41 protein-coding genes (1 of these 41 running past the window's edge) are annotated in these 57,671 nt (G+C 62.8%); 13 read left to right on the top strand and 28 right to left on the bottom strand.

Annotated features, from left to right (window positions below; all coding sequences use genetic code 11):
• Nucleotides 1-68 carry the 5' portion of a leucyl aminopeptidase gene (locus tag MOV80_RS15440; RefSeq protein ID WP_019104312.1) on the bottom strand. Its footprint begins 1,498 nt before the window's first position, so the window shows 68 of its 1,566 coding nt (coding positions 1-68); it begins with the start codon at nucleotides 66-68; the stop codon falls past the left edge of the window.
• A 201-nt stretch (nucleotides 69-269) separates the two neighbouring features.
• On the opposite strand from MOV80_RS15440, the gene lptF reads away from it, so the two are divergent.
• From lptF to MOV80_RS15415, 5 genes are all read left to right on the top strand, one after another.
• A complete protein-coding gene (gene lptF / locus MOV80_RS15435) occupies nucleotides 270-1,370 on the top strand; it encodes an LPS export ABC transporter permease LptF (RefSeq protein WP_043592120.1) in 1,101 nt (366 codons plus the stop codon).
• 7 nt (nucleotides 1,371-1,377) lie between these two features.
• The gene (lptG, locus tag MOV80_RS15430) at nucleotides 1,378-2,454 is read left to right on the top strand and encodes an LPS export ABC transporter permease LptG (RefSeq protein ID WP_043592119.1); all 1,077 of its coding nucleotides are present in this window, start codon (nucleotides 1,378-1,380) and stop codon (nucleotides 2,452-2,454) included.
• Nucleotide 2,455: 1 nt separating this feature from the next.
• Nucleotides 2,456-5,029: a [protein-PII] uridylyltransferase gene (locus MOV80_RS15425; protein ID WP_019104315.1), complete on the top strand. Its 2,574-nt coding sequence runs from the start codon at nucleotides 2,456-2,458 to the stop codon at nucleotides 5,027-5,029.
• 290 nt (nucleotides 5,030-5,319) lie between these two features.
• Entirely contained in the window at nucleotides 5,320-6,948 is a 1,629-nt protein-coding gene (locus MOV80_RS15420) for a S53 family peptidase (RefSeq protein ID WP_249605285.1), read from the top strand.
• A 100-nt stretch (nucleotides 6,949-7,048) separates the two neighbouring features.
• Nucleotides 7,049-7,693 carry a pyridoxamine 5'-phosphate oxidase family protein gene (locus tag MOV80_RS15415; RefSeq protein ID WP_019104317.1) on the top strand — a complete coding sequence of 215 codons (645 nt, stop codon included), beginning with the start codon at nucleotides 7,049-7,051 and terminating at the stop codon, nucleotides 7,691-7,693.
• Between the two features lie 62 nt (nucleotides 7,694-7,755).
• On the opposite strand, the gene ribA is transcribed toward MOV80_RS15415, so the two are convergent.
• Entirely contained in the window at nucleotides 7,756-8,337 is a 582-nt protein-coding gene (gene ribA / locus MOV80_RS15410; protein ID WP_019104318.1) for a GTP cyclohydrolase II, read from the bottom strand.
• A gap of 96 nt (nucleotides 8,338-8,433) precedes the next feature.
• Nucleotides 8,434-9,159, bottom strand: coding sequence for a GAF domain-containing protein (locus MOV80_RS15405; protein WP_043641525.1), 726 nt, complete (start codon nucleotides 9,157-9,159; stop codon nucleotides 8,434-8,436).
• 110 nt (nucleotides 9,160-9,269) lie between these two features.
• Here MOV80_RS15405 and MOV80_RS15400 point away from each other — a divergent pair, with 110 nt between their 5' ends.
• Nucleotides 9,270-10,346: a hypothetical protein gene (locus MOV80_RS15400; protein WP_043592109.1), complete on the top strand. Its 1,077-nt coding sequence runs from the start codon at nucleotides 9,270-9,272 to the stop codon at nucleotides 10,344-10,346.
• A gap of 196 nt (nucleotides 10,347-10,542) precedes the next feature.
• Here MOV80_RS15400 and MOV80_RS15395 read toward each other — a convergent pair whose 3' ends face one another.
• From MOV80_RS15395 to MOV80_RS15385, 3 genes are all read right to left on the bottom strand, one after another.
• Nucleotides 10,543-13,209: a collagenase gene (locus MOV80_RS15395; RefSeq protein WP_052052087.1), complete on the bottom strand. Its 2,667-nt coding sequence runs from the start codon at nucleotides 13,207-13,209 to the stop codon at nucleotides 10,543-10,545.
• A 224-nt stretch (nucleotides 13,210-13,433) separates the two neighbouring features.
• Nucleotides 13,434-14,315 carry an Hsp33 family molecular chaperone HslO gene (hslO, locus tag MOV80_RS15390; protein WP_249605284.1) on the bottom strand — a complete coding sequence of 294 codons (882 nt, stop codon included), beginning with the start codon at nucleotides 14,313-14,315 and terminating at the stop codon, nucleotides 13,434-13,436.
• Nucleotides 14,312-14,908 (bottom strand): MFS transporter, encoded by a 597-nt coding sequence (locus MOV80_RS15385; RefSeq protein ID WP_019102624.1) that lies wholly within the window; start codon nucleotides 14,906-14,908, stop codon nucleotides 14,312-14,314. The genes hslO and MOV80_RS15385 overlap by 4 nt, the downstream gene beginning before the upstream one ends.
• Nucleotides 14,909-15,130: 222 nt before the next feature.
• On the opposite strand from MOV80_RS15385, the gene MOV80_RS15380 reads away from it, so the two are divergent.
• On the top strand, nucleotides 15,131-15,568 hold the full coding sequence (locus MOV80_RS15380; protein WP_249605283.1) for a hypothetical protein: 438 nt from the start codon (nucleotides 15,131-15,133) through the stop codon (nucleotides 15,566-15,568).
• Here the strand turns inward: MOV80_RS15380 and MOV80_RS15375 are convergent.
• Nucleotides 15,537-15,953 (bottom strand): OsmC family protein, encoded by a 417-nt coding sequence (locus MOV80_RS15375; RefSeq protein WP_114154831.1) that lies wholly within the window; start codon nucleotides 15,951-15,953, stop codon nucleotides 15,537-15,539. The two genes, MOV80_RS15380 and MOV80_RS15375, sit on opposite strands and share 32 nt — an antisense overlap.
• A 121-nt stretch (nucleotides 15,954-16,074) precedes the next feature.
• Here MOV80_RS15375 and tsaD point away from each other — a divergent pair, with 121 nt between their 5' ends.
• From tsaD to MOV80_RS15360, 3 genes are all read left to right on the top strand, one after another.
• Nucleotides 16,075-17,100 carry a tRNA (adenosine(37)-N6)-threonylcarbamoyltransferase complex transferase subunit TsaD gene (gene tsaD / locus MOV80_RS15370; protein ID WP_043592106.1) on the top strand — a complete coding sequence of 342 codons (1,026 nt, stop codon included), beginning with the start codon at nucleotides 16,075-16,077 and terminating at the stop codon, nucleotides 17,098-17,100.
• Between the two features lie 52 nt (nucleotides 17,101-17,152).
• On the top strand, nucleotides 17,153-19,057 hold the full coding sequence (locus MOV80_RS15365) for an ATP-binding cassette domain-containing protein (RefSeq protein ID WP_249605282.1): 1,905 nt from the start codon (nucleotides 17,153-17,155) through the stop codon (nucleotides 19,055-19,057).
• A gap of 208 nt (nucleotides 19,058-19,265) precedes the next feature.
• Nucleotides 19,266-20,024, top strand: a complete 759-nt coding sequence (locus MOV80_RS15360; protein ID WP_118267126.1) for a transporter substrate-binding domain-containing protein — start codon at nucleotides 19,266-19,268, stop codon at nucleotides 20,022-20,024.
• Between the two features lie 46 nt (nucleotides 20,025-20,070).
• Here MOV80_RS15360 and accD read toward each other — a convergent pair whose 3' ends face one another.
• The 15 genes from accD to leuC all read right to left on the bottom strand — a co-directional run bounded on the left by accD (nucleotide 20,071) and on the right by leuC (nucleotide 36,832).
• Nucleotides 20,071-20,940 carry an acetyl-CoA carboxylase, carboxyltransferase subunit beta gene (accD, locus tag MOV80_RS15355; protein ID WP_019102618.1) on the bottom strand — a complete coding sequence of 290 codons (870 nt, stop codon included), beginning with the start codon at nucleotides 20,938-20,940 and terminating at the stop codon, nucleotides 20,071-20,073.
• 74 nt (nucleotides 20,941-21,014) lie between these two features.
• Complete coding sequence (gene trpA / locus MOV80_RS15350; protein WP_249605281.1) at nucleotides 21,015-21,803, bottom strand: tryptophan synthase subunit alpha; 789 nt, start codon at nucleotides 21,801-21,803, stop codon at nucleotides 21,015-21,017.
• Between the two features lie 9 nt (nucleotides 21,804-21,812).
• On the bottom strand, nucleotides 21,813-23,015 hold the full coding sequence (gene trpB, locus MOV80_RS15345; RefSeq protein WP_019102616.1) for a tryptophan synthase subunit beta: 1,203 nt from the start codon (nucleotides 23,013-23,015) through the stop codon (nucleotides 21,813-21,815).
• Nucleotides 23,002-23,631, bottom strand: a complete 630-nt coding sequence (locus tag MOV80_RS15340; protein ID WP_019102615.1) for a phosphoribosylanthranilate isomerase — start codon at nucleotides 23,629-23,631, stop codon at nucleotides 23,002-23,004. Before MOV80_RS15340 ends, trpB begins: the two co-directional genes overlap by 14 nt.
• 2 nt (nucleotides 23,632-23,633) lie before the next feature.
• The gene (gene truA / locus MOV80_RS15335; protein ID WP_249605280.1) at nucleotides 23,634-24,425 is read right to left on the bottom strand and encodes a tRNA pseudouridine(38-40) synthase TruA; all 792 of its coding nucleotides are present in this window, start codon (nucleotides 24,423-24,425) and stop codon (nucleotides 23,634-23,636) included.
• 228 nt (nucleotides 24,426-24,653) lie between these two features.
• A complete protein-coding gene (locus MOV80_RS15330) occupies nucleotides 24,654-27,113 on the bottom strand; it encodes a hypothetical protein (RefSeq protein ID WP_249605279.1) in 2,460 nt (819 codons plus the stop codon).
• 265 nt (nucleotides 27,114-27,378) lie between these two features.
• On the bottom strand, nucleotides 27,379-29,679 hold the full coding sequence (locus tag MOV80_RS15325; RefSeq protein WP_240333864.1) for a FimV/HubP family polar landmark protein: 2,301 nt from the start codon (nucleotides 29,677-29,679) through the stop codon (nucleotides 27,379-27,381).
• Between the two features lie 219 nt (nucleotides 29,680-29,898).
• On the bottom strand, nucleotides 29,899-30,909 hold the full coding sequence (locus MOV80_RS15320; protein WP_019102611.1) for an aspartate-semialdehyde dehydrogenase: 1,011 nt from the start codon (nucleotides 30,907-30,909) through the stop codon (nucleotides 29,899-29,901).
• Between the two features lie 153 nt (nucleotides 30,910-31,062).
• On the bottom strand, nucleotides 31,063-32,175 hold the full coding sequence (gene asd / locus MOV80_RS15315) for an aspartate-semialdehyde dehydrogenase (RefSeq protein ID WP_039755586.1): 1,113 nt from the start codon (nucleotides 32,173-32,175) through the stop codon (nucleotides 31,063-31,065).
• A gap of 181 nt (nucleotides 32,176-32,356) precedes the next feature.
• Nucleotides 32,357-33,421, bottom strand: coding sequence for a 3-isopropylmalate dehydrogenase (gene leuB / locus MOV80_RS15310; protein WP_043592101.1), 1,065 nt, complete (start codon nucleotides 33,419-33,421; stop codon nucleotides 32,357-32,359).
• A 13-nt stretch (nucleotides 33,422-33,434) separates the two neighbouring features.
• Nucleotides 33,435-33,746: a hypothetical protein gene (locus tag MOV80_RS15305; protein ID WP_043592100.1), complete on the bottom strand. Its 312-nt coding sequence runs from the start codon at nucleotides 33,744-33,746 to the stop codon at nucleotides 33,435-33,437.
• The gene (locus MOV80_RS15300; RefSeq protein WP_043592099.1) at nucleotides 33,743-34,522 is read right to left on the bottom strand and encodes a class I SAM-dependent methyltransferase; all 780 of its coding nucleotides are present in this window, start codon (nucleotides 34,520-34,522) and stop codon (nucleotides 33,743-33,745) included. Before MOV80_RS15300 ends, MOV80_RS15305 begins: the two co-directional genes overlap by 4 nt.
• 14 nt (nucleotides 34,523-34,536) lie before the next feature.
• Nucleotides 34,537-35,175 carry a 3-isopropylmalate dehydratase small subunit gene (gene leuD, locus MOV80_RS15295; RefSeq protein ID WP_161523546.1) on the bottom strand — a complete coding sequence of 213 codons (639 nt, stop codon included), beginning with the start codon at nucleotides 35,173-35,175 and terminating at the stop codon, nucleotides 34,537-34,539.
• Between the two features lie 93 nt (nucleotides 35,176-35,268).
• Nucleotides 35,269-35,406, bottom strand: a complete 138-nt coding sequence (locus MOV80_RS15290) for an entericidin A/B family lipoprotein (RefSeq protein ID WP_081544472.1) — start codon at nucleotides 35,404-35,406, stop codon at nucleotides 35,269-35,271.
• A 19-nt stretch (nucleotides 35,407-35,425) separates the two neighbouring features.
• Nucleotides 35,426-36,832 carry a 3-isopropylmalate dehydratase large subunit gene (leuC, locus tag MOV80_RS15285; protein WP_249605278.1) on the bottom strand — a complete coding sequence of 469 codons (1,407 nt, stop codon included), beginning with the start codon at nucleotides 36,830-36,832 and terminating at the stop codon, nucleotides 35,426-35,428.
• A gap of 170 nt (nucleotides 36,833-37,002) precedes the next feature.
• Between leuC and MOV80_RS15280 the strand changes: the two genes are divergently transcribed.
• Both MOV80_RS15280 and MOV80_RS15275 read left to right on the top strand, forming a co-directional pair.
• On the top strand, nucleotides 37,003-37,782 hold the full coding sequence (locus MOV80_RS15280; RefSeq protein WP_107732390.1) for a helix-turn-helix transcriptional regulator: 780 nt from the start codon (nucleotides 37,003-37,005) through the stop codon (nucleotides 37,780-37,782).
• Between the two features lie 203 nt (nucleotides 37,783-37,985).
• Nucleotides 37,986-38,804, top strand: coding sequence for a hypothetical protein (locus MOV80_RS15275; protein WP_107732391.1), 819 nt, complete (start codon nucleotides 37,986-37,988; stop codon nucleotides 38,802-38,804).
• A gap of 19 nt (nucleotides 38,805-38,823) precedes the next feature.
• On the opposite strand, the gene MOV80_RS15270 is transcribed toward MOV80_RS15275, so the two are convergent.
• Nucleotides 38,824-39,372, bottom strand: a complete 549-nt coding sequence (locus MOV80_RS15270) for an ankyrin repeat domain-containing protein (RefSeq protein WP_083860691.1) — start codon at nucleotides 39,370-39,372, stop codon at nucleotides 38,824-38,826.
• 351 nt (nucleotides 39,373-39,723) lie between these two features.
• Here MOV80_RS15270 and MOV80_RS15265 point away from each other — a divergent pair, with 351 nt between their 5' ends.
• The gene (locus MOV80_RS15265) at nucleotides 39,724-40,158 is read left to right on the top strand and encodes a hypothetical protein (protein ID WP_107732392.1); all 435 of its coding nucleotides are present in this window, start codon (nucleotides 39,724-39,726) and stop codon (nucleotides 40,156-40,158) included.
• A gap of 70 nt (nucleotides 40,159-40,228) precedes the next feature.
• On the opposite strand, the gene MOV80_RS15260 is transcribed toward MOV80_RS15265, so the two are convergent.
• The 5 genes from MOV80_RS15260 to MOV80_RS15240 form a co-directional block, all read right to left on the bottom strand.
• Nucleotides 40,229-40,708 carry a hypothetical protein gene (locus MOV80_RS15260; protein WP_162897030.1) on the bottom strand — a complete coding sequence of 160 codons (480 nt, stop codon included), beginning with the start codon at nucleotides 40,706-40,708 and terminating at the stop codon, nucleotides 40,229-40,231.
• Between the two features lie 9 nt (nucleotides 40,709-40,717).
• Nucleotides 40,718-52,021 carry a hemagglutinin repeat-containing protein gene (locus MOV80_RS15255; protein WP_249605277.1) on the bottom strand — a complete coding sequence of 3,768 codons (11,304 nt, stop codon included), beginning with the start codon at nucleotides 52,019-52,021 and terminating at the stop codon, nucleotides 40,718-40,720.
• A 73-nt stretch (nucleotides 52,022-52,094) separates the two neighbouring features.
• Nucleotides 52,095-53,774 (bottom strand): ShlB/FhaC/HecB family hemolysin secretion/activation protein, encoded by a 1,680-nt coding sequence (locus tag MOV80_RS15250; protein ID WP_162897029.1) that lies wholly within the window; start codon nucleotides 53,772-53,774, stop codon nucleotides 52,095-52,097.
• Nucleotides 53,775-53,928: 154 nt separating this feature from the next.
• Nucleotides 53,929-55,194 (bottom strand): nitronate monooxygenase, encoded by a 1,266-nt coding sequence (locus tag MOV80_RS15245; protein WP_019101832.1) that lies wholly within the window; start codon nucleotides 55,192-55,194, stop codon nucleotides 53,929-53,931.
• Between the two features lie 256 nt (nucleotides 55,195-55,450).
• On the bottom strand, nucleotides 55,451-57,460 hold the full coding sequence (locus MOV80_RS15240; protein WP_118267110.1) for a M13 family metallopeptidase: 2,010 nt from the start codon (nucleotides 57,458-57,460) through the stop codon (nucleotides 55,451-55,453).
• Nucleotides 57,461-57,671 lie beyond the last annotated feature (211 nt).

Raw genomic sequence — 57,671 nt, 5'->3', positions numbered from 1 at the left:
TATACGCCGACGATAACGCAAGCTACCCGTTGCTTTTCCGGACTGCCGCTTTTTATGTTAAATTCCATTGAGAACTCCCGTGTAGAGCGAGTGTCTGTAGCTCCACCTCTTAACCGGCCGTCGATGCGCAGGTAGAATCCTGACGGCCCGGCCTTCCGGTGAAGACGGATTTTGTTGTTGATTCCGAAATCGTCCGTTTTTGACGTTTCTGGATGGTCCCCGGAATTATCACAATGCTTTTCATGAAAAGTCAAAAAGGCACTGAATAAATGGTTTTTCAAAAAAGCCTGACTCGCGAGCTGACTTTGAGCGCATTAGGCGTTTTCATCGTGCTCCTGGCGATTATCGTTTCCACTCAGGCAGTCAATCTACTGGGCCGCGCAGCCGAAGGGCAAATGGCCAACGAGGCCGTTGCCGCGGTGCTCGGCTTCACCACGCTGGGCTTTTTCCCGGTATTGATGATTTTGACGGTTTTCGCCACCATTTTGGTGGTATTGACCCGTATTTGGCGCGATCACGAGATGGTGGTCTGGCTCAGCTCCGGCCTGTCTTTGAGCAATTGGGTGTGGCCTGTGATGCGCTTCACCCTGCCGCTGGCGATGCTGATCGCCGGCGTCACCCTGTTCATCGGGCCGTGGGCGGACCAACGCAGCCAAGATTATGCCGAACAGATCAAACGCCGCGAGGAGGTTTCCGCAATCTCCCCCGGCGTGTTCAAAGAATCCGCCTCGTCCAACAAGGTATATTTTATTGAGAACTACTCTGGCGAGCACGGCGCGGCCACTAATATTTTCATGCAGGAAATCACCGACGGCAAAGTAGCCACCATTTTCGCCAAATCCGGTTTTATTACCACCAAGCCGGACGGGGAGCGCGTGGTGGTGCTGGAACATGGGCAGCGCTACGTAGGCGAGCCGGGCAGCGCCAATTACGAGGTGGCGGAATTTCAGCGCTACACCGCCGGCATCGGCGAAAGCCAGCAGATGCCGGGCCCCTCCGGCAACCGCCAGGCCATTCCCACCGCCCAATTGCTGAGCCAGGACTCCGCCGACTACCGCGCCGAACTGGCCTGGCGGCTGTCGATGCCGATCAGCTGCGTGATTCTGGCGCTGCTGGCGATTCCGATGTCCTATTTCAACCCGCGCAGCGGCCAGACCTACAATCTACTGCTGTCCTTGCTGGTTTTCTTCGTTTATCAGAACGGACTGACCGTGGCCCGCAACTGGGTGGCCCAGGGCAAAGCCGGCGTCTGGCTGGTGCTGTTGGTGCACCTGGCCATGCTGGCGTTGGCGCTTGCGCTGTTGAGCTACCGCAACCGGCCGGCTCGTCCCATCGGCCAGGCCTTGTCCTTGTTGTTCCGGAAATCCTGATCCCGTCATGAAACTGATTCATCGCTACATCGTCGCCACCCTAAGCCAGGCGACCTTGTTCACCCTGCTGGCCCTGCTGGGCCTGTATGGCTTCTTCGACCTGCTGGCCGAAGTGCCCAACCTGGGCAAGGGCAGCTACACCCTGGGCAAGATGCTGGGCTATGTCGCGCTGCTGATGCCCGGCCACGCTTATGAGTTGATGCCGCTGGCGGTCTTGATCGGCGGCATGGTGGCGATGACCCAGCTGGCCACCAGCAGCGAATACACAGTGATACGCACCAGCGGGGTGACGCTGCCGCAAATCGCCGCCACGCTGCTGAAGTTCGGCCTCGGCTTCGCCCTGCTCACCGTGCTGCTGGGCGAGGTGCTGGCGCCGCGCACGGGCCAGCAAGCGCAAAGTCTGAAGCTGTCCGCCACCCACTCGATGGTGGCGCAGGAATTCCGCTCCGGCATTTGGGTCAAGGACAATCAGAACTTCATCAATGTTCATGAGATGCTGCCGGACACCTCGCTGCTGGGCGTGCGCATCTACACCTACGACAACGATTTCCGCCTGGTGCGCACCCGTTACGCCGAACGCGGCTCCTTCTCCAAGGATGAGCAGCAATGGCGCCTGATCAATGTACGCGAAACCACGCTGGGCGCGGATCAGTCGGTCAGCCGCCATTATCCGGAGCTGTCTTGGAAATCCATCGTCGAGCCGGAAATCCTGTCGGTGCTGCTGGTCGTGCCGGAACAGATGTCGGCCAGCGCGCTGCTAACCTATCTGGAGCACTTGCGCAGCAACAAGCAACAGACCCAACGCTATGAGATCGCGCTGTGGAGCAAGCTCTTCTATCCGCTGGCCTGTATCTCGATGGCCCTGGTGGCGCTGGCCTTCACCCCGCAGCAACGCCGCCACGGTCAACTGGGCATCCGTCTGTTCGGCGGCATCTGCCTGGGCATCGCCTTTCACTTCGTGAACCGCCTGTTCGGCCATCTGGGCCTGCTGTACGACTGGAACCCCATCTTGTCCGCCACGCTGCCCACCTTGCTGTTCCTGGTGGCCGGCGTCGCCATTATCGCCAGACAGGAAAGACGCTGACATGAACTCGCCGGCCGCGGACTCCCTCGCACACATGCGCCAGGAACTGGCCGGCAAACGTCAGGCTTTGACCGAGCAATACCATCAGCAGCGCAATCCTCAGGAATATCTGAAGCGGCACAGCCAGACGGTGGACGCTGCCTTGCAGGCGCTGTGGGCGCAATCCGGTCTGGACGGCGCCGCCAGCCTTATCGCCGTGGGCGGTTACGGCCGCGGCCAGCTTTTCCCCCACTCCGACATCGACCTGCTGGTGCTGCTGGACCAGCCGCCGTCGCCGGAGCTGGGCGAACGCATCGGCGCCTTCATCAGCCAGCTGTGGGACGTGGGCCTGGAGATAGGCCACAGCGTGCGCACTGTCGAGGAATGCCTGTCCGAGGCGCGCGGCGACATCACCATTGAAACCAATCTGCTGGAAAACCGGCTCATCGCCGGCGACGCCGCGCCCTGGCGGCGCATGAGCGCGCTACTGGACCGCCAGCGCGACCCGCTAGCCTTTTTCGAAGGCAAGACCCAGGAACAGCAGCAGCGCCACACTCGCCACTTCGGCGTCGGCAACAATCTAGAACCCAATATCAAGGAAAGCCCGGGCGGCCTGCGCGACCTGCACACCATTCTGTGGATCAGCAAAGCCATCGGCCTGGGCGACAATTGGGACGCGCTAGTGCGCCGCGGCATCCTGACCTTGGCCGAGGCACGGCTGATCAAACACAGCGAACGCCAGTTGCTGGGTCTGCGCATCGAGCTGCACCTGCTGGCGCGCCGGCGCGAAGACCGGCTGATATTCGATTTGCAACAGCAACTGGGCCGAGCCCTGGGCCTGCAGGACACCCCGGCCAAGCGCGCCAGCGAACAAGCGATGCAGCTGTATTACCGCGCCGCCAAGACCGTTAACCAGCTCAACGGCATCCTGCTGCCCAATCTGCGCGGCAGGATCTACTCCCAAGTGCCGCGCGTCACTCAGAACCTTAACGAGCGCTTCTACACGGTCAACGGCATGCTGGGCATCCGTCAGCCGGATGTGTTCGAGAAATACCCGTCCGCCATCCTGGAAGCCTTTCTGATGCTGCAGCGCAACCCGGAACTGAGCGGTTTCGCCCCGCGCATGCTGCGCGCGCTGTGGCACGCACGCAGCCACATCAACGAACGCTTTCGCAACAACCCGCGCAACCGCGAATTGTTCCTGCAGTTGTTCCGGGAGCCCAACGGACTGACGCGCTGCCTGCGGCGGATGAATCTATACGGAGTGCTGGGCCGCTACCTGCCCAATTTCGGCCATATTGTCGGCCAGATGCAGCACGACCTGTTCCACGTCTACACCGTGGACGAGCACATCCTGATGGTGGTGCGCAATCTGCGCCGCTTCGCCAGCAGCGCCTTTACCCACGAATATCCGCTGATGTCCCGGCTGATAAACGACTTCGAGCGGCCGGAAACGCTGTACCTGGCCGGCCTGTTCCACGACATCGCCAAGGGCCGCGGCGGCGATCACTCGACGCTGGGCATGGCGGACGCGGCGGACTTTTGCCGCCAGCACGGCTTGCCGGCCGAGGATGGCGAACTAGTGGTCTGGCTGGTGGGTCAGCACCTGACCATGTCCAGCGTGGCGCAGAAACAGGACATCTACGACCCGGAAACCGTGCGCCGCTTCGCCGAACTGGTCGGCACGCCGCGCCGGCTGACCGCGCTCTACCTGCTGACCGTGGCCGATATCCGAGGCACCAGCCCCAAAGTCTGGAACGCCTGGAAAGCCAAGCTGCTGGAAGACCTTTACCATGCGGCGATGCGCCAGCTGGTGCGCGGCGGCCAGCTAGACGTCGCCTCTGAGCTTGAGGAGCGCAAACACCAGGCCCAGGCGCTGTTGCGCTTGCACGCGGTGCCAAGCGGCGTGGAGGCCGCGCTGTGGCAGGAACTGGACACTGTCTACTTCCTGCGCCACGAAGCCAAGGAGATCGCCTGGCACGCGCGGCTGCTCAACCGCTTCGTCCATGCCGACGGGCCGCTGGTGCGCGCCCGGCTGTCCGACGACCACGAAGGCATCCAGGTGCTGATCTACACCCGGGACCGCCCGGAACTGTTCGCCCGCGCCTGCGCTTTTTTCGGCCGCACCCACTACAGCATTGCCGACGCCAAGGTTTACACCACCCGCCACGGCTACGCGCTGGACACTTTCCACGTCTTCGTGCCCGAGCATCATGACGGCGATTATCGCGACATGATCAATTTCATCGAGTTCGAACTGGCCGAGTGCCTGCGCCAGGAGGGCGAATTGAGCCTGCCCGCCTCCGGTCGCATCAGCCGCCACCTCAAACACTTCCCAATCACGCCGCAGATCTTGATTCGCCCGGATGACAAAGCCAGCTTCTACGTGCTGTCCATCGTCGCCGGGGACCGCCCCGGCCTGCTGGCGCGCATCGCCAAAGTGCTGTCCGACTACCGGATGAATGTGCAATCCGCCAAGATCATGACTCTGGGCAGCCGCGCCGAAGACTCCTTCCTGATCTCCGGCCCCGGCCTCAACGACGATAAGACGGTGCTGGCGCTGGAGAACGCGCTGATGGCCGCGCTAAGGCTCTGAGCAGCTCAAGCCAAGCCCATTCATTCACTCCACTCATTGCTGACACCAGCAAACAGCATTGCTAACGTCATAAATTTGCGTTTTCCCTACAGTTTTTCCCACTTGCGAAAATTTATTTGTCATTAACAGACATCAAGGATTACACATTCAGCGTTCCCCATCGGGAGCAGCCCTTCCGCACCAAGGGCAACCAACCTGGACCAAAGGCGCGCCATCGAGCAACTACAAGCCTGGTCCAAGGGCCATGCCAAACAGCAGGCCCGCGCGGTACTTCTTCAGAGGAGAAGTGAATGTTTGCCAAGCAATACACTGCCGCACTGGTGTCCGCCGCCTTCTTCAGCATCGCGGCGCAAGCAGCAACCCTCAACTGGCAATCCACCAACACCCTGGCCCATCCGGTCCAATCGCTGATCCCGCAAGCACAGGACAGCGGCGAAGTCGCCGCCGGCCAGAGCGTACACATCGCGGTGGCCTTGAAAGTGCGCAACAAAGCGCAACTGGACACGCTCACACAGAGCATCCTGCAAGGCGGCAGCAAGCACTACTTAAGCAAGACCGAGTTCCTGGACCGTTTCTCGCCCACAGAGGCGCAGGCACAGACCGTGGTCAAACATTTGCAGGCCAACGGCTTCCGCAACATCAAAGTGGCGCCCAACCGCCTGCTGATCACCGCAGACGGCAGCGCCGCCACCGTCAAGGCCGGCTTCCAGACCTCGCTGCACCGCTACAACATCAACGGTCGCCAAGCCTTCGCCAATGTCGCCAACGCTCAGGTGCCCAGCCAGCTGGCCGACATCGTGCTGGCCGTGCACGGCCTGCAAAATGTTCACCAGTTCCACACCGCGCTGCGCCACCCCACGCCGCAGGCCTTCAAGACCGCCAGCGTCAGCGGCCACTCCCCCTCCGACTTCCCGTCCATCTACAACGCGAACAGCTTGCCCCCGGCCAGCAACACCACCGTCGGCATCATCGCCGAGGGCGACCTGACCCAGACGCTGAGCGATCTGCAGGACTTCGCCGGCAGCGCCGGCTACGGCACGGTGGCCACCTCGGTGATCAATAGCGGCACGCCCAGCAGCGACACCTCCGGCACCGAGGAATGGAACCTGGACAGCCAGGACATCCTCGCCGCCGCCGGCGGCGCGGTTCAACAGATGAACTTCTACGTTGCGCCGTCGATGACCAATGCCGACATCACCGCCGCCTTCAACTCCGCGGTCAGCGACGGCACGGCCAAGGTGATCAACGTGTCGCTGGGAGAATGCGAAACCAGCGCCCAAAGCGACGGCATGACCGCCAGCGCCGACCAGATCTTCCAGGCGGCGGTAGCCCAGGGCCAGACCTTCTCGGTATCCACAGGCGACTCCGGCTCCTACGAGTGCGGCGGCCGCACCGCGCGCCAGAGCTACCCGGCGGTGTCGCCCTACGTGATCGCGGTGGGAGGCACTACCTTGTCCACCAGCGGCAAAACCGGCTATCTGTCTGAGAGCACCTGGAACGGCGGCGGCGGCGGCCCCAGCTATACCGAGAGCGCCCCTGCCTGGCAGACCAGCGCCGGCGTGCTGACCATTTCCAAAACCAAGCGCGGCGTGCCCGACGTCTCCTTCGACGCCGACCCCAACAGCGGCGCGCTGGTGCTGGTCAACGGCAGCACCTCGCAGATCGGCGGCACCAGCTTGGCGGCTCCGCTGTTCACCGGCTTCTGGGCGCGGATCGAATCGGCCAACGGCAACAACATCCACTCGCCGGCGCCGTCGATTTACAAATACTTCAAGGCCAACCCCTCGCTGTACCACGACGTCACCAGCGGCAGCAACGGCGCCTACAGCGCCGCCAAGGGCTGGGATTACACCACCGGCTGGGGCAGCTTGAACATCGCCAACCTGAACGCCTTCATCGCCAGGACCCCTGGGTTTTAAGCGCAACACTCTCTCGCCTTGAGCCCCGGTCCGCCGGGGCTTTTTTGCGCCTAGCCCCATCGCCGGCTAAGATGAGCCCACTTCGCGTCGGAAACCAAACATGAAAATCCCGCCCTCAGCCGCCATCCATCTACTTCACCGTTGCGCCCAAGCCAGCTTGGCCACTCACAGCACTCAACTGGATGGCTACCCCTACGCCACGCCGATACCCTGCGTGCCCGACGCCCACCACCGGCCCACGCTCTGTCTCAGCGCGCTGGCCGAACACTGCAAAAACCTGCGGGCCGACCCGCGCTGCAGCATCGCGCTGCTGGACCCGGCGGCGGAGTCCAGCCAGAGCGGCGCGCGCCTGACACTGCTGGGCGATATGGAGCCCTTCCAGCCCACCCCGCTGGAGCTGGTCCGCCACCTGCGCTACCAGCCGGAGATCGAAAACTGGCTACAACTGGATTTCACCTTCTACCGGCTGGAGCCGCGACGGTTGCGCTATATCGAAGGCTTCGGCCGCATGGGCTGGCTGGAGGCCGAGCAGTGGCTTGACGGCCCGGCGCTGGAGCCGGAGCAAGAAGCGGAGTTGCTGGAACAAAATACCGAGCTTCCCGCCGACGTCCGACTGCTGGGCGCCGATTGCCACGGCATTGACTATGAGATCGCCGCCGCGCGCCGACGCCTGGCCTTCCCCGCCGCGCTGGAGGCGGACGAGCTGGCCGCCCGCTGGCCGGAATGGATCGCGGCGCTGGCATGAAAAACGGGAGCCCTCGGCTCCCGTTCGTTCACATCCTGTTTGCGCCGCTGAGACGCGGCCGTTCACTTGAACAACATATGACCCAGCTTGCTGGCCTTGGTGTCCAGATAGCGGTCGTTGTGCGGATTGCGCCCCACCTCCAGCGGCACCCGCTCCACCACATCGATGCCGGCAGTGCGCAGGGTTTCGATCTTGCGCGGATTATTGGTCATCACCCGCACCCGCGACACGCCCAACTGCTCCAGCATGTGCCGGGCAATGCGGAAATCGCGCATGTCGGCGGGGAAGCCCAGCCGCTCGTTGGCTTCCACGGTATCGGCGCCGCCGTCCTGTAGCTGGTAGGCGCGGATCTTGTTGATCAGGCCGATGCCGCGGCCTTCCTGACGCAGATACAGCAGCGCGCCGCGGCCTTCGGCGGCGATGGCGGACAAGGCCGCCTCCAGTTGGAAACCGCAATCGCAGCGCAGCGAAAACAAGGCGTCGCCGGTCAGGCATTCCGAATGCAAGCGCGACAACACCGGCTCGCCGTCGTCTATCGTGCCCAGAGTCAGCGCAACGTGCTCGCGGCCGCCCACTTCCTCAAAACCATGCATGGTGAACTCGCCCCAAGGGGTGGGCAGCTTGCAACTGGCGACATATTCCATTCTCGGCTCATCCGCGCTGAGCTCGACAGCAGGCAATGACATTATTTCTCCGCTAAACCTGATAAGCACGCCTGAATCCGCGCGCAATAATCTTTATTAACTGTGGTCGGCTTCCGGATTTTCAAGCGCTAAAGGCAAGGCGGCGAAAGGCTCGGCCAACACGATGGCGAGCGCTGCCAGCCACACCAGCCGCTCCGGCGTGAAGAAGCCGGCGCTGGACGCCTCGGCATCCAGAATGCCCAGCACATTATCGTCCGGCCCCAGCACCGGCAGGCACACCTCGCTCATCACCTTGGGATCGCACTCGTAATAGCCGCCGCCCTCGGCGCGCCAGGCTTTGACGTCTTCGATCAACACCGCCCAGCCGGTCAGCCCCACCCGGCTGTTGTTGCTGTACTCGGCGAAGGCCTCGGTCAAAGGAAACTCGGCGCGGCTGGGCACGCCCTGGTAGGCCAGCTTGACCAGCTTGGCCTGCTGGCCTTTGCCGATCTTCCGATATACGCCCAGCCAGTCCGCGCCCACCTTATGGTTTACCGACTCCACCAGCGCGTGCAGATTGCGCAAGGCCGCCGTGGCTTCCGGACTTTCGCCGCCGAACAGCGGCGCCAGATCATAAGGCTCGTCGGCCAGTTCTTCGAACAAAGAACAACTGCCATCCTCGCTCAGTTTGGGCACCTGGTAACGATACAGATCCTGCCGCGCCGCCGGCTTGTCCGCGTTCAACACCGCGGACAGGGTCAACACCGCGATCTGCAGCTCGGTGCGATCCAGTTCCAGGCTCTGCTCGCGCAGATAGTCGGCCAGTTGGCTTACGGGTATCATGACAGTGCTCCTGAAGGCGGCCGCGCCGCCCGATGCGAATGAATATCGAAACCGAGTAGGATACCAAAAACCGCCCCGCGCTGGCCAACCCCAGTCCAGAATACAAGCCCATGCCCGCCATCCATATTCCCTACTCGCCCCTCGTGATCAAGGCCGGCGCGCACGCCCGCAAGCTGCTGGCGCGCCAAGGATTGCCCGCCGCCAGCGTGGCCACCCTGCCCGGCGCCGCCGGCGGGCCCAAGGCGATAGGCATCACCGGCCTGGATCAGGCGGTGTTCGAATGGCTGAACCGCAACCCGCGGCGGCGCGAACTGGTCGGCGCCTCCATCGGCGGCTGGCGATTCGCCTGCGCGATGCAAGCCGAACCGAGCCAGGCGCTGGCGCGCCTGGCCGCGCGTTATACCGAAGAAAGCTACACGGCAGACTCCAGCGTGACCGACATCACCCGCCAGACCCGCCTGATGCTGGATGAGATACTGCCGCCGGCGGCGCGCAGCGCGCTGATAGACCACCCGCACTATCAGCTTAGCCTGTTGCTGGTGCGTTCCCACGGTCTGCTCGCCAGCGAAGCGCGCGCCGCGCTGCTGGGCGGCCTAGCGCTGAGCGCCGCGCTCAACACCGTGTCGCGCGGCCTGCTGCGCCACGCTTTCAGCCGAGTGATCTGCCATGACCCCCGCAGCGCCTTGCGCTTCAAGCCCGAGGACGGCATTCCCACGCTGTGCCAGCCCTTGGGGGCGGACAATCTGGACGCCGCGCTGATGGGCACCATCGCCATTCCCGGCGTGCTCAGCGGCGTGCAGCTGCCGGGCGCCCCGGCGGCCACTTATCGAGACGGCGGCCTGACCGACTACCACCTGGACTTCCCCTTTGCCCAGGGCGACGACATCGTGCTGTACCCTCACTTCACCGAGCGCATCGTGCCCGGCTGGTTCGACAAATTCCTGCCCTGGCGCCGGCCCAACCCGACCCACCACGCCAACACCGTGCTGATCTCGCCGTCGCGCGATTACCTGGCGCGGCTGCCCGGCGGCAAGTTGCCGGACCGCAACGACTTCCACCGCTACCTGGGCCGGGACGAGCAACGCCAGCGTTTCTGGCGCCAAGCCACCGCCGAGAGCCAACGCTTAGGGGATGCCTTCATGGCGTGGTTGGAGCGGCCGGACCTGGGCCAGGTTCAAACACTCTAAAACAAAAAGAGCCGGGAATCTCCCGGCTCTTTTCATTCACAGCTCAGAACCCTTCCAATGTCTTGCGAGCAAAGGCGAGACAAGGCGAAAACAGCTGAAGAAGCGGAATGGTCATACAGTACATGAGCATTCTGAAGATGTTTTCAACGCGCCTGTCTAACTTGCCCGCCGAAGCGCAGCAGACATTGAGCACGCCTCAACCGGCGCGAGCCCAGCACTCCTCGTCCGACATATTCACCGGCGTCGCCAGCAACTGCACTACCACGTCCCGCGTTTGCGCGCCCTTGCGCACGCGCACGGTGATCTGGTCGGCCACGCCCGGCTGGTCCTGATCGCGCCGGTAGTTGAACGCGCCGTGGTCGGCCATGATGGCGCGGCCTAACTTGGGACCGCTCACCAGACTATAGCCGTCCGGCTCGCCCACGCCTTGCAACTGGCCGCGCAAACAACGCACAGGGCTGGAATAGCTGAGTTTGGCCAGGCCCAGCTGAGCGTCGCCGCCGCCGGGTTGCGACGGCTGCGACGCGGCCGGCCCCAGCGGACCTTCGCAACGCAGCGCGGCGCGCTTGGCTTTGAAGTCGTAGTCGGTAGCCGCGCAGTTAAGCGCCATCATATTGTTGACGCCGCTGCCGCGCAGCAGGTTCTGCAAGGCGGAGTCCAAGGTTTTGTCCAACTCCTGACGCGCCAGCGTGGCGGTGCCGGAACGAAGCGGCAGCACGCCGTCGCATTCGAAGCGACGCAGAGCGCTGCGCTCGCCGTCGGCCCACACTCGGCACGCCACCGGCAGATAGCGGCGCATCGCGCCTTCTATCACAGCAACGTCGCCGGCCTGCCATTGCGCCTGCTTCAGCCAGTCCACACCCAGCTCGGTTGAGGTGTTGCCCAACTGGCCGGCGCGCTGCGCCTCCACCTGACGGCCCACATAGTCTTGGAAGCCCTGTGCCAGGCTGGCGTCGCGGCCCATTTCCGCCACCAAGGCGTCGAAGCGCTTGACGTCGTCGGCGCGCAGCGTAGCCAGGATCTCGGCGATGCGGCCCGGCTGTTGCTGGTTCAGATAGTAGAACCACAAGGCGGAATGACTGTAGAAGTCCCAACCGTCGCTATAGCTGGAACGCATGATGCGGGATGGCTCCAGATAGCTTTGCGGCCAACCATTGGCCACTACGTCCACCACGTGGCCGCGCACCTTGATGCCGTCGCGCGATGTGCTCCAGGCCATGAATTCGGCGAAGCCCTCGTCGTACCAAGCCATGCGGCGGTCGTCGCGGTAGAACTCGGAGCTGCCCCACATCCCTGGCTGGATGAAGCGGCCGGACAGATAGTGCACGTACTCGTGGCGCACCAGTTCTTCCAGGCTCAGATAACTCTCGCGCGGCACTTCGCGCTGGAAGGTGTAGAAGGTGCCGTCTTTTTCGATGTAAATGCCGCCGTTGTCGGTGGACAATTCATTGAGCAGGCCTTGGAAGCGCTGGTAGGCGGTCTTGCTGCCGTAAATCACCATGCGCAGCTTGGCGTTGGTGTCGCCGCTCACTGGCTGGCTGATGCCGCTGACCCGGCCCAGTTGCGCCTGCACCTGCTTCATCGCGTAGTACAGCGGCTCCACTTCGGCCAGCGCCAGCGGGGTTTCGAACACCAGATTGCCGTTGTCGAAACTCCAGCTATGCGGGAACAAATGGGTTTTCAGTTCCTGCTCCGCCTGGCAAATACCGTAGCGCTCGCAAGGCACCTTGCCCAGTTTCTTCAGCGCGTACACCGCTTCCGCCCACGAGGCGCCGAACTTCTCGCCGCCCAGCAGGCCGGCCACCGCGTCCTCCGCCAGTTTGGCGGTACGCGGGTATTGCATGAAGCGGCCGGTCTCGCGCACGGTGTTCAGATACATCTGTTCATCGGCGAAGGCCGACTGACCGGCGCGGGTCAGCCCTGCCAGGCTGGTCGCCAGCGCATCCAGTTGCCCGGCGCCCGCCTTGGCGGCGAAGCCATCGGTGTAATGCATATTGAACAGCGTGGTCTGCATCGGATGCAGCGCGATGCGCGCCCAGTTGTTCTTAACCGCGGCGTTGTAGCGGCCGAAGAAGCGCTGCAACAAAGGCAAAGCGTATTCCGGCTTGCGCACCGAATCCGCCAGGATCATGGTTTCCGCCACGGACTGACGTAGATCGGTCGCCAGATACCAGGCGTCGCGATCGCCGCTGCCGTCGCGCACTGGCTCGCTCCACAGCGCCGGGTTTTCCGCCAGCGCGCTCACGACCTGCATCACCGGCTCGTCCACCGGACGACCGTAATCTCCCACTTCCCCAGCGTGGCTGTACTGGGTGAAATAGCCGGCTTTCAGGAACACCGCCAGCGGCCACAGGCCGTTGGCGCTCTTGCCGTCCCAGCTTTGCGCGCGGGCGCGGGCCTCGGCCGCCACTTCGCGCATATTCGCCGGCGACACCACCCGGTAGCTGAAGGCGTCCGCCTGGAACAGGCGGTTCATGCAAGTACCCTCTACGCTGGCGACATAACGCGCCAAAGCAGCGCCGGACAATAGTCCCAGCTTGGCTTCGTCGCACTCGGCATACCGCGGCACGGCCGCGGCCTCCTTGGCGCGACGCGCGCCGGTCTGCTGCATCGGCCCTTGCGGCTTGGCGCCGGGACCGGCGCCGTCGGCCGGCGCGCCGGGCGGCAAGCCGTGCGGATAGGATGGTTTCTCCGACAAAGCCGGAGAATGCGAAGAGTGGCCGGCCTGCGGCAGATTGGCCTGCGGCGCCGGCTGGCTGACTGCCGTTTTTTCGGAATCGCTGACGCAACCGGCCAATAAGGCGGCGGCCATCACGGAAAGACTCAGTGCGCGCACGCTGCTGAGCGAAGCTGTTTTTATCATGACGCTATCCAAGACATTGATAATGTCGCATCAATAATGAAATGCGAAAGTCAAATCATATCGAATAGCAAACGTCATGAAAATTTAGTTTAAAATAAAATCTCCAATTTAAACCATAATTACAACATTGGTATTTTTACCCTGTTTTTAGTCGAAAAAAGGGCGTAAAAAAAGCCGCATATGCGGCTTAAAATAAAGTTTGTTGCCAAACTAACGGTAATGCGTCAGTGCCTGGCCTCGCGCGCGGCAGCGACCACATCGTAGTCGAACAACCTGTTGGCATCGTCTTCGTCGTAAACGTAATGCTGATTGCAATAATCACAGACGATTTCCACGCTGCCTTGCTCCAGCAGCACCTCGCCCACTTCCTGGCCGCCCAGCATCTTCAACATGTCGCCGACGCGCTCCCGGCTGCAATTACAGGCGAAACTCACCGTTTCCTGATCGAAAACCCGCACCGTTTCCTCATGGAACAGACGATGCAGGACATCCTCGGCCGGCAAGCTCAGTAACTCGTCCGCCCTCAAAGTGGCGCCCAGCATCTGAATGCGCTCCCAGCCTTCCGGATCTCCATGACCTTCCGGCAGCTTCTGCAACAGCATGCCGGCCGCGGTTTCGTCGCTGGAGGCCAGGATCAGCCGGGTTTCCAGCTGCTCGGAGCGAAGCATGTAGTTCTCCAGCATTTCGCCTATGCTGTCACCCTCCAGCGCCACGATGCCCTGCCAGGTTTGCGCCTTGTCCACGCGCGGCTCCAAGGTCACCACGAAGCGTCCGTGAGCTCCCAGCAAAGACTGGATGGACGCGCCGTCGGAAATGCCTTCGTCCCACTTTGCGGTGGCGCGGATAGTGCGGTCGTTGTTGCACTCCACCACCGCCAGTTTCAGGGCGCCGGCGCCGTGAAGCTGTAGAATGAGCGCCCCGTCGAACTTGAGGTTGGCGGCCATCAGTTCGGCCGCCGCCATCATTTCGCCGACAATCTTCTTCAAGGCAGGAGGGTAGCTGCGGCGAGCCAGCACCTGCTGCCAGGCGCCGTCCAACCTCACCAGCGCGCCGCGCACCGGCGCGCCGTCAAACAAAAATCGTTGCAATCTGTCTTGTGTGCTCATGCTATGTCTTTCTTTTCCTTGTCCGCCGCCAGTTCTACGGTATAGACCGTCATTGGCATTGAAGAACTGACGTCGAATTCGCAACCTGCGCGCACGCCGATTTCGGCGATTTCGCGCGCGCTGAGCGCTTGGTCATACACCGCGTACATCGCGCCCATCGCGAACTTGCGGCCGGAGCCTATCGCCCAGATGCGCGAGAACTCGTAAATCTCGCGCATCGGATACACCCCGAAAATCCCATGACGGTTGGCGATCACCACCATCATCTGACTGGATTCGTACGGATCTTCCTCGTCCTCTTCGGGACGCAGGTAGAAACCGTCCTTCAGCTTGGGATGCAATTTGCGGAAGGTCTCGAAAATGCCCTGGCGGCTGCTCAGGTCTTTTTTCTTCAACTCTTTCAGCGCGCCTTGCAACACCAGATCGTGGGCGGCCGAGCCGGAGATGGCCAAATAGCTGTCCCCATGCTGGAAAATCTTGTTGTGGAAACAGTCATAGCCCGCCAACAGCTTCTGGTCGTCGCCAAAAGTGGTCTGGCTGTCGGCGGCGATCGCGATCTGATCGCCCTTTCTTACCGCCACGATGGTAGTCATCCCTGCGCCTTTTTCGTCGATGGCGGCCCCGGAGCGGCAGCCGCGCAAAACCGCCTATTGTATCGGCTTACGCCCGGCAACCCAAGCGTTGCTCCCGTGGCGGGACTCGGGAGAGATGGGGGCCGCCGGCGCGAATCTCAAGACCGCGCCGCAACCGCCACCTAGATGACAAGTCAGGTGGCTGACGATATAATGATATTGATTATCATTTTCAAAAAAGCCATGCAATTCCACGCTCAAGACTTCCCCATCGTCTGGCTGGACCGCAGCCGCCCGGATGGGCAGCAGCCCACCGACATCTTCGCCACCCTGGACCAGCTGCTGCTCCAGCAACACCCCTTCGTATTCATCGCCAAAGAACCGGCGCCAACCGAACTGGACCTGCACGCGCGCATCATCCGCAAAATGGCGGCGCTATGGGTCAAGGACAACCGGCTGCAGATCCGCCAATTGATACGCGGCACGATCGTGATTGCTCCGCAAGCCGAGCAACAGCGCTATCTTGACGAGTTCGCGCCGCGCTTTGAAAAGTTCTGGGGCTACCCGCTGCGTCACCGCCCGGACCATGAGGCGGCGCTGAGCCTGGCGGCGGACCTGCTGGCCGGCCCGCCGGCCGCCGGCAGCGTCATCAGGCGTCGCGCAATTCGAAATCGTGGCTGATGTCAGCGGTCTTGCCCAGCATGATGGAGGCGGAACAGTACTTCTCCGCCGACAACTTGATCGCCCGCTCCACCGTCTCCGCCTTCAGATCGCGCCCAGTCACCACAAAGTGGAAATGAATGCGGGTGAACACCTTGGGCTCCTCCTCCGCGCGTTCGGCATCGATCTCCACCCAGCAATCACTAACTTGCTGTCGCGCCTTCTTCAAAATAGTGATCACGTCGTAACTGGTGCAACCGGCGGTGCCCAATAGCAACAACTCCATGGGCCGCGGCCCCAAATTCCTTCCGCCGCCTTCCGGCGCGCCGTCCATCACCACCGCATGACCGCTGCCGCTCTCACCCAGGAAACACACGCCGTCCACCCACTTCAGCCTGGCCTTCATCCTTGCTTCTCCTCGTAGTCGGAATCCCGAAACGGCCTAGCCTAACATCCGGATTTGGGCGAACAAAGATTCACCGGTAAAATAGAAAGATTGTCCCGCTATATCCGAGCTGCGCCCAAACATGCTGGTACTTGGTATTGAATCCTCCTGCGACGAAACCGGAGTCGCGTTGTACGACACAGACGGCGGCCTGCTGGCCCACCAACTGCACACCCAGATGGCCATGCACGCCGAATACGGCGGCGTGGTGCCTGAATTGGCCAGCCGCGACCACATCCGCCGCGCCATTCCGCTGACGGAAGCCTGCCTGGCCGAAGCCGGCAAAACACTGGCCGACCTCGACGCCATCGCCTATACCCAAGGCCCCGGCCTGGGCGGCGCGCTGCTGGTGGGAGCCAGCGTGGCCAACGCGCTGGCCTTCGGCCTGAACATTCCGGTGCTGGGCGTCCACCACCTGGAGGGCCACCTGCTGTCGCCGCTGCTGGCCGAGCCCAAACCGGCGTTCCCCTTCCTGGCCTTGCTGGTTTCCGGCGGCCACACCCAACTGATGGCTGTACGCGGCGTCGGCGACTATCAAATCCTGGGCGAAACCCTGGACGACGCCGCCGGCGAAGCCTTCGACAAAACCGCCAAGTTGCTGGGGCTGCCCTACCCCGGCGGCCCGCTGCTGTCCCGGCTGGCGGAGGAAGGCGATCCGGCCCGCTTCACCCTGCCGCGGCCGATGCTGAACTCCGGCGACCTAGACATGAGCTTCTCCGGCCTGAAAACCGCGGTGCTGACACTGAGCAAACAAGTGGCCGACGCCGACGGCCACATCGACGAGCAAACGCGCAAAGACATCTGCCGCGCCTTCCAGGAAGCCATCGTCGAAGTGCTGACCAAGAAATCGCTGGCCGCGCTCAAGCAGTGCGGCATGAAACGACTGGTGGTGGCCGGCGGGGTCGGCGCCAACAAGCAGCTGCGCGCCGCGCTGGACGAGGCCGCGCGCCGCCGCCGTTTCGAAGTGTTCTATCCGCCGCTGGCGCTGTGCACCGACAACGGCGCGATGATCGCTTTCGCCGGCGCGATGCGCTTGAGACACGCTCAAGCCCCCGGCAGCTACTCGATCAAGCCGCGCTGGGACCTCAGCGCGCTGCCTCCGGCCTGACCCACCCCATGCGCCGCGCCGGCCGCAAACGCCGGCGCGGCTTCGGACTCATATGATTCAACTCAAAAACCTCAATCTGCGCCGCGGCCTGAAAGAATTGCTGCTAGGCGCCAACCTGACCCTCAACCCCGGCTACAAGACCGGCCTCACCGGCGCCAACGGCGCCGGCAAGTCCAGCCTGTTCGCGCTCCTGATGGGCGAACTTCACGCCGACAGCGGAGACGCGCTGCTGCCGCCTCACTGGACCATCGCTCACGTAGCGCAGGAAACACCCGCGCTGGAACGCTCCGCGCTGGACTACGTGCTGGACGGCGACCATGAGCTGCGCCAGCTGGAACAGGAGCTGCAAGACGCGGAAGAACGCCACGACGGCAACGCCATCGGCCACCTGCACGGAGAATTGGCGCGCATCGACGCCTACGCCGCGCCGGCGCGCGCCGGCAAACTGCTGACCGGCCTGGGCTTCGATGTCGACGCTCAGCAACGGTCCGTGGCCAGCTTCTCCGGCGGCTGGCGCATGCGCCTGAACCTGGCGCAGGCGCTGATGTGCCGCTCCGACCTGCTGCTACTGGATGAACCCACCAACCATCTGGACCTGGAAACCGTGTTGTGGCTGGAGGATTGGCTGCAAGGCTATCCAGGCACTCTGCTGATGATTTCCCACGACCGCGACTTTCTGGACAGCGTCTGTGACCACATCGTTGAAGTCGCCAACCAGGACTTGACGCTGTACACCGGCAACTACAGCCAGTTCGAAGTGATGCGCGCGGAAAAAATGGCTCGCCAACAAGGCGAGTACGAGAAACAGCAACGCCAGATCGCCCACCTGGAGTCCTTCGTCAACCGCTTCAAGGCCAAGGCCTCCAAGGCGCGCCAGGCGCAGAGCAGGGTCAAGGCGCTGGAAAAACTGGAACGCATCGCTCCCGCCCACGTGGCTTCGCCGTTCGACTTCCACTTCGACAGCCCGGACAACCTGCCCAATCCATTGCTGAAGCTGGAACAGGCCGATGTCGGCTACGGCTCCGCCACCATACTCAGCGGACTGAACTTATCGGTGGAAGCCGGCGCGCGCATCGGCCTGCTCGGCGTCAACGGCGCTGGCAAATCCACCCTGGTCAAACTCTTGTCCGGCGACCTCGCCCCGCTGCGCGGCGAGATCGTCAACGCCCAAACCCTGAAGATTGGCTACTTCGCCCAGCACACGCTGGAGACCCTGCGCGAAGACGAAACGCCGCTGCAACACATGCAAAGGCTGGCGCCCACCACGCGCGAACTGGAACTACGCAGTTTCCTTGGCGGCTTCAACTTCCGCGGCGACGCCGCCACCGATCCAGTGGGTCCGATGTCGGGCGGCGAGAAGGCGCGGCTGGCGCTGGCGATGATAGTCTGGCAAAAACCCAACTTGCTGCTGTTGGACGAGCCCACCAACCACCTGGACCTGGAAATGCGCCATGCGCTGACCATGGCGCTGCAGGACTTCAGCGGAGCGCTGATCGTGGTGTCCCATGACCGCAGCTTGCTGGAAGCCACTACCGATATTTTCTGGCTGGTCAGCCACGGCAAGGTGCAGCCCTTCGACGGCGACCTAGAGGATTACCGCCAATGGCGGCTGACCCTGCTGGCCGACGCCGGCAAGCCCTCCTCCGGAGACGCTCAGGGCCTGAACCGCAAGGAACAGAAGCGCCAAGAAGCGGAAGCGCGGCAACGGCTCTCCCAACTGCGCAAACCGCTGCAGAACAAGCTGAACAAGCTGGAAAAGGAACTGGACCAACTCAGCGCGGCGAAAGCGGAGCTGGACGGCTTCATGGCCTCCGCCGACGCCTATGGGGATGCCAACCGGCAACGGCTGGCCGACGCTGTGCGTCGCCAAGGGGAAGTGGCGACCCGCCTGGCGGAAGTGGAGGAGGCTTGGCTGGAAGCCCAGGCCGAGCTGGAGGCGCTGGAACAGGCGGAATAACGGCGGCAACAGCCGGGGTTTTCCACAGCAATCACCGGATAACTTTGTGGATAACCCCGATCCATCGTCAAAAAAACTTTTGCAATTAGCCACTTGCTGCTTACGCTCATAAAAAAGGCAAAATCAGGGAACTTTCCCACCTTGCCAATGAGCAAATCTGGTGACAGCATGTGGATAAAACCGGCAACTCCATGATTGCAAAAAACAAATGACTGCCGCCTATTTTTTAAGCAAAACCCCGCGCCCCCCTCCCCGCCGCGCCGCATTCCCGTCTCCCATACGTCGCGTTCTGCTCGCCGGCCTGCTGCTCGCCGGCGCCGCCGCGGCCGAGCCCCCCATCCGGCTCAACACCCATCAGCAAGTTCCGCTGTCCTTCCGCAAAGAAGACGGCGCCCCCGACGGCTTGGCGGTACAAATCGTGCAGTGCGCGCTCAAGCAGCTACAACGCCCCTACTCCATCTCCTTCCTGCCATGGCCCCGCGCGCAATGGCAGGTGCAGCACCAACAAGCTGATGCCTTCTTCACCGCCACGCCGTCGGCGGAACGCGACAGCTACGCGGTGCTGTCCGCCCCCATCCTGCCCTATGAGCGACGCTGGTATCTGCTGAAGAACAACCCGCAGACCCCGACCAGCAGCGATTTCAAGCGTCAGGGCCGTACCGCCGCCTTCAACGGCTCCAATATGGACGACTGGCTGCGCGAACACGGCTATCAACTCACCTCCACCCCGCCCAACAGCGAGCAATTGGTGAAAATGCTGCTGAACCGCCGTGTTGACGCCATTCTCGGCAATGCCTACGTGGTGGACGCGCTCATCGCCAAAATGGGCGTGCAGGAACAACTGCGCAGCGAGCTGGCGCAAAGCCTGCCCTTCGGCGTCTACTTCGGCAAAGCCTTCCTCGCCCGCCAGTCGCCGCAGTTCCTGACGCAATTCAATCGCGCGGTGCAAGGCTGCCGGGCCAAATAAAAAAGCCGCCAGAGACGGCGGCTTTTCAATGCGGCTTGGCTGCGGATTAGACCGGAGCGGGCTCCTTCATCAGCAATGCGCTCAACTCCGCCAGCTTACGCTTCAGTTCGCGACGATCCACCACCATGTCCACCGCGCCCTTGCTCAGCAAGAACTCTGCGCGCTGGAAGCCTTCCGGCAGGGTTTCGCGCACGGTTTGCTCGATCACACGCGCGCCGGCAAAGCCTATGCGCGCCTTGGGCTCGGCCAACACCACGTCGCCCAGGAAAGCGAAAGAAGCGGACACGCCGCCCATGGTCGGGTCGGTCAACACCGAGATGAACGGCAATTTGGCGTCGGTCAGCAGCTGCAAGGCGGCGCTGGTCTTGGCCATCTGCATCAGCGAATTCAGGCCTTCCTGCATCCGCGCTCCGCCGGAAGCGGCCACGCAAACGAAAGGCGCCTTGGCTTCCACCGCGGCGCGCACGCCGCGCACGAAGCGCTCGCCCACCACCGAACCCATGGAGCCGCCGATGAATTTGAATTCAAACGCGGCCACCACCACCGGCATCGATTCGATGCTGCCCTGCATGACGACCAGCGCGTCGTCCTCGCCAGTGTCGCTTTTGGCTGCGGTCAAGCGGTCCGGATACTTCTTGCTATCCTTGAACTTCAGGATATCCACCGGCTTGACCTCTTCGCCCAGCTCGCGCCGGCCCTCTTCGTCCAGCAGCAGGTTCAGACGTTCGCGCGCGGTCAGCGGGTGATGATGATTACACTTGGGACACACCTGCAGATTGCTCTCCAGGTCGGTGTAATACAACACGGCCTCGCATTCCGGGCACTTGCTCCAAAGCCCCTCCGGTACCGCGGAAGGTTTGTCGGCGCGGTTGTCGCGCTTGATCTTCGGCGGCAGGAGCTTGTTCAACCAGCTCATGCTGACTCCTTGATTCTTGGGCCCGCCGCCAAACGGCGGACACAGTAAAACGGGGGCCAAGCCCCCGCAATGTTCTATCGGATGGCGGCCTTCAGTTCGGCCACCAGACGGGTTAACCGCTCTTTGGCGGTTTCGGGTGTCGCCGCCTCAATTTCCTGCACCAAGCGGCTGCCCACCACCACCGCGTCAGCGGCGGCGGAGATCGCCTTGGCAGTCGCGCCGTCGCGAATGCCAAAGCCGACGCCGATCGGTACGGTCAAATATTCTCTAAGGGCAGCAATTTTACGCGCTACGTCGTCAATGTCCAGATGCCCGGCGCCGGTCACCCCCTTCAGAGAGACATAATAGACGTATCCGCGCGCCAGTTTGGCGATTTCCGCCACACGTTGCGGCGGGGTGGTGGGCGCGATCAGGAACACCGGATCCAGGCCGTTGGCGGTCAGCGCCGCGGACAGATCGGCGGATTCCTCCGGCGGACTGTCCACGGTCAACACGCCGTCTACGCCGGCGGCCTTGGCCGCGGCGGCGAAGTCCTGGTAGCCCATGGCGAACACGGGATTCAGATATCCCATCAGCACCACCGGGGTATGGTCGTTGTCGCGGCGAAATTCCGCCACCATCTGCAACACCTGGCGCAAACCCACCTTGTGGACCAGAGCGCGCTCCGAGGCGCGCTGGATCACCGGGCCGTCGGCCATCGGGTCGGAAAACGGCACCCCCAGCTCGATGATGTCGGCGCCGCCCTCCACCAAGCCGTGCATCAGCTGCACGGTCAACTGCGGCGACGGATCGCCGGCGGTGATGAAGGGAATCAGCGCCTTGCCGCCGGCCAGCACTTCAAAACATTGGGCGATACGTGACATAGCGCCTCCTTACAGGGTGATGCCGGCGAGGCCGGCCACGGTGTTGATGTCTTTGTCGCCGCGGCCGGACAGATTAACCAAGATCACCTGGTCCTTGCCCATCTTCGGCGCTTCCTTGGCGGCCCAGGCCAGCGCGTGGCTAGACTCCAGCGCCGGGATGATGCCCTCGAAACGACAGCAATCGTGGAAGGCGCGCAAGGCCTCGTCGTCGTTGATCGCCACGTAGTCGGCGCGGCCGATGTCCTTCAGATAGCTGTGCTCAGGCCCCACGCCCGGATAGTCCAGGCCGGCGGACACCGAATGCGTTTCCACCACCTGGCCGTTCTCGTCCTGCATCAGATAGCTCTTGGCGCCGTGCAATACGCCCAGCGGCGCGCCGCCGGAAATCGGCGCCGCGTGCTTGCCGGAGGCCAAGCCCAGGCCGCCGGCCTCAACGCCGACCATGCGCACGCCGTCAACGCCGATATACGGATAGAACATGCCGATGGCGTTGGAGCCGCCGCCCACGCACGCCACCACCACATCCGGCTGGCGACCGATGACTTCCGGCATCTGTACTTTGGCCTCCTCGCCGATCACCGACACGAAATCGCGCACTAGCATCGGATAGGGATGCGGGCCCGCCGCGGTGCCCAAGATGTAGAAAGTGCTGTCGACATTGGTCACCCAGTCGCGCATCGCCTCGTTCAGCGCGTCCTTCAACGTCTTGGAGCCGGACTCCACCGGCACCACAGTGGCGCCCAACAGCTTCATGCGGAACACATTGGGCGATTGACGCTTGATGTCCTCCGCGCCCATATACACCACGCACTCCATGCCGTAACGCGCCGCCACGGTGGCGGAAGCCACGCCGTGCTGGCCGGCGCCGGTTTCCGCGATCACCCGTTTCTTGCCCATGCGACGCGCCAGCAGCGCCTGGCCGATGGCGTTGTTGATCTTGTGCGCGCCGGTGTGGTTCAGGTCTTCGCGCTTCAAATAGATCTGCGCGCCGCCCAATTGCTCGGACCAGCGCTTGGCGTGGTAGACCGGGCTGGGGCGGCCAACGTAATGCTTGAGCTCATGGCGGAATTCTTCCCAGAACGACGGGTCGGCCTTGACGCGAGCGTACTCGTTTTTCAGCTCGTCCAGCGCCGCCATCAAGGTTTCGGCGACATAGACGCCGCCATGCGGGCCAAAATGGCCCTGGGCGTCCGGCAAGTCATAACGATCCATGTCTAACTCCTGATATGAACGCCGCCATTCTGGCGGCATCTTTGATTCCCTTGGACGCCTCCACACCGCTGGAGACGTCGACCGCGGCCGGGCGCACCTGCGCCACCGCCGCCGCCACATTGTGTTCGTCCAGCCCCCCGGACAGGATCAACGGCAGGGGCAAGGCCTTCGGCAGCAAGCTCCAGTCAAAGGTGGCCCCGGTGCCGCCGTGCGCGCCTTCAACGAAGGCGTCGGTCAGCACCGCGCGCGCGTCCGGGTATTGCGCGGCGATTTCGGCCAGGTCCATGCCTGGCTTCACCCGCACCGCTTTCAAATAAGGCCGCTGAAAGGAGCGGCAGAAAGCGGCGTCTTCCTCCCCGTGGAACTGCAGCATATCGATTGCGCACTCCGCCAACACTGCGCGCACATAACCCGGTTCAGGGTTGACGAACAGAGCCACCACGCTGACGAAGGGCGGCAGCGCCGCGATTACAGCGCGCGCCTGCTCGATGCCAACATGACGCGGGCTCTTGGCGTAGAACACCAGACCGATGGCGTCGGCGCCCAGCCGCGCGGCTTCCGCGCCGTCTTCCGGCCGGGTAATGCCGCAAATTTTGATTCGGGTTGTGCCGCCCACTCTCATCTCCACAAGGCCAGCCGCGCGGCGTCCGCCTGCGACGGCAAATCGTATATTTCCGGATAACCCACGCCAGTCAGATACAGACCATCCGGCATGAAGGTGGGCGGCGCGAAGGTGCGGTCGCGCGCCGCCAGCAGCCCCGCCATGTCCTCCGCGCGCAAAGCGCCCTTGCCGACATAGACCAGCGCCCCGACGATATTGCGCACCATATGGTGCAGAAAGGCGTCCGCCAGCAGATCGAAGCGGATCAGGCCGTCTTGCTCGCTGATGTCCAAGCGCTGCAAATCCTTGAGCGGCGACCTTGCCTGGCATTCGGACGCTCGAAAGCTGGAAAAATCATGCCGCCCCAACAAGTGGGCGGCCGCTTCCCGCATCGCCTCAACGTCCAACGCCTGATGAAACCAGCCCATCTTGCCAGCCAGCAAACAAGGCCGCACCTGACTAGTCAGCAGGAAATAGCTGTAACTGCGGGAAAACGCCGAAAAACGAGCATGAAACGCCTCCGGCACCTCTCGCGCCCACACCACCGCCACTTCCGGCGGCAGCAAGGCGTTGACGCCGCGCACCCAAGCATTCAGCGGCCGCTGCGTCAAGCAGTCGAAATGCACCACTTGCATGGCCGCATGCACCCCGGCGTCGGTCCTGCCCGCAGCCAAGGTGCCGATGTCGGCCACGCCGGCGATCTGCGCGATCGCCTGATTCAATCTGTCCTGAACCGTATTGCCATGCGGCTGAGTCTGCCAGCCGGAAAACGCCCGACCGTCATACTCGATGCCGAGCGCTATCCTCATGCCCACACCTTCTTCAAACACCGACGCGGCGCACCGCGTCGTTTCAGCAATAAAGCACTCACTCTACCTTATCCTGCCCGGTTTGCGCCACGACCAAACGATGACGTCTGCTGCGAACACGCGAGAAAAGCGGCCAACCACGGCATAAGACGCCGTCGACGTAAAACGAAAGGGCCGGCTCGCGATAAGCGCGCCGGCCCCTGTGACTCGCAATGCGCGATGGACGCCTCAGCGGCCGGCCTCCTTCATCAAAGCGTCCGCGGTTTCCTTGTCGCCCATCTCCAGATACAGCTTGGCTAGTTCCATTTTCTCCTCATCAGGACTCGCCGCAGCTGCCGGCGCAGGCGATGCCGCTACGGGCGTCGCAGGTGCGGGTGCGGGTGCGGCAACAGGGGCGGGCTCTGCGGCCGCAAGCGGCTGCGCCGGCGCTTCCGCCGTCGGTTCGGGCTTGGCCTGGGCGAACAGCGGGTGGCCGGGCGCGACGGTCTGGCCGATCTCGCACACCCTCATCCATAAGGTGCTGTCCTTGCCGAACACGCCCTTGGCGGTGGTGGCCTCGGCGATGAACATCTGCTTGTCCTGCTGAGTAGACAGCACTTCCAGCAGTTTGTAGCGCAGATCCTGCCGCATCGGCTCGTGAGCCAGTCCTTCGCGCAGGATTTCCAGCGCCTGGTCGTCGCGGCCGTAGGCAAGGTAGACATCGGCCTCCGCCACCCGGTCCACCGAGGACAAATCGATGCCGTCGCCCTTCTTCAAGGAGCTCATCAAGGTCGTCAACGGCCCCAGCATCGAAGCGCCGGTGGCCGTGCCGCTCAAGGCCGGCGCGGCGGGCTCGACCTTGCCGCCGCCCTTGCGCTTGCGCCGCGCCAGCAGCAGGGCCACCAGGCCCAGCGCCGCCGCCGCGCCGCCCAGCTTCCAGCGCATCGACTCGTCGGATAAGATCGCGCCCAATTCGTCCGTCCAGCTATCGGCCGCCGTCGTGGCCGGCGGGGCATGGCCTTCGGCGGGCTTGGCCGCCGGCGGCTCAGGCGGCGCGGCGGGTTCGGCGTGCGGCTTCTCAGCGGGTTCCGGCATCACCGCCTGCGGCGCAGAGGCCGCCGCGACCGGCATAGAACTGACCGCCGCCACCTTGGGTTCCGGCTTAGGCTCCGGCTTGGTCTCGACCTTGTGCTCCGGCGCGGCCTCGGGTCCGGGCTCTCTTTCCGTCGGAGCCGGCGCGGGAGCGGCGGCCTTGGCCGCCGCCTGACGCTGGTAATCCTGGATTTTCTGTTCCAGCGCCTTCGCTCGCTGTTCGGCTTGCTGTAAGGCCTGGTCCTGCCGCTGCAGCATCTGCTGCAAATTCCGCTCCTGCTGCGACGGCGCGGCCGCTGGCCGCGTGGATTCTCCGGCCGGGCCCGGTTTGGGCGCCTCTTTGGCGACAGGCGGATGCGCCGGCTGGAGCGGCGCGGCTGGTTTGGCCATCGGCGCGGCCTCTATGGGCTTGTGCTCCTGCGCTTTGGGTTCCGGCGGCTTGCGTTCCGGGGGCTTCTGCGCCGGAGGCTGATGTTCCTGCGGCGCGCGCACTTGGGATTTGCTTTCAGGCTGCGCGTTTTTCTGGACCACGTGAGCCTCGGGCGACGCGGTCGGCCGCTTTGGCTCCGCAGCCCGGTCAGCGCCCTGCCCGCGCAATTGCCATTCCGCCGGGTACTCCAGAGCCACGCCGGCGCGCAGGCGATTGGCGTCGCCGGCGATAAAGGCCTCGGGATTGTCCTCGAGCAACTGCTGCGCCACCGCGCCCGCCTCGCCGCCTCCGCGCACGCGGCTGGCGATGCCGGACAGCGTGTCGCCTTTCAGCACCCGATACACTTTCAAACCCTGCGTTTTGGCGGCGGAAGCCGGTTTGACCGCCGAATGGGGGTCCAACAACACCGAGTAGTTTTTCTGCGCCTTGAGCTTGCCCGCCGCCACTTCCAGCCGGAAGGCGAGCATCGGCTCGGTCACCGGCTGCTCGGTACGCAGCTGCACATTGAAGCGGCCTTTGGCCACTTTCTCGACATGAGGCACGATGGAGGCCACCAAGCGCATTTGCTGAGCGCTGGGCTCGCCCTGGGCCGCCACCGCGAACAAGGCCAGACGCGGCGGCTCCGCCTGATCCAGGGCGCTGCCCTGCAAGGTCAGCTCCAGCAGCAAGGGCTCGCCCAAACGCGAACGCAATCGGGCGTCGCTCAGCCCCAGCGAATCCAGCCGCGGGGAGACATCAACGCCGGCCAGCGGCTTCTTGCCCTCCTCCCGCGCCGGCGCGGGTTTGTTGCGCGGCCCATCGCGGCGGTAATCCACCTCGAACTCGCGCACCAGCCGGCCCGCCGGCCAACTCAGATCCACGGCGAAACGCAACAGCGGCTCCGGATAACTGGCGGCGCCCTTGACTTGGATTTTTTGAACACTGCCATCCGGCTTGCGGACGATGGAAAACTGCAGATTACCGGCGGAACTGCTGTAAGTGGACAACAGCGGATAGCGGTTGCGGTCGGCCAGGCCCACCAGCACATTGTCGGAGGGTTCCTCGTCCACCACTGGGATCTCCGCCAGGAAAGGCTCTCCATCGGCGGACAACACCCGGATCGGCCCCAAACCGGCCGTAGCCGCCGCCGCCAGACCCAGACCGGCCAGCAGCAACGCGATTTGACTCATGCGTGTCTTGAAAGACATGAACGAATTTCCCCACCCTCATTCTTCGAAGCCGCCGCGCAGCAGGTCGCCAACAGATTCTTATAACGTTTTAATTATTGCAACGAAACAACACAACAGCCACTTAGCGAGGATAAATCGAGCATCCTTGCCTCATTGCATCCAGGCAATGGCCAAAAAAGCCACACATTTTCATGCCATTCGCCTCAAATCACGTAGTGGAGCCGGATCGTCAAACGGCGGGAGGAGTTGCCCCCTCCCGCCGCGCATCGCCATCGCCTCAATCTCAAGCGCTAATCGTTGCCAGCAAGGCCTCGGCTTCCGCCTTGAGCGGTCCTTGCGCCTCGGCGATCAAATCCTGCAACACTTCTTTAGCGCCGTCGCGGTCGCCCATGTCCAGGTAGACCTTAGCCAGATCCAACTTGGTGGCCAGCGGATCGTCCAACACCGACATGCCTTCGGCCTGCGCCGCCGCCGGCGCTTCCGCCTCTGCGGCCGGCGTCTCCGCCAGCATGTCTTCGTACAGGGATTCGAAACCCGCGGACGCGGCTGCTGGGGCCGCTGACGCAGCTGGCGCTTCGGCGGCGGCCGGCGTTTCCGCCGCCATGCCCTCCAGATTGAAGTCGAAGTCCAACAAATTGTTTTCCGCCGGCGCCGCGGCCGCGGGAGCCGCCTCCGGCTTGGGCTCCGCCGGCGCCGTCAGCTCCGCGTCCAGATCGAAATTAAGCAGATTGGCTTCCTCCGGCTTCTCCGCCTCTTCGGGCTGAGGCTCGGCAAAGAGCGCCGCCAGCGGATCATCCTCGGGAACCGCTGCTTCCGGCGCGGCGACGGGTTCAGGGGCGGCAGCCGGCGGCGTTGCCTCTGGCTCGCCGAACAGCTCCTTATCCAGATCGATGCCGCCCGGACTAGACACCGGCGCGGGCGCGGCTTCGATGTCCTCGCCCTCGCCGTCGGACAGATAGAGCGAGTTGGTCGGGTCTATGGAACGCCCCATCGCCGCGGCCTTGGCCCAGATCGGCCCATGGCCGTCGAAGGTGGCGTGCATTTCCCGCGCCAGCTTTTCAAAGCTGGCGACGTCAGGACGCGCCGCGTAGATCTCCATCAACTTCAGCCTCACCTCCTGGCGCGACGGGTCTTTGGCCAGCGCGTCCTTAAGGATGTCCTCGGCCTGAACGTCGCGGCCGTAGGCGATGTAGACCTCGGCTTCCGCCACCGGGTCGACCTCGGCCGCATCGATGGCGCCGGCCGCCTGGGTGAAATTGCTCATGAAGGAGTGGCCGCCGCCCACCGACGGCGGCTCCATGCCGGAAGACGCGCCGCGGCTCAAGGCGGCGCTGGTATTGTTGGCCGACAGCGACAAGGGCTTACCGCCCTTGCGCCGGCGCGCCAGCAACAGACCCAACGCGCCCAACAGGCCCAGGCCGGCCACGCCGCCGCCCACTAGCGGCAAATGATCGATCACCTTATCCAGCAACGACGGCTCCGGCGGCGGAGGCGGCATCGCCGGCTTGGCTGCGGGCTTGTGTTCCGCCGGAGCGGGTTTGGCCGCAGGAGCCGGAGCCGGCTCGCTGGCGGCGTGCGCGGGAGCGCTGGCGGCGACGGGTTCCGCCGCTATCGCGGCCGGAGCGGAACTGGGGCTGGAATTAGTCATGGGCGGCAAGGGCTTGCCCGCCTGCAGGGCCTTCAATTGCTCTTCCAGCGCGCTGATGCGCGCCTCCGCGCTCTTCAGCGCTTGCTCACGCGCCGCCACCTGCTGCTCAAGTTCGGTCAGCTTGCCGCCGCCCGGCTCGCTGGGCACCAGCTTCAGCACATCGGAACCGGCCTTGGCTTCGGCAGCCGGAGCCGCGGGCTGACTGCCTAGAATGCTGGCCACCTGAGCGGCGCTCAGGGACTTGATCTTGCGGCTGGCGGGCACTTTCAGCACCGCGCCCAGTTTGAGACGGCTGACGTCGCCGTCGACGAAGGCGTCCGGATTGGCCTGTGCCAAAGCGGCCATGGTCTGGTCCAGCGTGGCGCCGCGCGGCCGCACCTTGCCGGCCAGGCCGCGCAGGGTGGAACCGGACTTCACTTTGAGAATGCCTGGCTGCGGCCGTGCGATGGGCGCGGCGTTGCCGCGATAGCGGCTGGACAGATTGCTGTCGGCGTAACTGGGCACGTCCTGCACGATGTTGGCGGACGGAGAAGCCATCGAGTAGTTGCTGGGATCCAACAACACCGTGTATTCGCGCACCGCGCGTCCCGATGAAGTCTTGGCTTCCACCACGAAACGCAGGTAGGGATCGTTGATGGGTCCGGAAGAACTGATGCGTATCATCGCGCCGCGCGAGCTGGGCGCTACGCTGAAGCGCAGCATATTGAGCACGGTGGCGTAATCAACGTTCAAGTCCTGAAACGTATCCGCCCCGGCCAGCCCTATCCTGGCGCTCTCCAACTCCGCCGCCCTTACCCCGGTCAATTCGATATCGGCGCGGAACGGCTCGCCCAGATTGGACCTGACGTTGATTTTCCCCAGCCCTGCCCAGGCGCTGGCGGAGCAGGCCAAAGCCACCGCCAGAACACCGATTCTGATTTTTGCCTGATGTGTCACTGTCAACCTTCCGGCACGGTTTATCTTGATTTTATTTGCGCTGGCCCAGCGGGCGCAGACGGTAACTGTTGCAATCTTAGGCCCTGCCGCAGTTTTTAGCTAGATTTCATAATGACGCCGTTTGCGCGCGTTTTTCGACTCCGCCATGAAACAGGGCGGCACTCTCGCGAATGCCGCCCTCTGCCCGCGCCATGCGCGGCTTCGGCCAAACCGCTTAAATCAGATCAAACCATTCTGCTTTAACAGGGTCTCTGCGATATTCACGCAATTGAGCGCCGCGCCCGCCTTCACATTGTCGGCGGCCAGCCAGAAGCTCAGCGTCCGGCCCTTGCCGCGCAGACGGCTGACCCACACCGCTTCATTGCCGGTAGCTTCCATTGGCGTCACATAGCCGCCCAACTTGTCAGCGGCCACTACTTGCAAGCCTGCCGCAAGCAGACGCTTACGCGCTTGCTCCATGTCAAATTCATGTTCGAATGCCGCATTCACCGCCCACGCGTGGCCGAAGAACACTGGCACCCGCACGCAGGTGGCTTCCACTTGCAATTGCGGCAAGTCCAACAACCGCGTCAGTTCGCGCTCCACCGAGCGCTCTTCTTCGGAGGTGCCGTCCGCGTCCAGCGCGCCGATCTGCGGCAGCACGTTAAAAGCGATGCGCTTGTCGTAAACCCGGCTTTCTGTCTCGCGCTGGGAGAACAGCGCCGTGGTCTGATCCGCCAGCTCTTCCATTGCAGCCTGGCCGCTGCCGGACACCGATTGATAAGTGGCCACCGACACGCGCTGCAAGCCCAGCGGGCGCAGCGCCGCCAGCGCCAGCGCCAGCGGCGTCACCGTGCAATTGGGCACGGAGGCGAGCGCGGCTTCGCCGGCGTCCGCCAGCAAGGCGCCGTTGATGGAGGGAATCACCAGCGGCACACTGTCGTCCTCGCGGAAGGCGGAGCTGAAATCCACCACCGCCGCGCCAGCCGCGCGCGCTAGCGGCGCGTACTCGCGCGCCAGTTCGCTGCCGGCGGCGAAGATGGCCAGCGCCACGTTTTCGAAGGCAAAACCGTCGATCGGATGCACATCCAGTTCCAGGTTGCCATAAGCGGCGGTTTCGCCTTCCTTGTCCGCCGTGTCCACGGCAAAAACCCGGCCCACGGGCAACTGGCGCTGTGCCAGCAGTTCCAGTACCGCCTGGCCCACCAGGCCGGTGGCGCCGACTACGGCGAGCTGAATAGAGTTCGACATCGCTTTACTTTCTCAATCATTCATTGCAAACAGAATACCGCACGCAAAAAAGGGCACCTAGGTGCCCTTTTCAACTCGGCCGCCCTTCTCAAAGAGCGGCCCGGCAGTAGGAGCCCGCCAACGCGGCCCCCAGGCTGCCTCCATTCTACCCTGTCAACGCTCGATCAGGATACGCAACATGCGGCGCAGCGGCTCCGCCGCGCCCCACAGCAGTTGATCGCCAACGGTGAATGCGGACAGGTATTCGCCGCCCATCGCCATCTTGCGCAGGCGGCCCACCGGCGTGGCCAGCGTGCCGGTCACCGCCGCCGGGGTCAGCTCGGCCATCGAGGCCTCGCGGGTGTTGGGAACCACCTTGGCCCACGGATTCGCCGCGGCCAGCATGGCTTCGATCTCGTCCAAGGGCACATCGCGCTTGAGCTTGATGGTCAATGCCTGGCTGTGGCAGCGCATCGCGCCCACGCGCACGCACAAACCGTCCACCGGCACCGGATTGGCGGAGCGGCCCAGGATCTTGTTGGTTTCCACGCCGCCTTTCCATTCTTCCTTGGACTGGCCGTTGCCCAGATCCTTGTCTATCCACGGAATCAGGCTGCCGGCCAGCGGCACGCCAAAGTTCTGGCAGGGAAAATCGTCCGCGCGCAGGAAGTCCGATACTTTGCGGTCAATATCGAGAATGGCGGAAGCCGGGTCCGCCAGCAGGCCGGACACCTGGGCGTTGATCGCCCCCATGCCGGACAGCAGTTCGCGCATATTCTGCGCGCCTGCGCCGGAGGCGGCCTGGTAGGTCATGGAAGTGGCCCACTCCACCAAATCGTTCTGGAACAAGCCGCCCAAGGCCATCAGCATCAGCGACACGGTACAGTTGCCGCCGACGTAGTCCTTGACGCCGCGCGCCAGACCCTGCTCTATCACCGCTTTATTGACCGGGTCCAGGATGATGATGGCGTTGTCTTCCATGCGCAGCGCGGAAGCCGCATCCACCCAGTAGCCGTTCCAGCCGGCGGCGCGCAGCTGCGGATAGACTTCATTGGTGTAATCGCCGCCCTGGCAGGTGACGATCACATCCATGGATTTGAGTTCGGCGATGTCCTTCGCGTCTTTCAGCGCCGGGGTGTCGCGGCCGATGTCAGGGGCCTTGCCGCCCACATTGGAGGTGGTGAAGAACACCGGCTCGGCAATCACCGCAAAATCATTCTCTTCGCGCATGCGCTGCATCAGCACGGAACCCACCATGCCGCGCCAACCTACAAAACCTACTCTCACTGGGGTTTCTCCTGGTATCTGTCTGTCAAATCGTCGCGCCCGCCTATGCGGCGGGCGGCTGTAATGTTGTCACCCCATTGTGCAGCGCGATAAAGCACCAAGCAATGGGGTATTTCATTTTTATTGTATTCAAATCAGAACAGACGGTTCGCCCCGCGAAAACCGGGCGTACCGTCCGGGTTCAGAGCGCCGACACCACCGCATCTCCCATCGCCGAGCAGCTGACTTTTTCGCAACCGGCCTCGTAAATGTCCGCGGTGCGCAGACCGCGCGCCAGCACGGTCTTCACCGCGTTCTCCACCCGCTGCGCAGCGTCTTCCAGGCCGAATGTGTAGCGCAGCATCATCGCCGCGGACAGGATGGTGGCCAGCGGATTGGCCAGATTCTGGCCGGCGATGTCCGGCGCCGAACCGTGCGAGGGTTCGTACAAGCCCTTGTTGTTTTCGTCCAGCGAGGCCGACGGCAGCATGCCGATGGAACCCGTCAGCATCGAGGCCTCGTCCGACAGGATGTCGCCGAAGATATTGCCGGTCACCATCACGTCGAACTGCTTGGGATTGCGCACCAGCTGCATCGCCGCGTTGTCCACGTACATATGGGACAACTCCACCTGCGGATACTCCTTGGCCACATCTATCATCACCTCTTTCCAGAACTCGGTGGTTTCCAGCACATTGGCCTTGTCCACCGAGCACAAGCGCTTGTCGCGCTTCATCGCGATGCCGAAGGCGACATGGGCGATGCGGCGCACCTCGCCCTCGCTGTAGCGCATGGTGTTGTAGGCCTCGCGCTCGCCCAACTCGTTGACGGCGATGCCGCGCGGCTGGCCGAAGTAAATGTCGCCGGTCAGTTCCCGCACAATCATGATGTCCAGGCCGGACACCACTTCCGGCTTCAGCGTGGAGGCGTTTGCCAGCTCCGGGTACAGGATGGCCGGCCGCAGATTGGCGAACAGGTTCAAATCCTTGCGGATGGCCAGCAAGCCGCGCTCCGGCCGCAGCGGACGCTCCAGCTTGTCGTAGGCCGGGCCGCCCACCGCGCCCAGCAGCACCGCGTCTGATTCGCGGCACAGCTTCTGGGTGAATTCCGGATACGGCTGGCCAAAGGCGTCGTAGCCGGCCCCGCCCAAGGGCGCCTGCTCGGTTTCGATCGGCAGGCCGTCCTTGCGCAGCACTTCCAGCACGCGTTGCGCCTGGGCGATGATTTCCGGACCGATGCCGTCACCCGGCAGAATGGCGATTTTCATGGAGTTTTCCTTTTCAGTCTTGATGACCGCGCCGGGTCAGCCGCTCCACCAGCGCCCGCTCGCAACATTTGAATACGATATAAGCCGCCATCGCGGCATAGCCGGACGCCAGCAGTTCCAGCAACTGGCGCAGCGCGCCGTCCATCGCCGCCTGCCAGCCGGCGTCCAGCCACAGCTTGAAATTCAATTGCAACAACAGCGCCAGATTGACCGTACCGGCGCCGAACACCAGAAAGCTCAAGCCCAGCAGCACGAAGGCCCAGCAGGGATGGCGATGCAGCCAGGCCATCGCGCCGCGCCGGTCCTCGCCGCGGGCGACGCTCATCTGCCGGCCCACAGCACCATCACGTCGGAACTGAAACTGCCGTCCGCCTCGATGGCGAAGTAATCGCGCACCTCGCTACCCATCCGCTGTTGCAGCAGGCGGACGGCAGCGGCCATCTCCGGCGGCGTGCGCATGCGCGCGGTCCAGGCGTCGAAGGCCAGCCGCAGCCGCTGGCGGCGCAGGCTGTCCACTGCGAAGCCGGCCTCGGCCAGCATCGTCAGCCATTCTCCGGCGCTGTAATTGCGCACATGACTGGAGTCACGCAACACTTCCACCGCCTGCAAATGCGTGTCCAGCAGGGGCTGCCCCGGCGACATCACGTCTATCAGCGCCAGCCGGCCGCCCGGTTTCAGCACCCGCCGCGCCTCGCGCAGCGCTAGGCCAACGTCGCCCCAGTGATGGGCGGAATAGCGACTGAACACCAAGTCGAAATCGCCGTCGGCGAAGGGCAGGCGTTCCGCCGAACCCTGGCGCGTGCTCAGATTGTCCAGCCCGCGCCGGGCCGCTTCCGCCGCCACCACCTCCAACATGGCGGCCGACAGATCGTAAGCCACTACCTCCCGCGCCGCCTCCGCCACCTGGAAGCCGACATGACCAGCGCCGCAGCCCAGGTCTAGCACCCGCGCTGCGCCATGTTCCGCCGCCGCCTGGCGCAGCTCGGCGAACTCCGCGCCTTCCGCATGCACTTGGCTGCTCAAATAGGCGGCGGCCTGGCCGCCGAACTGCTGCTCCACATGCTGTTTATGCCCGTGGCCGCCCTGCTGTGGCGTGTTCACTCAACCTCCTTTGCTCAGGCGAACAGCCACGGCTGCTCGCCGCGGCGCTTGGCTTCGAAAGCCTTGATCTCGTCCGCGTGCCGCAAGGTGAGGCCAATCTCGTCCAGGCCGCCCAGCAGGCAGTGCTTGCGGTGCTCGGTAATGTCGAAGGAGAACACCTGCCCGGCCGGCGTGCTCACCGTCTGCGCCGCCAGATCCACCGTCAGCTGATAGCCTTCGGCGGCCGCGCACTCGCGGAACAGCTGATCCACCGCGTCCGCCGCCAGCACGATGGGCAGCAGGCCGTTCTTGTAGCAGTTATTGAAGAAGATATCGGCGAAACTGGGCGCGATCACCACGCGGAAGCCCTGGTCGTCCAGCGCCCACGGCGCGTGCTCGCGGCTGGAGCCGCAGCCGAAATTCTCCCGCGCCAGCAACACTTGCGCGCCTTGATAGCGCGGTTGATTGAGTACGAAGTCCGGGTTCAGCGGCCGCTTGCTGTTGTCCATGCCCGGCTCGCCGTGATCCAGATAACGCCATTCGTCGAACAGATTGGGGCCGAAGCCCGAGCGCTTGATCGATTTCAAGAACTGCTTGGGAATGATGGCGTCGGTATCCACATTGGCGCGATCCAAGGGACAGACCAAACCGGTCAGGGTGGTAAATGCTTTCATCGTCAATGCCGTTTCCGGGCGCGAACGCCCGCCTTCAATTAGAGAGTGCGCAACAGAGGCCGCCCCGGCGGACGCCGGGGGCGGACCGCCGCATCACATTTTGTTGGACACGTCCTTGGCGGCATTTTCAATCGCCTGCCCGCCCTTGGACACGTCTTGACCCACGCCCTTCACCGTATTGCAAGCGCTCAGGGTCAGCGCGGCCAGTACCAACAACAGCAGTTTTTGCATGATTCTCTCCTTGGAACGGTTACAACGAACGCACATCGACGAAATGACCGGTGACGGCGGCAGCCGCCGCCATCGCCGGACTGACCAGATGCGTACGGCCGCCCTGCCCCTGACGACCCTCGAAATTGCGGTTGGACGTGGACGCGCAGCGCTCGCCAGGCTGCAGACGGTCCGCGTTCATCGCCAGGCACATCGAGCAGCCCGGCTCGCGCCACTCGAAGCCGGCGGCCAGGAACACCTGGTCCAGCCCCTCGGCCTCCGCCTGCGCCTTCACCAGGCCGGAGCCCGGCACCACCAGCACCTGCTTCACGTTGGCGGCCTTATGGCGGCCCTTGGCCACGCTGGCGGCCTCGCGCAAATCCTCGATGCGGCTATTGGTACAGGAGCCGATGAAGACAATGTCCACCGCGATGTCGTGAATGGGAGTATTAGCCTGCAAGCCCATATAGCTGAGCGCGCGCTCAATGCCGTTTTTCTTCACCGGATCGCTTTCCCGCGCCGGGTCCGGCACCGCGCCGTCGATATCCACCACCATCTCCGGCGAAGTGCCCCAGGTCACCTGCGGCAGGATCTCCTCCGCGCGCAGCACCACTTCCGCGTCGAATACGGCGCCCGGATCGGAACGCAAAGTGCGCCAATACGCCACCGCCCGCTCCCACTGCTCGCCCTTGGGCGCGAACGGCCGGCCCTTCACATAATCGATGGTCTTCTGGTCCACCGCCACCATGCCCGAGCGCGCGCCGGCCTCGATCGCCATATTGCACAAGCTCATCCGGCCTTCCATCGACAGGCTCTCGATGGCCTCGCCGGCGAACTCGATCGCATAGCCGGTGCCGCCGGCGGTACCGATCTTGCCGATGATGGCCAGCGCCACATCCTTGCCGGTGATGCCGCGGCCCAGCTTGCCGTCCACCCGCACCAACATATTCTTGGATTTCTTCGCCACCAGGCACTGCGTGGCCATCACATGCTCCACCTCGGAGGTGCCGATGCCGTGCGCCAGCGCGGCGAAAGCGCCGTGGGTGGAGGTGTGGCTGTCGCCGCACACCACCGTCATGCCCGGCAGCGTGGCTCCCTGCTCCGGCCCCATCACATGGACGATGCCCTGGCCCTTGTCCTTGAACGGGAAATACGCCAGCGCGCCGAAGGCCTTGATATTGGCGTCCAACGTTTCCACCTGCTGGCGCGAGATCGGATCCTTGATGCCCTCGTCCCAATGATCGGTGGGCGTGTTGTGATCCGCGGTGGACACCACCGAATCCACGCGCCACAGCGGGCGGCCCGCCAGCTTCAGCCCCTCGAACGCCTGCGGGCTGGTCACCTCGTGCACCAGGTGGCGGTCAATGTACAGCAAGGCCGTGCCGTCTGCCTCCTGGCGCACCACGTGGCTGTTCCATAATTTGTCGTACAAGGTCTGTGCGGTCATGGTGTTTGCTCGAATCCGGTTATTCAACTTGAGACTGCCGCCGGCGCCGCGGGTTTCCGCGCATCGGCCACAGGACTTCGCTCCGTGGGCTTATCTTGGAACCAAACTTTCCCGGCAACAAGCCAGTTGCTTATACTAGTAGCTATACTAATACCCAGAGCCCTACGCCCATGACCGCCAGCAAAGACAGCGCGCCCTTGGGCCAATTCATCCGCGCCCACCGCGAACGGCTGAGCCCGGAACAAGCCGGCCTGCCGCCCGGCCAGCGCCGCCGCGCCAAAGGCCTGCGCCGCGAAGAAGTGGCCGCGCTGTGCGACATCAGCACCACCTGGCTGACCTGGATAGAACAGGGCCGCACCCAATCCGTGTCCGCGCCCACCCTGGCCCGGCTGGCCGAGGCCTTGCGCCTGACCGCCGCCGAGCGCGACTACCTGTTCAACCTGGCAGGCCTCAAAGACCCGGAACCGGAATGGCGCGGCCCGTCCGAACAGGCCAAGGCGCTGTTAAAGCAGGCCACCGCCCATATCGACTCCCCAGCCTACGTGCTGGACGCCGAATGGCGCGCCGTGGCCTGGAACCCGCCGGCCCAAAGGCTGTTCCGCGACTGGCTGGGCCGGCCGGACGCCAGCCGCAGCCTGCTGGACTTCATCTTCCTGGCACCGGAAGCGCGCAGCTTCATCGACCAATGGGCGGAACGCGCCGGCCGCATCGTCGCCGAGTTGCGCGCCGATCTCAGCCCGCGGCTGAATCAGCCCGCCGTGGCCGCGATGATTGCGGAGCTGGAAGCGAAAAGCCCGGAATTCCGCCAATACTGGCAACAGCAGGACGTGCAAGGCCGCGAAGGCGGCAGCCGCGTGTTCCACCACCCCAGCGCCGGCCGCATCGAGCACCAGCAAATCACCCTCAAGCTGGCCCAGGCGCCGGAGTACAAGCTGGTGATGCTGCTTTAAGATCGACATCCCAAACAAGACGAGCCAAGGCAGAAAGAGAGAGCACAGAAACCACAAAATGGGAAAGGAATGATGGCATACAGTCCAGCCATGCCGTCGACATGACCGTTTCTTTATATTGGCCGCCGCCGAGCTTGGGCACACTGCGCCGCATCCTAACCACGGCGGCGCCTGACGCCGCCTCCCTCGCTCAGGAGCGCTCAATGAAAATTTCCAGCGACATGCTCAGCCGCATTCACCCGCGCGGCTGCGCCGACCCGGACACCCCGCCGCAAACCGCGCTGGCCGCGGATATCCGCAGCGCCGTCAACAACAGCGCACGCCCGTCCGCCATCACCCGTTCAAGCCCGCACGCCGCGCCGCCGACCGAATCCGCCCGACGTTTGGTACCCGACACCCTGCAAGGCATTCTTGCGCAAGCGCAGCGCCAGTTCAGCCTGTGGCTGGCAGGCCGCCCCCAGGAAGACGCGCACAACCTGCTGCGCAACTACTACACCTCCATCGTCCACGACCATATCGACAATACCGCCGAGGCCGTGGCCCGCCAATGCCTGCCCCAAGCGCCCAGCAGCCGGCTGGCGGAACAAGCCAAGCACTACCGCGCCTTCGTCATCGACACCGCCGCCGCGCGCTTCCCCAGCCAGGCGGAGTACTTCCGCAAACAAGCCGGCCCCAGCCTGCTCAACAACCATCTCAGAGGCATCAGCACCCAAGCCGGACTCAACGACAAAGACCCCAAACACCAGGCCGCGCTGAAACAACTGGTGGAACACTGCGCCGTGCAGCTGGCCGTCCGCCTGCAGCAACTCAGTCCGCTGACCTTGCGCGATACGCTGGAACAAGCCCGCTGCGACTATCTGCGCGGCCAGGCGCCCGAGCATGCCGCGCCCCAACCGGAGCAGGACATCATCGCCCCGCTGCCGCCGGCCGAGGCCATCCTCCGACGCAACAAGGCCAACAGGCTCAAAGCCCACCGGGATTCCCGTCAGATCAACTTCAGACGGCTGACCGGCTTTAACTAAGCGCGGCTAAAAACCACGTTCACGCCCCGCCCAGCGCCCGCAGCATCGCCGGTCGCTGGGCCTTGGGCAGCTTGGCCACATAGTCCCGCGCCGACTGATCGTACTTGTCCCTGTCCTCCAGCGAGGCGCCGTGCTTGAGCAGATCAGCCACCAACTGCGGCGCGCCGCTCAACACCGCCGCCATCAACAGCGACATCTGCGAAAAGCGCGTCGACACATTCACATCCGCGCCATGCTCCAGCAGCAACTTCGCCGCCGGCGCATTGCGCGCCTCCGCCGCGTAGAACAGTGGCGTCTTGCCGTCGTAGACATCCGCGTTCACATCCGCGCCGGCTGTCAACAAGGCCGCCACCGCAGCCGCCCGGCGGCTCTGAATCGCATACACCATGGCCGAGCTGGCGCCGTTGTCCAGACCCTGGTTCAAATCGCAATGATGCTGCCGCGCATACTCGACAATCGCCTGCTCCGAACCACGCAGCACCATCTTCCAATCCTGCTCCGAGCACGCCGCCGACGCCTGCGCGCAGACCAAGATCAGCGCCAAGCCGGCCAAGCTTCTCAATCGCATGGCTCCCCTCCCAATCAGCTAAAAGCCGCCACTATAAGCGCAAGCCCGCCGCTTGACATCCCCGCGCCCTTGACCCGACCGGCCCGCGCCGCCACAATCATCCGCGTGCCGACCTACATCCGGCACTGGGACTGGAACCCCAAAAACTTCACTCTCAGCGAACGGGCCGCTTTGCGGCCCTTATTGTTCGCTGCCTGAGCACGCCCATACGGCGGGCGCAGGCTGCGGGAACGGCTTCGGCCGTGCCGAGAGGAGAGTGAATCGGTGTTCCAGTCCCGTGGTCTTGCGCCCGCCTCCCGACTGGAACCGAGAAGCGGGGACATCATGCACACTCTCATAGGAGTATTACTAATGTCCCAAGCCCTTCCCCCGCGCCGTCATTACCGGCCTAAGCCTCACGAAACCCAGGCCACGCAACTGCCCTTCGTCCGCTACCTGCCGCAACGCGGTCAGCCCCACCATTGGCAGATGCCGCCCGCCGACGACTACGTGGACGCCTGCGCCTACGGCCGCGAATGCGCCGCCCACCTGGCCCAATACCTGAAAGACAATCCGGACCGCCACAACAAGGGTCTGCTCGGCAAGATCGCCTACGACATCGACTTCCGCGACCCTCACTATGCCCGCGGCTATTGGGTGGGTTTCTTCAACTACGCGGAGCAGTTGATGGTGCTGGGCGCGCTACGCTGCGACGTCTTCCAGCACGTGGACAGCGTGCACGCGCTGCAACGCGCGCAAGTCGCCAAAACCGAGCTGGAAGGCAAGATTCCCGGCCGCAATAGCTAAGACGTAAAAAAGCGGCGCGCCGAATTAGCGCGCCGCTTTCATGGCCATAGAAGACCGCAGGTTTCAACCTCTAATAATCGATATAGCCCCAATTATCCTCGTCTATCGGCGCAGCCAGCTTTTCCGCCGGATAATTGCGCAGACCTTCCAACACTACCGGCAAATCATGGGCAATCGCCTCGTACTCGTCCCGTGGCAAATGATAGGCCGCATGATAACGCTCCAAGTCAAAATGCTCCAATATCGCCAAGGCCCAAGGATGAAAATTGATCGGCACGTGATCCCACTCTAAGGCTTTTTTGGTGATAGACAACCATGCAATCGGAAGATTCGCGTTAACTTGGCAGTAGACATCCCAAGCCTCATTCATTACCCACCAAAATATATGACTAACCTGCTCTGGCGTATAACTATGTCGCTCCGCCAACCTCCACTCAGAATCAAAAATATCATCGCAAAATTTAACTGCCGCAAGATATACAGCCTCTCTTTCAGAAAAGCCATAGACGCCTTCACCCAATAAATCATTCAAACTCGACGCAGGAAACACTTTACCTCCTTATTTTTTCTTTACAGGATTATAAGACAAATCTGGCGCAACTGGCCACTTCCCCTTATTTCGCTCGGCCCCGGAAGGGGTAACTGTCACCACCCCACCATCCTTGTAAACTGCGACATTACCATTCCCATGGTACAACCGTACCTCCACGTTGGGGAACAACTCCACAAACTGCTCCCTAATAACTTTAGAACAGCTTTCACAAGGAGGCCTTTCCGTAAACAAATTAATATTTCCCCGCACACCAACATCATTTCGGTACTTCTGAGCAAAAGCCTCCAATATTTTAAACTCAGTATCCGACTCCCTTGGCACCCCTTTAAAAGGACCTGCATATGGGGTTAGAATTCTTTCGCCCGGAGGAGGTAAGCTAACAAACCCATCTCGCTGCCCTTCTGGACTGTTTCCTATTCTAGAGTGCGCCTTCACTTCCACACTCTCTTTACCATAAACATTAATTTCTGCCACACCTGCATTTCCAGCTGGCATCCCCTTTTCATTCATTATGGGATACTGTTTTCTGATCTGATCCACCCCAGCCTTCAACGACGACCAAGTTTCCGCATGATAGCTTTCCCCATCTCGGTTGGCATTCAGCTTGGTTTGCGTTTTTGCTGGCACTGGCGATGCGGACAGGTAGTCCGGCTTTTCCTTCGCCGGCTCTGCTTTTACCAGCGTCCCGCCGCCAACCGGCCTGCCCTGCGGCTTGGGGGCGACGCCATTGGTGGAAAACAGCAGGCCCGATGCGATTGCCCTTTGCATCAAGCTGGTTTGAGACTCGTTAATCGCCCCGCTTGTCACCGCCACGTGTTCCGCCGTACCCAACAACTTGTTCAGCTGATCTAGACGGTTATCCAACTGAATCACTTGCGGCGAGGCAGTTTTTCCGCTTTTATACAAGTCCAATTGTTGCTTGAACGTTGCTGTATATTCCTCCTGCAACTGCAACACAACCTGTTTTTGCTCCGCCTTGGAAACATGAGCAAAATCGCCAGTCACCAACCCAACATAACGAGCGAATTGCTCTTGGTTCATCCTGCCATTAAGCCGCGGCAACTGAGCATAAGCATCCGCCATCTGAGGCAGATACTGTAGATTCAATGCATCGTTCTTATAGTCCGCGGTTCCACGATAATCCAAACGAACACCGCTACTCCCCTGCAGGTCTTTCAAAATGGCTTCCGCCTGCGGGTCATTGCGGTAGCTAATGTACATCTCGCTATTTTGGAAGGCCAGTTGCTCCAACAGGCGAGCCTCCCATTGTTTGGCGCTTAGTCCCTCTTTCCCCGCCAACTGTTTTGCTTTTTCCTTCACCAGCTTGGTCTGACTGGGGTGCAGCTGCCTATTGAACTTTTCCCCATCCAGCGCCACCGCGCCTCCCGACAATGCCGCACCAGCATCGCCGCCGCTCAGTCCGCCCACTACCGCACCGGTGGCGACGGCTGCCCACTGCTGAATGGCTTTGCGTTGCGGCTCGTCCAACTGGGTATTGCTCTGCAGATAATCAGCCACTTGGCTGCCTATCCACTCATTGGCGCCGGCCGCCGCCATGCCCGCCAACATATTGCCCCCGCCCGCCTTAGCCTGCAGCGCCCCCATCAGCGCATGCAGCGCCATCTTTTCCGGACTACCGTCCTTCCAACCCATTTCCTTAGACAAGTCGCCCACGGCGCGGAAACCTACCTCGCCCAAGACGCGGCTGAACTCTTGTTGCTCCGCAACTTTCTTGGCGTCGAAGATACGCTCCAATTGCCCACCCGCGCTTGCGGTGTCGCGACTTAAACCCGCAGTGCTATCTTGGCCGCTGCTCTGATCTTGCTTGACGGTAATGCTGCCGCCGGCTATCGCGCTGTTCGTGGTACTGGATTTGGACTCCTGCTGCGGAACGCCCAAACCTGGCATCACCATGCCGCCCTTTGGCGCGCCGCCCATGCCATCCCCGCCGGAGCTGAAACTGGCGCTGAAACTGACCGCGGAAAATGCTGCAGAATTTTCCAGCCCGGCAAAGCCCAGGCTATTAGTAAGCAACTTGTTTTTGGCGATGTCCGCCGTGCTCGTGATCACCGCGCCATTCAACTGGGAATGCCCGCCCACGGCGACATCGAAACCACCCTTGCCGGCAAACAAGCCAGTTTGCTCCTGCACGCTGCGCCAATCGCTCTTGGTTTGACTAAAGCTCAGACTGCCGTCCACTCCGCTATCGTTGCCATAGGCATAGCGGCCTTCAATCTGACCGGACCAACTCTTTTGTCGGTATTGATCCCGATCTTGCTCGCTGGTCAATGTGAGATTTCTGCCCACCTCAAATTGGATGCTGTCGCCGCGTACGGTCGTCCCCGTCAGACTAGCGTCGCGGCCGGTTTTGACTTGCACTTTGCCGGTGGCGTCCAGCGTGGTTTCCTCATGCGTCAGACTGCTGATCTTGGTGCTGCTCTGATTCATTGCCGCAGAGCCGTAAGCTCCAATCCCGCCTTTGCCCCCGCCTTTGCCCACGCTTCCGCCAATGTAGACCCCTGCTTCCAGGTCCAGCTTGCGATAGGTGCTTTCCTGGCTGCTGATGGCCTCCTGGCTATGGGTGATCAGGTCTCGGGCGGCGTTCAAAGCAATGGCGTTGGCAGTCAAAGCCGCCCCGGTCAGCGTGATGTCTCCGTTTTCTCCACTCCCATCGCCCCGCGCCCGAATATCTATTTCGCCACCAGCCGCAGCTTGCGCTTTCTTCACCACATCAACGTGGGAGACGCTCTCGCTTTCTTCACGGCTATAGCCATAGCCGATGGAAACCCTGCCCTTCAAACCGCCGCCCTTGTCCGTGCTTTGACTGACGGACTGCATCATGGTGGACAAGTCTTTGGCGGCGTAGGCCGCTTTGGCGGCATAAAGCGCTTTAAGCCTAGGATCGCTGACTTGCGAGCCGCGATCCGCGGAACTCATCAGATTGGCCGCAGCCTGGCTGACCGTGCTTTTGGCTCCGATACGCAAACCACTGGATTCGGTGTAACTGAGCGTGCGGCTGTCCAATGCATCCACCACCGCGACTCCGCTTACATCTCGACCATCAATCCGAATATCCTTGGCCGCTTGCAGCTGGGTGCCTATCAGGTCGATTTTGCCTCCGGCCTGAAGCAGCAGACTGCCGGCGTTGCTGCCAACCACGCCCTGGACATGGGAGGCATTGGTCTGCAGTTCTTCAAGTCCTTTGGTTCGGCTGCCTACGGTTACACCAAACGAACCGCCTCCGCTGCCGCCAAACATGCCACTGGTTTTTTCTATATGAATATGTTCGGAGCGCGCCCGGTCTATGGCGCTGTCCAGCGTAATATCACGTCCCGCAATCAAAGCCACATCGTTGTTAGCAACAATCTGCGCGCCTACGGCCCGAATGTCGCGCACGCCTTTCACTACGATGGCATCGGCAGATAACAATGTCTGTTGCGCCGTGGTGCTGTCATGCGAAGTGATATCAGTGACAGTTTTTTTATTGAACATACCCCCAGAACTACGTACGGTCTTGTGGTAATCGCTATGTCTATTGTCCGCAGTGCCCAGCTCTATATCGCGCCCGGCCAACAAAACCGATTGACCATCGCTAGTAATATTGGCCGCCTGAGTTGCGATATCGCGACCAGCATTGAGGGTCAAACCGCCAACGCCGGACAGCGCGCTGCCGTGCTGGCTAAAGTCATAATTGTTGTGGATATCGCCATTGGTGTAGTAGTTGTCACTGCGGCTTTGAGTGGCCACCGCTCCCAGGCGGATATCCTGGCCGGCACTGAGCGTCAAAGCGCTGTGGCTGCCCAGGCTGACGCCGTTCAACACCGCGTCGCCACCGGCTTGAAGTTGCAGATTACCCTGGCTGGCCAGGCCCGCCACGGTGAGGCTGTCCGTTTGCCAGCTGTGCCCCGCGCCCTTGGAACCCATCTGCACATTGAGACGATCTTGCCGGCTGTTGACTTCGCTTTGCACGGTCAGCTGCTTGCCGGCTAGCGCCAGCAGGTTGCCTCCTGCCTGGGCCTGGGAGCCGTTGAGGGCTAGATTGCCGCCGGCTTGCAGCAGCATATCGCCGCCGGCCTGCAGCTGGGTGGCATGGCGAGTCTGGTCCAGCGTCGAATACGCTCCCCAACCCCAGCCGTTCCAGCTGCCCTGGCCTTGTTTACTGTCCAGTGTAGATTGCAGGGTCAGCTCATTGCCGGCCACGGCCAGCAACTTGCCGCCAGCCTTGACCTCCGCGCCGCTGAGCGTGAGATCGTGCCCAGCGTTGAAACCCAGGCTGCCGCCCACTTGCAGCGTACTGCCGACATGGTCGACCTGCTGGTAACTGTACTGGCTGCGGCCGGTGTTGCCGGCATGGCTGTAACGGTTTTCGCGGCTGGCGATGTCCAGATCGCGGCCGGCTTGCAGTTGCGCGTCGCCGCTGACCTGCAGCTGCGCGGCTTGCAGCTTCAGATCATTGCCGGCCTGCAGCTGCAAGCTGCCCGCCTGAATCACGCTGCCGGCCTGGCTGTGTTGCTTGTCGTCGCTAACGCTCAGATCGTGGCGAGCGCCAAGACCCAGGTCGCCGCCGGCCAGCACTTTACCGCCTTCGATGCGGATATCGCCCGCCTGCGCCAACAGGCTGTTGTCCGCCTTCAGCGTGCCGCTGTTGATCAGCGAGCCATCTGCCAGCAACTCCATATGGCTGCCGGCCAGCACCGCGCCCTGACCGCGCAACGATTGCTCCTGCGCCTTGGCCAGATAGACCACCGGCACCAGCACGTCGTGGCCGTCGACATTCTGCTTCACCAGCCACACCATATCCGCAGTAAGACGGGACATCTGCTCCGCGGACAGCGCCACGCCCGGCGTCAATTGGAATTGCTTGGCGTATTCCGCGCCCTGGCTCATCAATTGCTGGTACTGCTGCGTCGCGTTGGCGTTGCCGCCGATAAAGCGCTTGCCGGTCAGCTCGGTCACCGCGCGGCTGACCAGTTGCTGCTCGTAGAAACCATCGCCCAGGCGTTTTTCCACGCGGCTGGGGTCGTAGCCCAATTGTTTGAGCAGGTAATCCGACGAAATGAAATTGTTGTACTGGGTGAAGCGCGGGTCGGTTTCCACCAGGTAAGGCTGTTGCGGCGCCGGGCGCGTCTGGAACAGACCGTTATTAGGCAGGCTATAGCCATCGGCCACCGGGTTGGCCGCCTTGGTGCCGGCGGACTCCAGCAACACTTGCTGCGGCAACACCGAGGTTTTGGTCCCGTCCCACTGCGCGCCGGCTTGGCTGCCCACAGCGGACTTTTGCAGATCCGCCGCCGCTTGCGCGCCAGTCAGCGGCCCAGCCAACGCTTGCGCGGAGGCAAGGGCATCCAGCGGCTTGCCGCCCAGCTTCTTGCCCGCGCTGGCCGCGTCGCCATCGGCTTGCGTCAAAGCCTTGCCCGCCGCGGTGTTTACCACCGCTGCTGCGGGCTGGTTATTGCCGGTAGTTAGAGAGATGTCGAGTTGCGAAGCCTTGCCGTTGGAAATGATGGGGGCTTGTAGCGTAAGTTTTTGGCCGGTGCTAATTACTGCATCAAGCGACCCTACTTTCTCAACCACTGTTTTTATAGGCAACGACACATCATGAGTACCAAAACAGAATCGCCCGGGCTGGCACTCATTAGCCACAGTAGAAACAACCGATGTCACTACTGTTTTATTTAAATTCTGCCCAACGTTTTTTACCACCCCTCCACTTTCAAATAAATTACCACCAACCAAAATATCACCATACTCATTAACTCCCTCTACAACATTGAAACGAGCATCGCCTCCAACATAGAAGCCACCACTCCTCCCCCCCTCAACAGCGACATCTACCGCCTCATTAATTTTAGTGACTCGAGCAAACTCCCCAGGGTTGGCCAAGGGCAAGTTTGGAGAGATGCTTGACAAATCTACAACCTGCCCCTTTCCTTCCCGAGCAAAGACACTTAACTCAACTCCATCTCCTACATAGTGCCGGTAGTCATTATTAGGAGGTAGGCGAGATTCCATTTCTCCAGCTGTCATCACTCTAGCATCCGTCAACATATTACTCGCCCAGACCTGACCATTTACAGGAAAAAGATGCTTATTTGGATCAAACCCCACCAAGTAAACATACCTGTCATTTTTTTTACTTATGTAATAATATTGCTCCGTTTTTACCTCAATAATTCTTCCACCAGAGTCAGGAACTTCAACCTTACGCTCCACAGTTAACAAATTATGCTGAACATCATCTTTTACAACCCTATAATTTAGCAAATAATATGGAGCCGGACCACAGGACCTATCACAACTCTGATAAAAAACCTTCCAACTTACGTCCACCCCATTTTTAAAATCAAATTTACCAACATACGGCCTAATTATTGGAGAACACAACCCACGCCCATCATGACCACAATTATCAGTAACACCAACAAGCATCACGGGGTATTTATACAAGCTTCGTTGCTCTGTTCTTTCAAGACTATTTGTCTTTAACGCAATGGCAGCAGATTCATTCCTCAACCCGCTTGCATCCACAAACAAGTTTCCATCAGACTGCAAAGTCGCCACATGGTTAATCACCTGCCCTGCGGCCGCTCCGGCCTTGCCGATGCGCATATCCCCCTGGCTATACAACCAGCTGCCGTCGTGATTATTCAGCGTCTGGCCGATATCCAGCGCCATATTCCCGGCAGAGGCGATCAGACCCTGATTGCCGCCGTTGTCCAGGCTGGCGGCCTGGATGGAGATATCGCCGCCGGTGATGGAGTGGGTGTTCAACACGCTGGCGGCGTTCAGTTGCAAGGCGCCGGCGCTGAGCTTGCCGCTATTGCTCAGCGCCTGGCTCAGCGCAGCGCTGAGTTTGCCGCCGGCGTTGACCTCGCCGCTATTGGTCCAGCTGACGCCGTTCAAGACCAAATCGCCACCGGCCTGCAACTGGCCGCTATTGATCAAATTGCCGCTGCTGCTGATGCTGAGCTTGCCATTGGCCTGCAACTTGCTGCCCGCGACATGGATGAAGTCGCTGGCCAGGGTCAGGTTTAAGTCCTTGCCAGCCAGGAAAGAGCCGGAATTACCCAGCGTCACGGCGTCTATACCCAGGCTGCCCACGCTCAGCAGGCTGCCGCCGGCATTGTCCAGTCCTTGCGCCTTGATCCGCCAATCGCCGTTGCCGGCGATCTGGCCGCCGTTGTTCAATTGCCCGCTAAGCGTCACGCGGCTGTCGCCGCCGCCCAGCGCCAACAGCTTACCGCCCTGGTTGAGCAAGCTGCCGCTGTCCAAGCTCAAGGTGCGGCCGGCCTGGATCAGGCCGCCGGCATTGTCCACGCTGGCGCTGTCCAACTTCAAAGCGCCGTTGCTGCCCAAAGCGCCCTGGCGATTGTCCAGCGCTCCGCTCGCGCTGAGTTGCAAATCGCCCTGACTGCTGAGCGTGCCGCCGGCATTCAGCAAGTCCGCCGCCGTCACCTGCAGCTGGCCGTTGGACAGCACCTTGCCCTGCCGGCTATTGTCCAGCTGGCCGCTTAACTCCAGCTTGGCCGCGCTGTCACCGGCCTGGCTGAGCAGACCTTGCTGGTTGTTCAGCTCGGCGGCTTTCAGCTGCAGCTGCCCGGCCTGGATCTTGCCGCCCTGGTTCTGAGCCAGTTGCGCCACTTGCACGTCCAGCTTGGCCGCGCTTTGCAAAACGCCCTGGCGGTTGTCCAAGGCCAAGGCGCTCACCTCCAGACGGCCATTGCCGGCCAACAGGCCTTGAGCGGAGTTGTCCAGCGTCCCGCCGATGGCGACCTTGCCGTCGCCGGCTCCCAGCGCCTTGATGCTGCCGCCCTGATTGCCTAGGCTGGCCGCGTGCAGTTGCAGGGATTCGGCCTGCACCGTGCCGCCCTGGTTGTTCAAGGCCGCGCCCAGCTGCAATTGCAGCCCCTGCCCGCTGAGCAAGGCGCCGCCTTGATTGTCCAAGCCTTGGGCCAATTGCAATGATTGCGCGCCCAGGCTGCTCAACGAGCCCTGCTGGTTGTTCAGCGATTGGGCCGCAAGCGTCAGGCCGCCGTTGCTGAACAAGGTACCTTGCTGGTTGTCGAGCCGCTGGCGCACCTGCCATTGCGCCATGGACTGCCCCAGGTGGCGGATTTCGCCGCCCTGGTTGCTGAGCGTGTCCGCCTTCAGGTTCAGATCCTTGGCGACGATATGGCCGCCGTCATTGTTCAAGCCGGCTTGCTTCTCCAGCTTCAACTCTCCGGCCGACTGCAGCGTGCCGCCGTGGTTGTCGATGTCGGCGCCGTTGACCTTCAGTTCTGTATTGCCGGCGATCTTGCCCTGGTTGTTCAACTGGCCGCTGATCTCCAGGCTGCTGGCCACGTCCTTGCCCAAGGCCAGGATCTGGCCCTTGTCGGCGTTGTTGACGCTGGCCGCCGTCAGTTGCAGATCCTTGCCGGCCTGGATCAGACCCGCGCCATTCTCTAGTTGCCCAGCCGTCAGCTTGAACGTGCCGTCGCTGCCGAGCAGGCCATCGTTGTGCAGCACCTCGCTGGCGCTGAGGGTAAAGCCTTGCGAGCCGATCAGGCTGCCCTTGGCGTTGTTCAGTTGCCTCAGCTGGGCGTCCAGCTGTTGCTGGGCGAAAACTTCGCCGCCCTGATTGCTGAGCGTGTCCGCCTTCAGGCTCAGATCCTTGGCGACGATGTGGCCGCCATCGTTGTTCAAGCTGGCTTGCTTCTCCAGCTTCAACTGGCCGGCCGACTGCAAAGTGCCGCCATGGTTGTCGATGTTGGCGGCGTTGACGTCCAGCCCAGCATTGCCGGCGATCTTGCCCTGGTTGTTCAGCTGGCTGCTGATCTCCAGGCTGCTGGCGGCGTCCTTGCCCAAGGCCAGGATCTGGCCTTTGTCGGCGTTGTTGACGCTGGCCGCCGTCAGTTGCAGGTCCTTACCGGCCTGGATCAGGCCCGCGCCGTTGTCCAACTGGCCGGCCGTCAGCTTGAACGTGCCGTCGCTGCCCAGCAGGCCATCATTGCGCAGCACCTCGCTGGCGCTGAGAGTAAAGCCTTGCGAGCCGATCAGGCTGCCCTTGGCGTTGTTCAGTTGCCGCAGCTGGGCGTCCAGCTGCTGCTGGGCGAAGACTTCGCCGCCCTGGTTGCTGAGCGTGCCCGCCTTCAGGACCAGGTCCTTGGCCACGATGTGGCCGCCGTCGTTGTTCAAGCCGGCTTGCTTCTCCAGCTTCAACTCTCCAGCCGACTGCAGCGTGCCGCCGTGGTTGTCGATATCGGCGGCGTTGACGTCCAGCCCGGCATTACCGGCGATCTTGCCCTGGTTGTTCAGCTGGCCGCTGATCTCCAGGCTGCTGGCCGCATCCTTGCCCAAGGCCAGGATCTGGCCCTTGTCGGCGTTGCTGACGCTGGCCGCCGTCAGTTGCAAATCCTTGCCGGCCTGGATCAGGCCCACGCCGTTCTCCAGCTGCCCGGCCGTCAGCTTGAGCTGACCGTCGCTGCCCAGCAGGCCGTCGTTGCGCAGCGCGCCGCTGGCGTTCAGCTCCAGGCCTTGCAAGGCGGTCAATCGCCCTTGCGCGTTGTCGAGCTCCGCCGCCTTGATCTCGGCTTTGGCGTCGCTGTGCAGCTTGCCTTGTTCGCGGTTGTCGATTTTGTCCGCGCTCACTCTCAGCGTATCCGCGCCGGCGTGGCTGATTTCGCCATGTCGGTTGTCGATGGCCGCCGCGTCCACGGTCAGCGTTTTGCCCTGGCTGGCGATCACGCCTTCGCGGTTGTCCAGCAGCCCTTGCACGTCCACCAAGCCGGCGACCGCGCCGCTTTGCGCGATCAGGCCGCCGCGGTTGTCCAGCGCCTTCGCCTGCAGTTCTAGCTGTCCGGCGCTCAACGCGCCTTGCCGCAGCTGGATGCCCTCGCCGGCTTGCAAGCGAGCCAGGCCCTTAGCGCCCAGCTTGGCTTGCGAGGCGTTCAAATCCCCGTCCGCCGTCACCCGCAAATCGCCGTGGCTGGCTCCCACAACCGCGCCCTGCAACTGGGCCTTGCCCGCCTGAATGCTCGCATCGCCGCCGGCCAGCAATTCGCCATGGAAATCCAGACCCGCGCGGCTGCGCAGCGTCAGCGCGCCGGTCTCGCCCAATTTGCCGTCGGCTTGTGCGCCGGCGGCCACGCTGCCCTTGCCCGCCACCGCGGCCGCTTCAATGCCGAGCGCGCCGCCCGCTGTCAGGCTGCCGTCCAATTGGGCCGTGTCGGCGGCGGCCACTTGCAGCGCGCCCTGACTGCGAGTCTGGCCGCCGTGTTCCAGCTTGCCGCCGCTGTTGAGCTTCATGTCTTGCTGACTGAAGGTCTTGCCCTTCAGCAACAGATCGCCGGCGCTGGTCAACTGCAGATCGCCGGCGCGCGCCGCCATCTCGCCTTGTTGATTGACGCCCACCCCGGCCTCGGTGCCCACCAGGCGGATGGCGTTGGCGTACATGCCGCCCAGTTGCGCCACGTCCAGCGCGAAGGTCGGCGCGGCGGAACCGTCGGCCGCCAATGGCCGCGCCTGCAGGGTGTCGGCGTCCACCTGGTTGCGCCCCAGCACCAGATCCAGTTGCTTGGCGTGCAGCTCGGCATTGACTTGCAGCGCGCGGCTGATGATGGCGAATTTATCGACATTGCCGGCATTCAAGCCGGCGCCGCTGATGCTGACGGCGCCGCCGTTGACCTGGAAGCCGGTAAGCGCGCCCTGGGCGTTGAGCTGCGGCGTGCCAGTGGTCAACATCGCCTGCTGGGTGTTGATGAAGCCGCAGCCGCTGCAACTGATGCCCCATGGGTTGGCCACCACCACTTGCGCGCGCTGGCCGGCCACTTCCAGATAGCCGTTCAGCTGCGAGGGGTTGGCGTGGGTGACCTCGTTGAGGATGATGCGGGCGCTGCCGCCGGCCAGATTGGGATTGCCGCCAACATAGCCGGCCAGCTGGGTGTTGACGACTTGCGCGCTATTGTTGAGCACCACCCCTTTGGGGCCGACGTTGAATTGCTGGTACTGGTTGTGGGACACGCCGGCGGCTGTAGGCGCCGCGATCTGCACCACTGGCAGCCCGCTATTGGCCTGGATCACCGTCGGCCGCTTGCCGGCCGCCGCGCCGGGGTCGGCCACGATGTCCGCCGCCAGCGCGACGCTACCCAGGCTGACGCCCACCCACAGCGCGCATAGTTTGAAGCCGAAGCCGCGCGCGGCGGCGAATCTCGCCCCCGCCGCAGTCTGGCCGCGGCCGCCGCCCTTGCCCTGCCCGCTTGCGGTTTCCTGCACCGCCATCAGTTGGCCGCGCGCTTGGTTGAAGATGATGCGATAGAGTGTTTTGTTCATGATGGCGTCGTCGAAACAGGACAGGGCCCGGCCTTGAACGCACGCTCAAGGCCGGGGACTCGGCAAAACAGGCTTATTGCCAGAGCAGGGTCAGATTGAAATGGGTGATGGCGGGCCGGTTCCAGCCTTGCGGTTGGCGCATCGCGCGTTCATGGCTGAGCTCGGCGCTGAGTTTGCCCGCCAACTGCGCGCGCAGGCCGGCGGCCCAGCCGGAAAGGCTGCGGCTGGTATCGTCGGCGTAAGCCGGATGCGACACCCGGCCGGCGTCCAGGCCCAGATAGCCTTCCAGCTGCGCGCCGGCCGGGGCCGGTAGCGGCGCGCTCAGTTCATTGCGCCAATACAGGCCGCCGCGGCCGCTGAGGCTGTTGCTGTTGAAGCCGCGCACGGTGTAACGGCTGCCGATGGAAAACTGTTCCGAGGGCAGTAGTGGGTCGACGCTGTACTGGCCGCGCAGCTCGCTGCTCCAGCGCCAGGTTTGGCTGCCCAAGCGCAGCGGCAGCTGCAAGGCCAGGCGGCTTTGGAACAGCTCATGGCGCGCGGTGAAGCCGGCGGCGGCGGTTTGCGCCTCGTTTTGCGCGCCCCAGCCGCCGATGCCGCGCTGATAGCCCAGCGAGGCGTCCAGCACCGCTTCGCCCAGATAGCGGCGATGACTGAGCTCCAGGCCGGCGATGGTCAGGTCGCGGCGTTGCTGCGCGATTTCCGCGTCCTCGATAAAACTGCGCGAGGCCTTGCGGGTCAGGCTGGCCTTGAGTTCGGTCTTGCTGCTCTGGTCGCGGTGCAGCAAGCGCGCCAGCGACAGCTGGGTATTGCGGCTGTGGCCGCTGGAAGAGAAAGACTGATTAATCGCCTGCACCGTTTGCCGGTAGGCGAACGCGCTATAGCTGGCAAACGCGGTCCAGTCGCCCCAGGGCAGCAGCCAGGACACGGTATGCGCCTGGCTCAGCGGATGGGCGATATGCTCGGCGTCCTGGCTCCAGGACAGGGACAGCAGGTCGTTGAAGCCGGTGGCGCCGCCCAGCAGCAGGCTGGCGTTGCTCTGCAGCCTGCCGGTGGCGGGCTGGCCGCTGTCGTCCAGGCTCAGTTGCCCGGTCAGCTGGCGCGCACGGCTGCGGCTGACCGCCACATCGCTTTCGCCCGGCTGTTGTCCAGGCACGATTTCCATTGTCGCCTGCTGGGTGGGCACTCGCCCCAGTTGTTCCAGGCCCTGCTCCAGCGCGCGCACATTGAGGATGTCGCCGGCGCCCTGCGGAAAGGCGGAAGCCAGGCCGCGGTCGCCCGGCCCGTCCTTGAGCCGGATTTGATGGATGCGCCCCGGCACCACCGCCAGCCGCAAGCGGCCCTGCCTCAGGTTCTGCTCCGGCAGATACACCCGGCTGGTGACATAGCCGCGCTCCACCATCGCATTGCTCAGCTCCGCCACCACTTGGTCCAGCTGAACCAAGCCCAGGCATCGGCCTTGCCAGCGAGCCGCCGCCGCGGGCAGCCAGCCGCGCCAGGCGGCGGGCATGCCCTCCAGCTCGATCCGCTTCACCTCGAAGCACGCCCCTTGATGCGGCTCAGCCACAGCGGGCGCGGCGACAGCATTGAGAGGGGATGGGGATTGCAGCACGTCGGGCCGCCGTTGCAGCTCTTCCCGCTGCTGCTCCAACTGCTGTTGCTGATGCCGAAGAATTTGTTCGTCCAGCGCGGACGCTCCGGCGGCGGGAACAAGAAAGCCGCCCAAAACGGCGGCCTGAATCAAGGTATGGTTCACGGAGGCTTAGAGTGATTATTTTAAATTATTTAAATGGTATTTATGCTCCCATTTTAAATAATGACAATCACAAGGTAACTACGTGAAAATACGTAACGCGTAAAAAAACCGGAAGCCTCGCTTCCGGTTTTTAGTCTGCCGCGTCTTGTCCCGCTCAAGCCAGAACAATGCTCTCCAGCTCCGGCAAGGCGATCTGGTGATCCTTGCTGTATTGGTAGTCGTGGAACACGTGCTCGGCGCTGAGCAGTTGATAGCTGCCGTCTTCACGCCGAACTGTAGTGTCTTTGAGACGATAGGTATTCTGCCCGCAGGTCCAACAATCGAAATTGCGCATCTGAGTGCACAAACAGGTCTTGTCCCACACCTTGATGCGGCGCTCGCCGGGATGGGCGGCCACTTCGCGGTTGTAGGCATCAATATAGGAACACCCGCCCTTGGCATCCAGCAGGTAGCCGTAGGCTTCGCAATTGGGGCGAATGCCGTCGCCGATGGCCGGACAGTGTTTGATCATGCGCATAGGATAGCCGGTGGGCGACAGCTGGTTGACTTCGATGTCGTCTTCATTGGCTTTGAAGTACTCCTGCTGTACTTTCTCCGGCAGACCGCATTCGCGTGCCACGGTGAAGCGGGTAGCCACCTGCACCGCGCCGGCGCCCATTTCCAGGAAGTTGGTCGCATCGCTGCCAGTGAACACGCCGCCGGCCGGAATCAGCGGAATGTCCAGCTGCTCGGCCCGCAGCCAGTCCCGGATTTCGGCGACGATAGTGGCCAGGTCGTATTGCGCCCAATCCATGCCGAAGCCCAAATGGCCGCCGGCCAGCGGGCCTTCCACCACCACGTAGTCCGGCAGACGATTGCTGCGCGCGCTCTTTTTCAGGAACAACTGCAGAGCGCGCAGCGAGGAGACGATGATGCCGAGCTTGGCGTCGCGGAAGCGCGGGTGGTCTTCCATCAGCGCGAAGGAGCCCAGGTGCAGGCCGGCGGCGAGGGTGATGCCGTCGATGCCGGCGTCCAGCGCGGCGTGCATGCGCGTGCGCAAGGTTTCCTTGGGCGCGTTCATGGTCAGCTTTTCCATGCAGTTGATGAAGACCAGGCCATCGCCGCGTTTGGCTTCCATGGTCTTGCCCACATGCATGCGGGTGGCTTCCGCCAGCAACCCCAAGTCGAACTGCACGACGGATTTGTCGCTGTTCTCGACATTGAATTTGTACTGTTTGAGCTTGTCTTTGACGTATTTGGTGTTGAAGCGGCGGTCGGTGACCGTGGGCACCATGGCGTCGGAAATATGCCCCACGCCGCCCAGTCTGGCCGCTTCCAGCGCCAGCGCCGAGGTGGAGATGTCCACACCCATGCCGCCAATCATGATGGGCACCAGCTCCTGCTTGCCCAGCCGCAGTCTGAAATCGTCAACGCACTTCATTAAATCAGCCTATCTCTCCTGAATGCTGGCCGGCATTATCCCCCGGCCTTATGGGAAAATCCATTTTTTTAGAGTTTTTGCTCCGAGGGTCCAGCCAAACCGCTCCCGTCAGCCCCAGCCGGTTCAAGCGCCCAGCCCTTGCCACTATGCGCCCGCCATATTGCAGCCATGCTACGCGCCGGCTCATTGAAAAAGCCGGGGGGGGGGCCCGGCCTTTCCCTGCATGCCGGCGCGTGGCAGGCCGCAAACTACGGTCTTACCAAATACGGATGCGTTCGTCTTTCGGCTTGAACATCTTGTCGCCGGGCTTGACTTCGAAGGTTTCGGCAAAGGCGTCGCTGTTGCTCGCCGCGCCGATGGCCCGGAACTCGCCGGGCGAATGCGGATCGCTCACCAAGCGCGACAGCAAGGCCTCGTCGCGAATTTTGTTGCGCCACACCTGGGCGAATCCATAGAAGAAGCGCTGGTCGCCGCTCATGCCGTCTATTGTAGGCGCCGGCTTGCCGCCCAAGGACAGTTGGTAGGCCTTATAGGCGATTTGCAGGCCGGCGTTGTCCGCGATGTTTTCGCCCAGCGTCAACTCACCGTTGATGTGCTTGCCCGGTAGGGGCTCGTAGCCGCTGTACTGCGCCACCAGCTTGCCGGTCAGCTGATCGAAACGGGCGCGGTCTTCCGCCGTCCACCAGTTGCGCATATTGCCGTCGCCGTCGAACTGGCTGCCCTGATCGTCGAATCCATGGCTGATTTCATGGCCGATCACCGCGCCGATGCCGCCGTAATTGGCGGCGTCATCCGCCTTGGCGTCGAAGAACGGCGGCTGCAGAATAGCGGCCGGGAATACGATCTCGTTCAGCGACGGGTTGTAGTAGGCGTTGACGGTTTGCGGCGTCATCCCCCACTCTTCGCGATCCACCGGCTTGCCCAAGCGGGCCAACATGCGGCGATATTCGAACAAGGAGCCTCGCTTGATATTGCCCACCAGGTCGTCGCGCTTGATCTCCAGGCCGCCATAGTCGCGCCACTTATTGGGGTAGCCTATCTTCAGCATGTATTTGGACAGCTTGTCCTGCGCGGCCTTCTTGGTGGCCGGGCTCATCCAGCTGAGCGTGTCTATGCTCTGGGCGTAGGCCTTCATCAAATTGCCCACCAGCGCTTCCATCTTGGCCTTGGACTCCGGCGGGAAGTAAGCCTGCACGTAGAGCTTGCCCAGAGCCTCCCCCAGATTGCCCTCTACCGCTTTCACCCCGCGCTTCCAGCGCGGCTGCTGCTCCAGCGTGCCGGCCAGCGCCTTGCCGTGGAAATCGAAACGGGTCTGCGCCAGGGCGCTGTCCAGATAGGGCGCGTAGGCGTCCAGCGTCTGCGCCGTCAGATAGTCCTGCCAGTCTTGCAGCGGCAGCTCGGCCGCCAGCTTGGCCCAGGCTTGCGCATAGCTGGGCTGGTTGACGTTGACGGCGCTGACGCCGCCGGCCTCGGCCGCGTTCAGGAAGACTTGCCAGTCAAAGCCCGGCGCCCGCTTTTTCAGCTCGGCCACGCTCATCTTGTTGTAGGTTTTTTGCGGATCGCGGTTCTGTACCTTGCTCCACTGGGCTTCCGCCAACTTGGTTTCCAGCGCGAACACCCGCTGGGCTCGCCGTTCCGGTTCGCTGTAGCCGCCCAGCTTGAACAGCTTGGCAAGATAGGCGCGGTAGGCCTGGCGCGCCTTCTCGAAACGCGCGTCCTTGCCCAGGTAGTAGTCGCGGTCCGGCATGCTCAGGCCGTTCTGATACAAACCTGCCAGGTATTGACGCGCGTCCTTGGCGTCCGCCTCAACGTAAAAGGCCAAAGGCTGTTGCACGCCCAGACCCTGCGCCGCGCCCATCCATGCCGCCAGCGCGCGCTTGTCCTTCAGGGCGGCGATTTCCGCCAGATCTCCCCGCAGCGGCGCCAGGCCCAGCTTGTCCAGCGCGGCCTCGTCCATGAAGCTGTGGTACAGATCGCCGATCTTTTGCGCCTCAGCCGAGGCGCCCGGCTTGGCGGCGGCCTCCTCTATCAGCTTGCGGCTGCGCTCCTGGCTCAGGTCGCGCAATTGCTTGAAGGCGCCGTCATTGTCTTCGGACGCCGGCAGCACCGCGTGCTTGACCCAGGCGCCGTTGACCGCGTGATAGATGTCGTCTTGCGGACGCACCGCGTTGTCGAAATGCCGTTTGTCGATGCCGGACACGGCGCTGGCTTGCGCTTGCCAAGCCAGCAGCAAGCTGGCGGCCATCAGGGCTAACTTGATTTTCATCGGGGTTCCTTTCACTCCATTTCTCTGCGGCCCTGTTTTCATTGTTTTGGTTCCGGTGAAAATGCCGGGCCGGCTCACAATGGCAAGATAAAGGCAGCCCGAAGGCTGCCTTTTCCTCACAAGGGGTCAAACGTCAATTTCATGACAAAGACAAGATATAGATTAATACAGCCATATATAAGGAGTGCCTTGGCCAGACCGGCGGGCTCAC

The organism is Chromobacterium sp. IRSSSOUMB001 (genome assembly GCF_023507765.1).
Classification (GTDB): domain Bacteria; phylum Pseudomonadota; class Gammaproteobacteria; order Burkholderiales; family Chromobacteriaceae; genus Chromobacterium; species Chromobacterium haemolyticum.
This window is presented reverse-complemented; position numbering and strand designations above follow the sequence as displayed.

What these genes read in the sequence shown, in the direction of transcription:
- MOV80_RS15360 (WP_118267126.1), top strand. Translation starts at nt 19,266, where the DNA reads ATGACTGCCGCCTATTTTTTAAGCAAAACCCCGCGCCCCCCTCCCCGC.
- MOV80_RS15375 (WP_114154831.1), bottom strand. Translation starts at nt 15,953, where the DNA reads ATGAAGGCCAGGCTGAAGTGGGTGGACGGCGTGTGTTTCCTGGGTGAG.
- MOV80_RS15405 (WP_043641525.1), bottom strand. Translation starts at nt 9,159, where the DNA reads ATGATACCCGTAAGCCAACTGGCCGACTATCTGCGCGAGCAGAGCCTG.
- MOV80_RS15305 (WP_043592100.1), bottom strand. Translation starts at nt 33,746, where the DNA reads ATGAGCGTCGCCCGCGGCGAGGACCGGCGCGGCGCGATGGCCTGGCTG.
- tsaD (WP_043592106.1), top strand. Translation starts at nt 16,075, where the DNA reads ATGCTGGTACTTGGTATTGAATCCTCCTGCGACGAAACCGGAGTCGCG.
- MOV80_RS15265 (WP_107732392.1), top strand. Translation starts at nt 39,724, where the DNA reads ATGTCCCAAGCCCTTCCCCCGCGCCGTCATTACCGGCCTAAGCCTCAC.
- truA (WP_249605280.1), bottom strand. Translation starts at nt 24,425, where the DNA reads ATGAGGATAGCGCTCGGCATCGAGTATGACGGTCGGGCGTTTTCCGGC.
- trpA (WP_249605281.1), bottom strand. Translation starts at nt 21,803, where the DNA reads ATGTCACGTATCGCCCAATGTTTTGAAGTGCTGGCCGGCGGCAAGGCG.
- MOV80_RS15385 (WP_019102624.1), bottom strand. Translation starts at nt 14,908, where the DNA reads ATGACTACCATCGTGGCGGTAAGAAAGGGCGATCAGATCGCGATCGCC.
- ribA (WP_019104318.1), bottom strand. Translation starts at nt 8,337, where the DNA reads ATGGAATATGTCGCCAGTTGCAAGCTGCCCACCCCTTGGGGCGAGTTC.
- MOV80_RS15270 (WP_083860691.1), bottom strand. Translation starts at nt 39,372, where the DNA reads ATGCGATTGAGAAGCTTGGCCGGCTTGGCGCTGATCTTGGTCTGCGCG.
- MOV80_RS15290 (WP_081544472.1), bottom strand. Translation starts at nt 35,406, where the DNA reads ATGCAAAAACTGCTGTTGTTGGTACTGGCCGCGCTGACCCTGAGCGCT.
- trpB (WP_019102616.1), bottom strand. Translation starts at nt 23,015, where the DNA reads ATGGATCGTTATGACTTGCCGGACGCCCAGGGCCATTTTGGCCCGCAT.
- leuC (WP_249605278.1), bottom strand. Translation starts at nt 36,832, where the DNA reads ATGACCGCACAGACCTTGTACGACAAATTATGGAACAGCCACGTGGTG.
- leuD (WP_161523546.1), bottom strand. Translation starts at nt 35,175, where the DNA reads ATGAAAGCATTTACCACCCTGACCGGTTTGGTCTGTCCCTTGGATCGC.
- MOV80_RS15400 (WP_043592109.1), top strand. Translation starts at nt 9,270, where the DNA reads ATGCCCGCCATCCATATTCCCTACTCGCCCCTCGTGATCAAGGCCGGC.
- MOV80_RS15245 (WP_019101832.1), bottom strand. Translation starts at nt 55,194, where the DNA reads ATGAAGTGCGTTGACGATTTCAGACTGCGGCTGGGCAAGCAGGAGCTG.
- MOV80_RS15380 (WP_249605283.1), top strand. Translation starts at nt 15,131, where the DNA reads ATGCAATTCCACGCTCAAGACTTCCCCATCGTCTGGCTGGACCGCAGC.
- MOV80_RS15420 (WP_249605285.1), top strand. Translation starts at nt 5,320, where the DNA reads ATGTTTGCCAAGCAATACACTGCCGCACTGGTGTCCGCCGCCTTCTTC.
- MOV80_RS15415 (WP_019104317.1), top strand. Translation starts at nt 7,049, where the DNA reads ATGAAAATCCCGCCCTCAGCCGCCATCCATCTACTTCACCGTTGCGCC.
- MOV80_RS15255 (WP_249605277.1), bottom strand. Translation starts at nt 52,021, where the DNA reads ATGAACAAAACACTCTATCGCATCATCTTCAACCAAGCGCGCGGCCAA.
- MOV80_RS15330 (WP_249605279.1), bottom strand. Translation starts at nt 27,113, where the DNA reads ATGTCTTTCAAGACACGCATGAGTCAAATCGCGTTGCTGCTGGCCGGT.
- accD (WP_019102618.1), bottom strand. Translation starts at nt 20,940, where the DNA reads ATGAGCTGGTTGAACAAGCTCCTGCCGCCGAAGATCAAGCGCGACAAC.
- MOV80_RS15280 (WP_107732390.1), top strand. Translation starts at nt 37,003, where the DNA reads ATGACCGCCAGCAAAGACAGCGCGCCCTTGGGCCAATTCATCCGCGCC.
- hslO (WP_249605284.1), bottom strand. Translation starts at nt 14,315, where the DNA reads ATGAGCACACAAGACAGATTGCAACGATTTTTGTTTGACGGCGCGCCG.
- leuB (WP_043592101.1), bottom strand. Translation starts at nt 33,421, where the DNA reads ATGAAAATCGCCATTCTGCCGGGTGACGGCATCGGTCCGGAAATCATC.
- MOV80_RS15365 (WP_249605282.1), top strand. Translation starts at nt 17,153, where the DNA reads ATGATTCAACTCAAAAACCTCAATCTGCGCCGCGGCCTGAAAGAATTG.
- MOV80_RS15395 (WP_052052087.1), bottom strand. Translation starts at nt 13,209, where the DNA reads ATGATAAAAACAGCTTCGCTCAGCAGCGTGCGCGCACTGAGTCTTTCC.
- lptF (WP_043592120.1), top strand. Translation starts at nt 270, where the DNA reads ATGGTTTTTCAAAAAAGCCTGACTCGCGAGCTGACTTTGAGCGCATTA.
- MOV80_RS15275 (WP_107732391.1), top strand. Translation starts at nt 37,986, where the DNA reads ATGAAAATTTCCAGCGACATGCTCAGCCGCATTCACCCGCGCGGCTGC.
- MOV80_RS15320 (WP_019102611.1), bottom strand. Translation starts at nt 30,909, where the DNA reads ATGTCGAACTCTATTCAGCTCGCCGTAGTCGGCGCCACCGGCCTGGTG.
- MOV80_RS15425 (WP_019104315.1), top strand. Translation starts at nt 2,456, where the DNA reads ATGAACTCGCCGGCCGCGGACTCCCTCGCACACATGCGCCAGGAACTG.
- lptG (WP_043592119.1), top strand. Translation starts at nt 1,378, where the DNA reads ATGAAACTGATTCATCGCTACATCGTCGCCACCCTAAGCCAGGCGACC.
- MOV80_RS15240 (WP_118267110.1), bottom strand. Translation starts at nt 57,460, where the DNA reads ATGAAAATCAAGTTAGCCCTGATGGCCGCCAGCTTGCTGCTGGCTTGG.